This is a genomic window from Microcoleus sp. A2-C3 (genome assembly GCF_036706065.1).
Taxonomy (GTDB): domain Bacteria; phylum Cyanobacteriota; class Cyanobacteriia; order Cyanobacteriales; family Microcoleaceae; genus Microcoleus.
In genome coordinates this window covers 68,670-125,532 of sequence record NZ_JAUBVX010000003.1, presented here as the reverse complement: position 1 = coordinate 125,532, position 56,863 = coordinate 68,670, and the positions used below count along the sequence as shown (strand labels likewise).

Here is a 56,863-nt window from a genome sequence, read left to right as displayed (position 1 = left end):
AAATTCGGCGGTTGAAACCGCTACTACACAAACGAAGTCCGCCTCCGCGGACTGAAGAATTAAATAGATTTTCAGTCCGCGTAGGCGGACTTTGTTTGTGTAGCCCCGAATTCCATTCGGCGGGGCTATTTTTGCTATTTTTGCAATTGGCTATTTTTGCAATTGACCAATCAAATCTAATGCTTTCTGAGCATCTGCGGCCATCCCTTGAGCGCGAAATAAACGGGCGGCTTGCTGCAAATCTGCGATCGCCCCTGGCCGATCTCCCATTCTCACCAAGGTAATCCCTCGATTAGCATAAGCCTTTGCATAACTGGGATTGAGTTGAATCGCTTGGGTGTAATCAGCTAAGGCAGAGCGATCGTTATTGATGCGAAATAGCGCTAATCCTCGGTTAAAATAAGTGTTGGCGCGACCTGGATTGATTTGCAGCGCTTGATTGAAATCGTCGATCGCCCCTTTTTGATCGCCCAAGTCCGAAAGCGCTACGCCTCGGTTGTTGTAAGCTGCGGCAAAGTTTCGATCCTGACGGATGACTTGAGTATAATCGGCGATCGCCCCCGGTTTATCGCCCATCGCCGACAAAACCAGTCCCCGATTGTAGTACGCATCGAGATAACTGCCATTTAGGGCGATCGCCTTGCTATAATCAGCGAGACTTTTGGGAATTTCTCTCAAGTCAAAATACGCCAGTCCCCGATAGAAATAAGCTTCTACATAATCCGATTGAGTTTGAATCGCTTTCGTAAAATCGGCCACAGCCCCCGGCGCATCTCCCTTATCAAACCGAGTTAAACCCCGAACATAATAAGTTTTAGCATCTTGGGGATTGTTCAGTTTCAGAGGTACATTAGCTGTGGGAGAGGTATTTATCAAAAGTGCCGATCGATTCAACCCAGCTTCCGATAATTTAGCGATAAAAGTGTTAATAGGAATCGCTGAATTAAATCCTGTTTTAGTAATTGCTTTATTACCTATGAGGAATTTTTTGTCCGTATCTGTGACATCATCTAAATCCTGATCGCCCTGTCCGTGAATCCCAACTACGCGCCCTTCTACATCAAATACCGGCCCCCCACTCATTCCCCCTTTGGTGACAGCGTTGTAGCGCAAAGTATAACCTTGTGGATGATTCGGGAGACGGCTGGTAACAAAGCCCGGTGAAAATTCAAAATTGCGATTGGTTCCGTACTTTTCTTGCAACTCATTAGCTGGATAGCCAAACACAAAAATTCCTGTACCAACTGCCGCTTGTTCGGAATCGCCTAAAGTTACAACTGGATAAGATTCTGCACTGTTAAATGTTACGACTGCTAAATCTGGAGCATTCTGGCCTTTCTGCAATAGTACACTACGGGTTACTTGATAATCTTTTCCTGTAGAAGTGTGAATTGTATAAGTAAATTTAGGATTGACAACAACGTGATTAGCTGTCAGTACAGTGTAAGTCGTGCCTTTTTTAGCAATAATAAATCCAGTGCCGCTACTCACCATATTGGGAGATTTACCATTGATTTGAACGGTGACTGATTCAGCTAATTTTGCAATTTCTGGCGAAGACATAGCGAAAATCGGTGCAGGCGCAAACATGACTATTCCTGCTACCGTTACTGTTCCTGCTAGGATGCTGGCGAGGGAATCAAACCGCGAATAACTCCTATTCATAGGTAATTGCTGAAGAGTGAGATTTTTTATACTGCCAATAGTATAGGGGAAAATGAAATGTCCGCAGGCTAGAAACGGTGGAGGTTTTTAGGTGATTTCGATTGTTATGACAATTCGTACAATTCGTACATTTTTGGCATTTCCGGCATTTCTGGCATAAGTGCGCCCTTCACTCACATCCTGCAAAATATTAGCAACCTCGAACAGCATTCCGAAAAAGTTTCAAAGCTTCTTTTTCCTCCGACATTTGCAAACACTGACTCAGCAATTATATATCTAAATCCGGCAACAACATACTCCGAGAAACTAACTCATAACCCTCCGATTTCAGTTGGTAAAGCGAAAATACTCCATTTTCCCAAAACCAAACTTCCGCAATGTTAAATCGCCGATAATATTCCAGCTTATTGATAGTTCCGCTGGTAAAAACAACTTCGATCGCCAAATCTGGCGTTTCCCGCTGCCGCCTATCTTCGCCAAAGTAATAAGATAAATCTGGTTCCTTACTGCTGCCTTTTGTTTCCCCTTGGAGTGTGGCGCTACCCGTCGGTCTAAAACTAATATCTCTTTCTAAAAAAAACTGACCTAGCAGTAATGCCAGCAGGCATTTAATGGTTTCATGAGCTGGCGAAAGTGTCATAATCTCTACATATCCGTCCAGGTAAGACAAGCGAACACTGCGAGTATACTCTAGCAAGGAATCTAGAGCTTTAAACTGCTCCCAAGTCATCGACAGTGGCAAAAATAACCGCTGTTCTGGGAGTGCAGTTAATGGAGGGTGAATTTTAGCGGTCATTTATATTTCCCCCTAATTTTAGTTGCTACTTCTAGATTAGCATGAAAAACGGCTAAAGGAATATTTCAATACATTAGCTCATCCTCAATATCTATAGGGACACGGCAATACCGTGTCATTACCCGGAACTGCCGTGTCCCTCAAATCCGCCTACACAAAACTAAGCCAAAAACTGGAACTGAGAACCGTTAACTGCCAATGCAAACGGACTCGCTTGTTCAAATGCACCAGTAAGTTCAAAGCTATTCGTGTTTAAAACTATCCCCACAATCTGTCCGTTTCTTGAGTTTTCAATCACCATATCGTTGATAAATCCGTCGTTGTCGTAAGCGATCAGATTGTCGTCAGTGAAGAAGAGGTCTAATTCTGTTAAACCATCCGTCAAACCAATGCGATCGCCCTCGTCAAAATTAAAATCGGTAATGACATCGGCTCCATTGACTCCAAATTCTTCGTTGCTTCTAAGCACAAATATGTCAGCACCAGGGCCTCCAGTGAGCACATCAATTCCCCGATCGCCCACCAAGAAATCGTTGTCCTCATTGCCATCTAAATCGTCGTCTCCTTGCCCTCCACGCAGAATATCGTTTCCAAACCCTCCAAAAATAATGTCGTTTCCCGCGTCGCCCCTAACTACATCGTTCCCATCATTTCCATCCAGGCGATCGTTCTCTTTCCCGCCGTAAATGATGTCATTTCCGCCCCCACCGCCGATAACATCATCCCCATTATTTCCTAACAGCCGTTCGTTGGAATCCGAGGAACCTGCTATGGTATCGTTGCCATCTAGTCCCCAAACTCCCCAGGGAAAAGATGACAAATTTCCATCCTCTACGTCAATCTCATCTGATGTACCGAATCCCAAAAGACGCGCTCCCCCACCAGCAAATATAGGAAATCCAGTCAGATCGCCGATGAGATTGTTAAGCGTTAAAGCCATAACTATGTCCTTTTACAAATGCTACTAGATATATTATATATTTTATTTTTGTCATTGCCAAGTTATAATTAATTTGAATTATTTATTTGTTTTATTTTGTAAAAAACACACTCGGAATTAATTCCCAATTTCTTATTACCAATTTCCTATTCCCAATTTCCTATTCCCAATTTCCTATTCCCAATTACCGGGGCTGTTCCTCATTCAACCTAAAACTGCTATATATCTCGCCTCTGAGTCAAATACCATGAGTCGCTGACACTATCCTCTACAGAACACCGCTTATAATGGGTGTTACCACCTAGGTCGTAAACACGTTAATATCACCTATAACGTCGAGACGGAGAGGTTGTTTGTGAAAAAAAGTAAAAGTTGCTGGGCGGATCGCCAGAGAGAACACCCAGTTTCCGATACCTATACACAAACTTTACAAACCATATCTAAGTTCTTTACAAAGCCATAAATCCCGATCGCTGACATTTTTTGGCAAAATCCACTGCTTTCAGGTGTTTTACATATGTCTACTCCTAAATCGTCTTCCCATCAAAACAACACCAACTCCGTAAAATCACTGCCAACCGAAAGTATCATTCCAACAGAGGAAGAGAGTGACAATCTGCCAAGCGAACCAAGCGTCGATCAGCTATTGGAAGCTTTGACGGCTCAAGTACCCAGTCAATCTGCTGAAATTGAACGCTTGAAAACGTGGAAACAAGATTTAGAGCGACTGTTTCAATTTCTCGGCGATCGTCGCGTTTTAATCGCAGTCATGGAACCGGGAACTTTTGCCATGCGTTACGCTAACGCGGCATTTTGCCGCTTAGCCGGTTGGGAGGGAACCCCTTTGGTCACTCAATCTAATAACGGTTGGTTTACAGAAACTGGGCTCAGTCTGCTGGAATTGTTCGAGGATTGCGATGCCAAAATAGCAGAACAATTGTACCGCCGTCACCTTTTGTACTGGGTATTTAAGCGGTTTTATCAAATTGATCTCGACGGTTTGCGTGTACTAGATGAACCTGTTACGGCGAGTATGAAAAATACTCAACACCGCGAACGCAAATTTATTGAATTTTGGCTAGGTTCGGAACAGTTGAAAATTACTAGAATTGACTCAAAAATTGATGAATTTACGGATCTTCCCTTAAATTTAATGCCTGTGGCGGAACGGGAAGCTTGGCTGATGCAGCCGAATCAACTGGCAAATTTAGCCGATCGACTAAATTTGGATAATTACCGCGTCGAAGGTTTGCTGCTGCTAGAAGGTTTTGATGTCACCGTACAGGAGCAAATTCGGCGGCTGACTCAGTTATTGATCGATTGCAATTCGATGCTGCGGCCAGATAAATTTGAGAGAATCGATCGCTGTTTGCGATCGCTCTTTAATGCTGACGGCACTTTGCTGCTGCGCCCCGACGGCGAACACGTACAGCTATTAGTTTCCAAAGACGGCCAACATTTGCAGCCGATTATTTATTCAATGGAATCCCTAGAAGCTTCTCACTTTTTTAAGGCTACCGCAGCCAATCAAGTTTGGAACGTCCCAGACTTGCGCCGGGAATGCCGCACCGAGTGCGATCGAACTTTGCGCAAAATGGGGACTCAATCGATGCTGTTAGTACCCCTTGTGGTCAAATCTGTCACTCGCGAGGGCTCCGGGCTGCGGATTTTGGGCGTAGTTGGGCTGTTGTGCGATCGGGCAAACCACTTCAACGGCATTGACGCTCAACACGCCCAAGAACTCATTCCCGCCTTCATTGCAGCACTGCGACAAGCCATTCAGCAGCGGTTTACCCACATTCACAACATTCATCCCGCAGTCGAGTGGCGGTTCGCCCAAGAAGCAGAAAGGCGCAGTTGGGGACTGCCCCAAGAGACGATCGTATTTGCAGACGTTCATCCGTTGTACGGAATTTCCGACATTCGCGGTTCTAGCGACGAAAGAAACCGAGCCATTCAAACAGATTTGCTCGAACAATTCCGCTTAGGTTTAGCCATAGCCGATGCCGTTTGCCAAACACAAACTACCCATCTAGGCGAGCAACTACGGCTCGACTTGCTCGACTACATTGAGCATTTAAAAGAAAAAGTAACAGTCGATATGGAGGTGCGAGCAGCCGAATATTTAAACGAGCGTTTAGAAGTGTATTTTGACTATTTTGTGCAGTGCGGATCCACGGTTCAGGCAGCAGTTGAAGCTTACCAAGCCGCCTGCGAAAACGAACATAACTGCGTTTATGGCGATCGTACCCGCTACGATCAAATGCTGAACCTAATCAGCACCAAACTCCAAGAAACCTGGGCCCGCTGGCAAGAGCGAATGCAGCAAATTCTCCCCCATTACTGCGACATCGAATGCACCGACGGCATGGATCACATGATTTATGTCGGGAAATCTATTGACGGCAAATTCAGCCAATTTCACTTGCACAGTTTGCGGTACGAACAACTGCGAGCAATTTGCGACTGTGCCCGCACAGTGTTTCGCCTGCAAGCCGAGTCTCAAATCAACATGGAACTTGCACATTTAGTATTAGTGCAGAATACCACGATCGACATTTTTCACAACGAAAATACTGAAAAAATGTTCGATGTCAAAGGCACTCGCGATATTCGATATGAGCTCGTCAAAAAGCGGATCGAAAAAGCCGTTGACAAAGATGCACAAGAGCGAATTACCCAATCAGGAATGCTAACTATAGTTTATTCAACCGAAGACGAATGGGAAGAGTATCAACAATACTTGCGCTACTTGTCTCGCGAAGGTTGGGTAGAAGCAAAAGTGCAAACTGGTATGGTAGAATCACTGCAAGGAGTTAGTGGTTTGAAATTCGCCCGCGTTGGTATTTTGCCCGACACAAAAGCTCTTGGGGAATATCGCGAAGTTACGGTTGTTACCGATTGACAATCCGTCGTAAATTCCCGTTAATTGTAGGGTGCGCAATGCGCACCTTGTCACTGACAATAACAAATAATACCCTGTTTAAATTTAGTATATGTGACCTGTGATTTTTGACTGCAAAATACAGGTTATCAATCACAAGACTCAAGATATAGCGGTTCTCAAAAAAGTGAGGATAGCCCAATGCTCAATGCCCCATGCCCAATGCCCCATGCCGTTCGCGTACCTGATCTTTCTGAGAAAGGCTATAAATCAGTGTTACTTTACTGAAAATTATCTCCTCAATTTTTCCAGAAAACTTATCTTAAGCTGATCGCAATACCAAAACGCTAGTTAAAGTTTGCTGTGCGACATGAGAGTAAAGTGCTTTAAAATGCAAATTTGATTTGAATATTTTGTAAAAGTCGTATTTACCGCGAGTCTTCCCAGTCTTGAAATACAACTGACGACCATAGTACAGCGCACAATTAGCTAACTTATTTGACTCACCACATACAAATTCTCAAATCGCTTTCAGGCTAGAATCGGGACTAATTAAGTTTTGCTGAAATCCGTAATCAGACATTTTTTTGATTCTCGATATACTGGTTGACAACAGATAACGGCGCACCGCCGACGGTGGAAACAAAATAACTATTTGTCCAAAGAGTTGGTAGTCGGCTTTTCAACCAAGGAAATTCTTGTCTCAGTAGTCGAGATGAACGCCCTTTTAAATATCTAATCAATTTTGCGATTCCGAATTGCGGGTCTACTCCTACCAGCACATGGACGTGATCTGGCATGACTTCCGTTTCCTGTAACTCGGCATTAAATTCGGTGCAAACTTCTTGCAGTATGGCTTTTAGTCGAATGTCCACACCGTTAATCAATACTGGTCTGCGATACTTGGGACACCAGACAACATGGTAGTTACAAGAGTATGTTACATTGGCATTGGATTTGAGTTTTGCTTTCATGTTTACAGTATACACAATCTGACCTGTATATTGTATCTTGATGTGCAAATAAATATTCAAGGCTGTTTCAACCGGTGCAGACTTTTCCCCGTGTCTGAAGCCAGGGGCCCGGCGGGCTCGCTCTTCGGTCATAAATTTCGGAGGCCATACCTGTTGTCCTTGGGGAATTGGATGTGTTAGTTTTTTGATGGCGCAGGGTGGCTTTTTGAGGGTGCGATCGCCTATTAAAAATTTGGTAAGTAAAAGCTCGGAACTTTTAACATCATAAATCCGGGTGTCAGAGTGTCGGAGAGACTTGGGCCGAGAAACTGGGTTTCTGGCCGTTTAGGGCTTAAATTATGCGTTGAGGGGTGAGGAGTGTCGGCCCCAAAATCAAATTTAGTTGTCGGGGAAGGGGCTATTCGGCTGTTGATCCGGGTGAGTCAGATGCGGGAATTACTGGGAGCAATCGGTGCAGAGGTCAAGCTGTAGTATGATTTCTAATTGCACAAAGTGTTCTTGGGGCGATCGCAATTTTTTCACATTTCTAGCTTAGCGACTACTATAGATTCAACAGTGTCCGTAATCTTTGAGAGCAACTCACTAGAACTTGCGACCTGATGCAGCCAAAATACTTAAGAACACTGAACGTGCAGTTTAAATTAGAGGTTATAGACTAATGGCGCAGCGCAACGTATACTCGTCAAAAGACGACCCAGGGGATGCACAATCAGCGGAAGAAGTCCTACACTCAGTGATGCAGGAACTGGACGCTTTGCATGAAAATGTCAAAGGCCAGTTAAATCAGGACATTACTCGCCTGCAAAGTGAAAAAAATCACCTGATTGACGATATTGAAGGCCTCCGGGATCAATATCGCAAATTGCAGTCCCAGCAAATGGAATCTCTGTCTGGGCGATACATTCAGCAGCAGCAATTGTGGCTGAAGCAGTTGGCTCAAGTTTTGGCCCACAATTTGCAAGATTTGTTGGTGCAGCGGTTTAACGAACTCAGCGCTAACTCTGGCCATTCTCTCAGCAGCCCAATTCCCAGCGGAGAGTTCCCGATCCCGATGCCGCCGAGCAACTATGACGAACGGGCTTCGGAGTTATTGGCGGCGCTGGATGAGCGGATAGATCGCAGTTTCCAGATGCTGGAACAAGATTTGAGCAGCTATGAAAGCGAACTATCCATGCGGCTTAACAATATGAAAACCCTAGAAATGCAAGGGGAAGAGCTGTTACAAAATCTTGTCAACCGGATTAGGGAAGAACTCGAAGAAGAAGAATATCTTGAGAATCCTTTCGATGCTCAAGATTCCTATCCCGATCAATCAACTAATTCTATCCGCCCGCAAGTTCTGGAGCCAACACCTGCGGATGCGCCGCGGCAAGCCCTACCGCAGCCCTCAGCAATGCCGGCAGCACCCGCTCAAGCAATTCCTCAAGTGCAAGCAGGTTTGATGCTGGCTTTCTCTTCGGCGGTGATCTTGTCGCTGTTTAATGTTTGTTTGAGAATTTTGATTAAAAGCAGAAATCCTCGGATGATTTTTGGCTTGTTTGAACTTCCGGGGGTGGTAACTCCTGGTTTTGGCAATTCTTTGTTGATTTTGTTGATGCGGCTGATCGTGGTGATGGCTTTGATGCCAATATTGGCAACTTTTCTGTATCCGAATGTCTGGAAAGATATTAGGCGGTTGTTTCAGTCGGGCGATCGAGCTTTGTGGAGCAAGGTTTTAGGAAGCGCATTTTTTCTGTTTTTGTCTCAGGTTTTGATTTATTTGGCGATCGGCAATATTCCGGCGGGGATTGCGATTACGATTTTCTTTATTTACCCGATCGTCACCGTACTCGGTTCTTGGATCTTGTTTGGCGCTCGCCCCAGTACGATCGGCTTTTTGGCGATCGGCGGGATTACCCTAGGTCTGATTTTAGCCGGCTGGCCGAGTTTTGCAGCGCCACCTCCCGGCGGCGGCAATGTCGGGGTGGGAGTCGCAGCAGCACTGGCTTCTGGGATTACCTTTGCAGGTTACGTATTGCTGACGCAAATGGCCGCGGGCAAGCTGCACCCGATTCCTTTTAGTTTAGTTAATTTCGCCGCAATTTTTGTATTTTCCTCCCTGAGTTTGTGGGTGCCCCTGTCAGAAAATTTGGCTCCTCAAATCGACCAAAATGTTTGGCCTGGTTTGATTGCAGGAGGAGTTGTTTTAGGCGTGCTGACGCTGTTTAGCTATCTTTTGAACAATTTTGCCATCCGGTATGCCGGAGCAGCATTAGCGTCAGTAATTGGCACTTTGGGCCCGGCAATGACCGCACTCTTCGGGTTCCTAATTATCAATGAAAAGTTGCAGCCTGTGGCAATTCTTGGCATGGCTGTAGTGACATTGAGCGTGGCTGCTATGAGTGTAGAACGTATGGTGGCTCCTCAGAAGAAGGCTAGTTAACGGCTAAATGGGCGATGATCGACCATAGAGAAACCCGGTTACTTGATGAAGAAACCGGGTTTCTCTATGCGAACACAAGATCAATAGACTTATTGCATAAATCTTTAATTGATAGGGAAACCGCAGATAAACGTAGATAAACGCAGATAACTTCAAGATTGTTTGTCAATGAATTCAATTAAAGTCTAGACAAGCGAAACAACCACACGAAAACCCACAATACTAGCCTTACAATCCGGCTGATATCTGAGACGGCACGCGCTGCGGCAATTCGGAGGGCGATCGTTCCAAGAACCCCCCCGCAACAACCTCAGCGAATAATCGCCGCCAGACTCCCAAACGCTGCCATCAACAGGCGCACCGTTATAATTATTGTGCCAAGCATCCGCGCACCATTCCCACACATTGCCGTGCAAATCGTACAATCCGAAAGCATTCGGTTTAAAACTACCAACATCTGTCGTTTGAAAGCGATAAACTCCCTTCGGCGCATCAGCCTCATTAGCATTTCCGTTGTAATTTGCTAACTCGCTGGTAATCGTTTCTCCAAAGTGAAACGCCGTCATAGTTTGCCCCCGGCAAGCATATTCCCATTGCGCCTCGCTAGGCAAGCTATACTTCTTACCTGTTTGGCGAGAAAGTCTAGCGCAAAACTCCACCGCTTCGTACCAAGATACATTTTCAATCGGTCGATTGACACCTTTAAAACGGGAAGCATCAGGATTGAGAAACATTTTAATTTCCGGCAGCGCTGCAACTGCCGTCCATTGCGACTGAGTGACTGGAAATTTGCCAATATAGAAAGATGCTAAAGTTACTGGGTGCTGCGGTTTTTCGTCGCTGTCACCCCGATCTTTTGGGGAACCCATGAGGAAAGTACCGCCAGGAACAGATACCATTTCCATGACTGTACCGCGGCCGAGATGTTCTTCAAAAAAACGCGCTTTGCGGCTGTTATGATTAGTTTGCTGCCCGCGATTGTCTACTGTAACTACCTGAAATTCAAAAGTGCTTTTGACAGTAGCAATACTTTGTGTTACCTTGTTTGGAGGCGGATTTGTGTTGATTTTTCCCCTCTGGTTAACAGAGATATTGCTGTTGACTTGCCTGCCTTGATTGACCGGAGTATTGATAGCAAGTTGTTCTGTTTCAGTCAGATAAGCATTTAGCGGAGGTAGGGCGGCTTTGGTCTGAGAAGAATTCAAATTCAGTTGTCCAGCCTTACCAAAATGGGGTTGGGGAGGGAGAGAATAGAGATTTAAAGCCTTGATTACTTCATCAGCCGATTGATATCTATTTTTGAGATAATCTTGAATTAATTTATCTAAAATTGTTGCTAATTCGCTGCTAACTTTTGTGTCGGCGGGCAAGCGTTCTCTCCAAATCCAGCCGCCGTTAATTGGGTCGTAAAGGTCATCGGAACCGTCAACTTTTGGCAAACATTGAGTTAGCAGTCTGAGACAAGTTATCCCCAAACTATACAAATCGCTTCCGGGGAAAACTTGACCCCGCATTTGTTCGACAGGCGAATATCCGGGGGTTCCTACCGTCGTACCTACTTGGCTCATCAGCGAGCCAGTCACTTGTTTGGAAACGCCGAAATCAATTAAAACTAACTCTCGGCGTGCTCCCCTCCTGAAAGCGGAATTTTTAAAATTTGCCACAGTTAGAGATGGATTGGGGGAGGTGCGGCGGCGGATGATATTCTCAAGTTTGATGTCTCGGTGAATGACATTGCGATCGTGCACAAATTTCAGTATCGGTAAAATATCTGCCAGCAACTGCCAAATTTTTTCTTCGTTAAAAGCGCCCTGCTGAGTTAATTCAGCCAGTAAATTTTGCCCCTCAATCAATTCTTGTACTAAATAAAGCCGCTTGTCTTGTTCAAAATAAGCAATTAATCGAGGAATTTGGGGATGTTCGCCGAGTTCGTAAAGTCGTTTGGCTTCTTGCTTAAACAGTTCTGTAGCTTTTTGAAGTGCTGATGTTCCCTGAACTTGGGGGAAAAACTGTTTGATGACGCAGGAATCGTCCATGCGATCGATATCTACGGCTTCATAAGTTCTGCCAAATCCTCCTTCGCCCAACAGTCGAATCACGCGGTAGCGGTTTCTGAAGTGAGGCGTGAGGTCGGGTTCGCCGCAACTTTGACAAAATTTAGAGTTGTCGGGATTGAAAGGATTAGAGCACCTTGGATTCGAGCAGTAGAACATATCTGGGAAGAGATGATCCGGTTAGAGTTATGATATATCTTTTCTGGCTCTTAGTGATTTTTTGACAGATTACATTATACTACAAATTGACGATCGCCCAACCAAGAAGCATCGCACCCTGTCTCCTCGCGGGCGATCGGGCTATAGACAAGAAGATCTCGTACTGAATTGAAGAGCGATCGACTAAATGGTAATTTTGAAGTATTCGGTATTGCGATCGCGAATGGCGCCATGAAGTTGTGCGACGACAAATAACCGTAAACTGCTACATAACGCTGACCGAGTAGGCACGAATTGCCCCATCTACTGTCGCAATAGTCAGACCATTCTCTAAAGGTTGACAGATCAGCATTCTGTCAAATGGATCGCGATGTAATGGTGGCAGTTTAGCCAGTTGAGCTACGCTACTTTCATCAAGAGAAAGACTGACAATTTGATGAAGATCGCGCTGTTTGGGTAAATATGTTTCGGGATGCTCCGGCAGAGGTAACTTACCCAACTGGTACTTGACAATTGCTTCCCAGACTGAAACTGCACTCAAATAGACCTCATTATCTGGATCGCGAATTGCAATCTCGAACATCTGTTGATAACTGGGCGTCACCACTGATGAACCATAAAAAGATGTGCGTATCTAGCATAATCTTCATTTACCTTCAAATGCACTGAGGATATCTTCCGGCAAAGGAGCGTCGAAATCATCTGGAACGGTAAACTCGCCTGCACACAAACCGAATGGTCGTAATTGCTTGCTACTAGAAATAGGTCTTAGTTCGGCGATCGGCTTATCTGCTTGCAGGATAACAAAAATTGCACCAGCCTCCACTTGACGTAGATACTTTGAAGGATCGCGCTGAATTTCGTCAACTGTCACTTTCAACATAAAAATGCCTCAGTATAAAGCTCATTCGATAGTTTTTAGCATGAGTTGCAGTTTGGTTAGTATTCCCTTTAATTTTACCAATCGATATGAATATGATAAAGGAATAATATCAATTAAGTTGTTCTCAGTACACTCAATAAATAAGCTCTCAGCGGTCGGTGTACACTTGGTTATTATGCGACGCGATCTAACGCAGACAATACCATTTCAAACAACTCGTTTGGATTATTAGTACATCCAATAGCACCGTGACGGCGTGACTCCGCAACGTGTTCTGGATCTCTTGAACCAGCATAAATGATAAATGGAGTTTGATCCCCACTAGAGCGCAGCTTATCGAGGAGCGTATAGCCTGCGCGGGAATCAGGTGGTCGCCCCATGTCGGAAATAATTGCATCGAAACGTTGTTGAGAAATTTTATTTAGCCCCTCATCTGTCGATTTTGCCAACACAAAACTAACTCCTAGCGCTTCAAGTGCTTGACGTTCATAGCTATTGTTATAAGGGTTATCCTCCACCCAAAGGACTGTCGATCTCCTCGCACGTCTTATGGCGCGGGGCGTAACAACTTCAGCGACAACATCTGCGGCAATCATCGCTTCTTTCGCAACGCTCTCACGAGTCTTATCTTCATCTTAACGACCCCGTTCACCCGCCGCTAGTAACCTTTCGGACTACACCAACCATCTTGATACGGTCGGCGTGCAACGGGATTGTGAGGTGGCTGACTGCTGACCATAACAAAGATTATTGAGAAAATCACTCTACTTTAACAGTTTGATATCTGGAATCAGAAATTATACGATCATATCTATCTACAAAAATCTGAAACTTAGTCCGATCGACATTATAAGAGTTAGCCCACCTATCAACACCATAAGCAACGGCTCTAATTAGCCCCATCAACTCGAAATAATTAGCTTCATCAGTTTTGTCAGGTAATCCTTTGGTTAAAGTGCCTACGTAAAACATCAACCGCTGCACATCACCTTTTCTCACTTTTCTCGAATCAACATTTGTCATATGAAGAAGAGAATTACGCATTTCCCAAAGCTCATCAGATACTATCTGTAGATTACTTAAATCGACATATTGATCAAGCCACTTTTGGAAGTTTCTCTGAGTATCATCGAATTCAAGAAAAGCTATAGTATCAATAAAAGACATTAGTAACTTTAAGGCTGAAACGTAATGTCCGTTATTATAGAGAAGTTTTATGGCTAAGAGATAGTCATCGTTTACTAATCGAGACAAATCAAAACCTTCCTCAGTCATGTAATGAGTTAGATAGTCTGAAAACCAAAACTCTATTGACTTTACTTCTTCTGTCTCATGCTCATTGGGAATTATCATTTCTTGTTCCGCATCAACTCTTAATTCACCTTCAACAACTGGAGTCATGCAAAAAAGAGGAGTTGCAGATGCATTAAATGACTGAAAAATTTCCTCAAAAACCTGCATGTACAAATTCATTTGCATTAAAACTCTAAACTTCTCGTACTTTAGAGCATTAATTCTTTCACCAGTAACCTCATTTTCAATCAAGTATCTATTAGGAATTAAAATTCGTATTGCTTTCTTGAAGTCAGCAACAACTTGGCTTTTGAGAAAAGCAAGTTTTTCTTGATCTGTACCCTCCTGCTCATGAACAACTACACCTAATTCGTGGATAATATCATTTCCCACAAAAATAAATAGATTGAAAGTTTTTTCAGTCATTTTGAATAAAGGCTAAACATTATTAAAATAAGCTTACTAAAGCGAAGAAAGCTTGACTAATGGTTGTGGCTGTAGGTGCAAAATACCTCTGAGGAGACAGCTACTAACAGATCTCCTTCAAGAACTGCTTCAACCGGAGATTAAAGACACCTAACTATTAATTATATCGCAGTTGCGGTCTAACACTCCGATCGCCCTCATTTACCGCATGCCCATTTTATTTCTCAAACCCAACTCCAGATTCCTTGAGAGCCAAAGTTTCCCTGATTTGTCTATCCATAAAAATAGAAAACCCCCAAACCCTATCTTTAAAATGGTTTGGGGGTTTTCTTCCTAAATCCAGTGCAAGTTACAACTTACTCGGTGCGATCGCCGGAGCGCGCAGAGCCACTGTTTTATCAGCAGCTTTTGCCACCAGAGACGGTACAGAAGCCCGCAATCTTGCAGTCAACTGTGAAGTAGTCGCATCGTAAACCTGAGTCAGCATCTTCGGATACAAGCCAATGCCAATAATCGGCACTAACAGAGCCGCAATAATAAACACTTCTCGCGGTTCCGCATCCACCAACTCTTCATGTTCCACCAATTCCTTATTTTCTGGGCCGTAGAAGATTTCCCGCAGCATTGACAGCAGGTAAATCGGAGTCAAAATTACGCCGACAGCCGCCAGAAATATTACACAAACCTTAAACACCGGATTGTAAGCATCGCTGGTTGCAAAGCCCACAAATATCATTAATTCTGCTACAAAACCGCTCATTCCCGGCAAAGCCAAAGAAGCCATCGAGCAAGCAGTCCACATGGCAAAAACTTTACGCATTTTCTTGCCGACACCGCCCATTTCGTCGAGCATGAGGGTGTGAGTGCGATCGTAAGTGCATCCTACCATGAAGAACAAACTCGCCCCGATTAAACCGTGGGAAATCATTTGCAGCATTGCGCCGCTAGTTCCCAAATCGGTAAACGAAGCTATCCCAATCAGCACAAATCCCATGTGGGAAATCGAAGAATAGGCAATTTTCCGCTTCAAGTTGCGCTGAGCAAAAGAAGTCAACGCGGCGTAAACAATGTTCACCACACCCAAAATTACTAACAGCGGTGCGAAAGTAGCGTGAGCATCGGGGAGCATTCCCGCATTCATCCGCAGCAAGGCGTAGCCGCCCATTTTTAGCAGAATTCCTGCTAGCAACATATGGGCTGGTGCGGTGGCTTCGCCGTGAGCGTCAGGGAGCCAAGTGTGGAGGGGAAAAATTGGCAGTTTGACGCCGTAGGCTATTAAGAAACCTGCGTACAAGAGCAATTCTATATTGGGGGCGAAGTCTTTAAGCGCGATCGCCCGCATATCGAAAGTCACCGTATCGCCATAAAACGCCATCGTCAGCGCGCCCAGCAAAATAAACAGCGAACCGCCTGCGGTGTACAGGATAAACTTGGTGGCTGCATAGAGGCGCTTCTTGCCGCCCCAGATGGACAAAATTAGGTAAATCGGGACTAATTCCAGTTCCCAAACTAGGAAAAACAGCAACATATCCTGTACGGCAAAAACTGCGATTTGTCCGCCGTACATGATCAGCATCAAAAAGTAAAAAAGCTTCGGTTTAAATGTGACAGGCCAAGCTGCTAAAGTAGCCAGCGTAGTAATAAAACCAGTCAGCAAAATCAGCGGCATCGACAAACCGTCAGCACCCACCGACCAATTTAAATCGAGTTGCTGTACCCAAGTATAGCTTTCTACCAGTTGCAAATCTGGATTGCTGAAGTCGTAATGAGTGCAAAAAGCGTAAACAAGCAGAGCAAAATCGATCAAACCTACAATTAGTGCATACCAGCGCACCGTCTTGCCATCCTTGTCGGGAATCAAAGGAATCAGCAAGGACGCAGCAACGGGAAACAGAATTGCTGTTGTTAGCCAGGGAAAATTTGCTGTATCCATTGCGTTTTAAAATAAGCCGTCAGTTATTAGGTTTAAACACATTTTGACAGTTTTGGTGTAAATTTTATACTTTCTTTATACGAAACCTTTGTTTTTGCTATATTTGTGACAATTTGTACGATCGCACAAATTGAGTTTAATCAAAGATGTACATCTATTGGCTAATTGTCAATTGTGAGTTATTGAGCTAATAGCATTTCTTAAAATATCTCTTGGTGGGGATACGGCAATCCCTCCGCTTCGCTTCGCCCAAGGCGTCTCAACAATCGCCTGAAAACCTTTGTATCTCTCGTCGATCTCCGAGGCCAGATCCCCCCTAGCCCCCCTTAAAAAGGGGGGGACAAGAATCTGCTCAAAGTCCCCCTTCTTAAGGGGGATTTAGGGGGATCAGACCTCGGCAGTAAAGGAGAAAGACAAAAGGTTTCAGGCGATTGTTGAGACCAATAGGCATTGGCATTTCCCTACAGATTTAACTGACTCCAGAAACGATCGCAAAACCCAGAACTGCGACAAACACAATCAGGGCATAAAATTGAGCACGGCCGCTTTCAAAGTATTTCAAACCTTCGCCCGTAACCAGAGTCAGAAACCCTGTCAAGTTGACGATACCATCGACAACTCGCAAATCCACTTCCATGACTTGCCGCGCTAAACGACGGCTGCCTTTGACGAAGAGAACTTCGTTGATATCGTCGAGATACCACTTGTTGAGGGAGAACTCGTAAAGCGGTTTGATTTTTTGGGCGATCGCGCCAGCATCAATTTTACGGCTCAAATACATCAGCGAAGCCAAAGTAATGCCAAGCAAAGCAATACCTACAGAGCTCCCGCCCATGATTAAAAATTCCGTCAAATCGAACTCCGCAGCGTGTGCCAAAACTTCTTCCAGAGATTCCCCTGGTGCGCGCACAAACTGCTCGAAATAATTGGCAAACGGCGTACCGAGAAAACCGATAAACACAGAAGGTACTGCCAACAACACTAACGGCAGAGCCATTGTCAGAGGAGATTCGTGAGGAAAATGGTCGTGTTCGTCGTGACTTTCGCCAGTGGATGCCAATTCCTTAACATTCATTGCTCCAGGGCCGAAGACCAAACCTGGTTGCAGAAGTTGCTGTTTGATCGCGTTGTCATTGCCTCGGAATTCGCCCTCAAAGGTGCTGAAATACATCCGAAACATATAAAACGCGGTCATGCCGGCAGTCAGCCAACTCACCGCCCAGAGAGCGGGATTAGCGTGAAAAGCTTGGGCGAGGATTTCGTCTTTTGACCAGAAACCAGCAAACGGCGGAATGCCGCAGATTGCTAAATTGCCGATTAAAAAGCAAGTAGCGGTAATCGGCATATATTTCCGCAAGCCGCCCATGACTCTCATGTCTTGAGCGAGAGCGGGGTTGTGGCCGACGACATCTTCCATGCCGTGAATGACTGAACCTGAACACAGGAACAGCATTGCTTTGAAGTAAGCGTGGGTCATTAAGTGGAAGAGTCCGGCACTGTATGCGCCGACTCCCATTGCCATTACCATGTAGCCCAATTGGGAGATGGTGGAGTAGGCTAAGCCTTTTTTGATGTCATTTTGCGTAATTGCGATCGAAGCACCCATGAATGCTGTAAAACAGCCGGTGCAGGCGATCAAATTCATGACTTCCGGCAGGCCTTCCAATACTGGATACATCCGAGCAATCAGGAAGACTCCGGCGGCTACCATCGTGGCCGCGTGAATCAAGGCTGAAATCGGTGTAGGGCCTTCCATTGCGTCTGGGAGCCAGACGTGGAGGGGGAATTGAGCTGATTTGGCGACTGGGCCCAAAAAGATCAAAACGCCGAAGATTGTCGCTAGAGTCGCCGAAAGGGCGCCGGATTCGACTAGGGAGTGCAGGCGATCGCCCATTACGTCAAATTCAAAGCTACCGGTTGCCCAGTAAATGCCGAGAATGCCCAACAGCAGGCCGAAGTCGCCGACGCGGTTGGTGACGAAGGCTTTTTGGCAGGCGTCTGCTGCGGGTTTGCGATCGTACCAAAATCCAACTAGCAGGTACGAACACATACCTACCAATTCCCAGAAAATATAAATCTGAATGATGTTCGGGCTGAGGACTAGACCTAACATTGAGGCGCTGAAGATGCTCAGGTAGGCGTAAAAGCGCACGTACCCGTCATCGTGTGCCATGTACCCGTCGGTGTAAATCATCACCAAAAAGGCGACCGTGGTGACGATCGCCAGCATTACCGACGTGAGGGGGTCGATGATATAGCCCATGTTCAGCGAGAAGTCGCCAGCAGAAGCCCACTCAATAGTGCGGGTGTAGGGTTCGTGGCCCTGTATTTGACTCCACAGCAGTGCGAAAGATAGTACCATTGACCCTCCGAGCGTGGAGACGATGAAGATCGCATTCGCTTGTCGGAGTTTGTTGGTGGCCTGGTTAAAGGTGATTAAGCCTAGACCTACTAGCATTGCGCCTGCCAGCGGCAGGACTGGAATCAGCCAAGCGTATTGATAAAGCAGTTCCATGACTGATAGGTAGTTTAAAGTTTCTACTAGATATTGCCAAAACTGTAAACAATTGTGACACACGCCTGCGCGACTGGGCAAAAATACTCGCTGCAATTCTTAAGATAAGACGGCGGTTGAAACGGCGTCTACAAAAACCAAGTCCGCCTCCGCGGACTGAATAAAATTACGTTTTACGTAATTTTCACCGTCAATTCTTCAACCCCTCTGAGCTCGGGTTTTGTTTGTATAGACGCGGTTTCAACCGCTCAGTCTTCTTTAAATCTACGTCAAAAGATAGATAGAAAAATATCGCAGTCCTGTGTATACAAGACTACGATATTTATTTTGGATCGGATGGTCGATCGACAAATGGGGAATTTCTAATGCTTTCTACGCAAGAGCCCAATGCTTTCTACGCAAGAGCCCAATGCTTTGGAAACGTTATCTGTTAAATGCTTCCTGCGGTTGCATTCGTTGAGATGGGGAAGAGCTTTGAGTGGCCAGCATCCAGGAATCCAGAGTGCGCCGCAGTTCCTCGCGTCCTTGATAATGTTCAAATCTAAATCGAGCTCGATCGCCCTCAAACAAAATCAGTGTCGGCAGACTTGTCAGCCGGTAAGTGTTGGCCAACTTGAAAGATTGATCGGCATTCACCCCTAGGATCTTAACTTTTCCTGCCCAATCTGCCTCAAATGTCGTAACCGTAGGGTCGATCGCGCGGCACAAACCGCACCAAGGTGCCCAAAAGTGAACTAAAACGGGGGTAGAGGCTTGAAATACCTCTTGTGCAAAAGTGCGTTCGCTAACCGACAACACCATGATCCCTCAAAATTTAATAATTTTTTTCTATCCTAGGGATCATGCTACCAGTATATGTTCCCCGTGACACGCATCAAAAAAGGATGAATTTTCCACAACAGGCCCGTAAAAATAACTACACCTACGTATGAAGGACGCATAAACTCAAGCAAATCAAGGGTTTGACGCTTTTGCAGGATTGCCAAAAATGGAATAATTGAGGTGCGAGATTTGATGGTTTCAAAGGATTCGCCAAAACGAGCTCGCAGCCGACTGTCGCCGTGCCACACTCCGAACAGGTGGTGAAGTATCAAACCGATGGAAGTGACGAGGGTAAAGCTAGTGCCAATCCACAGGGTGTGGGCCACACACCAAATCACCTGTCCCACCATTTGCGGGTGACGGGTGATGCGAATGATGCCGGCTTCGTAGAGGTGAACTTCCGGCTTTTGGATGGCGGCAATTTCTAGAAGGTTGAAAGTTGCTGGGTACAGAAACAGAAAGGAAATTGCCGAAAGTATCCAAACTATGGGTTTAACTGCCGGCACGCCCTGTACTTGCCAAAGCTGCACGCCGTCGTAGCGGTGGTTGAAAAAGTAGACAACCAAAATCACCGCCAGCGGCAAACTGACAAGGGCAAACAAAACGCGGTAAAGTCTCGGCCCGATTAGCTTTTCACCTTTCGGGCGGAGGGCTGCTAAACCGCTGTGGGCGATCGCAAACATCAGTAAAAGTCCAAGAATAACTAAGTGGGAGTCGAGTGGCCAGTCGATCGTCATTGCAAATATTAAGAAAAGTTATTGATTCTCTGCCAATTTGTGTCACAAAGTATCTATGGGAGCATTCAGCGGTTATCAGTCAGTTAACTGTTCACTGTTCGCTGTTGACTGTTGACTGTTCGCTGTTCGCTGTTCGCTGTTGACTGTTCGCTGTTGACTGTTCGCTGTTTGCTGTTCGCTGCCTACAGTCAACCGTCAACCGTCAACTGACAACTGACAACTGACAACTGACAATTTAGATATATGTCTGACCTTCCTTTCACTTTAGACCAGTTACGCATTCTCAAGGCGATCGCCTCTGAAGGAAGCTTCAAACGCGCCGCCGACAGCCTCTACGTATCCCAACCAGCAGTTAGCTTGCAGGTACAAAACTTAGAGAGACAATTGAACGTACCGCTGTTTGACCGGGGGGGGCGCAGGGCGCAACTGACCGAAGCTGGACACCTGCTGCTGAGTTACGGCGAGAAAATTTTATCGCTTTGTCAAGAAACTTGTCGAGCTCTGGAAGACTTGCAAAATCTCCAAGGCGGTACTTTGATTGTCGGCGCATCTCAAACAACGGGGACGTATTTGCTACCCCGGATGATTGGGATGTTTCGGCAAAAGTACCCGGATGTAGCGGTACAACTTCACGTACACTCGACCCGCCGCACGGCGTGGAGTGTGGCCAATGGGCAAATCGATTTGGCAATTGTTGGCGGAGAAATCCCTACCGAACTTGTAGAAGCTTTAGAAATTGTTCCTTATGCTGAGGACGAATTGGCTCTGATTCTCCCGCCATCTCACCCGATGGTACAACAAGAAAGTATCCAAAAAGAAGACCTTTATAAATTGCAGTTTATTTGCCTGGATTCGCAGTCTACTATCCGCAAAGTCATCGATCAGGTGTTGACTCGCTGTGGCATTGACACGCGCCGCCTGAAAATTGAGATGGAACTAAATTCGATCGAAGCAATTAAAAATGCTGTTCAGTCGGGGCTGGGTGCTGCTTTTGTGTCGGTTTCGGCGATCGAAAAAGAGTTGATGATGGGCGTTTTACACAAATCTAAAATGGATGAAGTTTTGGTAACTCGGATTTTGTCGCTGATTTACAACCCCAACCGTTACCGTTCTAAAGCTGCTGAGGCTTTCAGCAATGAAATTCTGCCCCAGTTTGCTACTTATTCGACTACCCAGGAGAAGAAAGAAGCCCAGGCGATCGATTTGGGTCTCATAGAAATAGCAACTCCCAACTCAGGGGGAAGTTAATTTGTTAAGTCGCCGGCAGTTAGGAGTTAGCGGTTAGTTGAGAGATCAAAATCTGGTTGGACAACCCCTGATAAAATTGGCTTTTTTCCCAATTACAATTACCAATTCCCAATTACCAATTAGCAAACCAAAATGGAAGTTTACTGCACCCGTCCGGGCTGCCCGCGCCCTCAAAACTATTTTTCCGATCTCGATGACAGTTCGATGCTGAAAACGGTGCAGCAAAAGTTTTGCACGACTTGCGGGATGCCCATGATTTTGAGCGGCCGCTATTTGCCCGTGAGGTTGTTAGGTCAAGGCGGTTTTGGAGCGGCGTTTTTGGCCAGAGACCGCTATACTCCGGGGATGCGGCAGTGCGTTGCTAAACTTTTGCAGCCGTCGATAAGTCTGACTCCGGCACAGCTAAAAATTGCTCAAACTTTGTTTGAACGGGAAGCGGCCGTGCTAGAAGAACTGGGAAATGAACATTCGCAAATTCCGGGTTTGCTGGCGTTTTTTGAGCTGACTGTTACGAGTTTGCAAGGGGGGAAAAACGATCAGTTTTTCTATCTGGTTCAAGAATTTATTGATGGTGAAAATTTGGAGGAAGAACTTGCTGTTAAAGGTAAGTTTTCGGAGGATGAAACGATGGAGGTGCTGCGGGAAATTTTGAAGGTTCTTGATTTTGTGCACTCTCGCGGTTCGATTCACCGGGATATTAAACCTGCTAATATTATGCGGGCTAAAAATGGTCGGCTTTATTTATTAGATTTTGGGGCTGTCAAACAGGTGACGCAAACTGCGGGCACTTCTAAGGCTTCGACTGGTATTTATTCTTTGGGTTATGCTCCGCCAGAACAGATGAGCGGACAAGAAGTTTATCCAGCAACGGATTTTTATGCTTTGGCTGTGACTTGCATTAGTTTGCTGAGTGGTTTGCAGCCGACGGAGTTGTTTGATAGTTATCAAAATGAGTGGAATTGGCATTCTCGCGTGCAGGTAAGTTCGCGTTTGGCTGAAGTTCTCGATCGAATGTTATTGCCGGCTCCCAGCCAGCGCTATCAATCGGCTGCGGAGGTGGAAGCGGCTCTGAAATACAATTCTCAACAGCCTACGATGGTCGTACAGCCGCCTGTAGTAGCGACTCCGCCTCCCCTACCTCCTGTGCAGCTACCACCTCCTCTGCCGCCTCCCGTGCCTGTTCCTGTGACTCCTCCGGGAAATCTGCAACCTCCGCCGAGAGGGGCTTTTTCGATTTGGGATGTTTTGGGAGGGGCTGCGTTTACGGGTTTTGAGGGGGGGTTGCTGGCGATCGCCCTGACGAGTTTGCTGCCGAATCCAGGCGTGAGCATCGGATTGTTGGGGATGATTGTGGGGGGTCTGATTTTTGGCCAGTACCGCAGGGCGATCGAGCAAACTGAGATGCTGATTATTAGCGCAGGTACTCTGGCTGTGCTGTGGTTTTTCCCAGCTTTGTGCGCGAAGGCACTTCCACTTTATCCGGGTTCTCCTATAACTAGCGTGTTGTTTGTGGGATGGTTGGCGGCGTTGGGGGCGATCGCAGCAACAGCTATTTTTCGCTTGATTTATAAGTTACTTTCTAATATTTTTTAAGCCATTTCTGAGTTTCTAGAGGCCGAGCTTCTGGGTATTTATTCCCAGGCTCAGCCTGGGAACGAGAGTTAATGACAAATGACTGATGACAAATGACTAATGACTTCTTTATTCAGTCTTGCTGAGTAGAAAACTGGCGGGCACCGATCGCAGAAAAGGCGATCGCAGCCGCCAACAAAACAGGTATGCTATACCAAGGAAACTTTGCCATATCATAAGCAGCCGCTCTCAATCCAATACTGGCATAAGTCAGTGGTAACAGATAAACTATGCCTTTCATGGCTACAGGTAGAGATGCGGGGTCAAAAAAAGTCGCTCCCAAAAATGACATCGGAGTTATCAGAAAATTGTTGTACAATCCGACAGATTCGAGAGATTTTACGTTTAAACCCACTATCACTCCCATGCCCGCAAACACAGCGGAATTTAGAATAATCACTAACAAAAATAGCGGATGCAGAAATACCAGCTTTTGAGTAAACAAAACTGCTACTAAAATCACCGAAACCGAGGTTAGCAGTCCCCGCAGTATTCCGGCTAGCATTTTGCCTGCGTGCAAAGCTAAAGGGTGTACCGGCAGCAATAGCAATTCCTCAAATGTTTTACTAAAAAGGCGTTCACCACAAATAGAAAATACTGCGCCTGTAAAACTTACTGTCATCGATGAAAGTGCCACCATTCCCGGCAGCATGAATTCTAGATAATTGCCACCAATTGCAGGTTTAGGCATGGAACTACCCAAGCCGAAACCAAAAGCTAGAATGTAAATTAATGGAGAGGTTAAACCAGCGGCGGCAATTGGCAGGATTCGGACTCGCAAATCTAGCCATTCTCCCCAAAACACGGTCATTGTGTCTGTTAGTATAGTTTGGATTGAGTTTTTTTTCATGGTTGGGCGAGGTGATTTACATAATTGATATCAAGTCCTGTTAATTAACGGGACTAAATATTATATCTAGATAATTATCAAGTTAAATTGCCAAATAATCAAGACTGCTGCACTGTTCTAATTTGGTTTCAGTTAAAGGCAATTTGCTTTCTGCAACTTTTTCCTGTTGTCGGTTCAACCAAATTGCTTGTAAGCCTGCGGCTTTTGCACCGCAATAATCTGCTTTGAAACTGTCGCCGATATGCCAGACATTTTCGGCTGTGCAGTTGTGCTTTTGCAACGCTGCTGTAAAAATTTCCGGCTGGGGTTTTGCTGCGCCAACTTCGGTGGAAATTGTGACTGATGTGAAATATTTGGCTAAGTCGAGGGCTTTCAATACTGGATAGAGTCGCGAATCGAAATTCGAGACTACTGCTAATTCGATTCCCTGTTGTTGCCATTTATCTAATGCTGGTAATACGTCTGGATAGACGAACCAAGGTTCGGCGGTGGCAAAATGAGCGTAGAGTTCGGCAAAGAATTTTGGATAGTCTGAAAATTGGTGGAAAACGCCTGCTATTTGGAATGCTTTAGCGGAAACTGCTAGCCACCAATCAAATTCTAGTTGGGGAATTTTTGCTGCTTCTATTCCTGGAAATGTCATCGGACTTGCTGAGACGAAGCTTTGGTAAAATGCTGCATTTAAGTCTTCGCTTTTAACTGTTACTCCGATTTTTTTGGCTAGTTGTGCGTAGACTTCGCCGACGCTGCCGCGAACGTCAAATAAGGTGCCGGCGGCATCTAAAAAGATAAGTTTTGTCATTAGTCAGTTGGGAGTTGGCAGTTGGCAGTTGGCAGTTGGCATTAGTCATTAGTCATTAGTTAGTTGGTTGTCAGTTGTTAGTGGTTGGGGGATTTAACACACCGGAATGATTGGCAATATTATCGGCTGGTTCAAATCGACCGCCTAAATATTTGGCGAGGAATTCTTCGGCGATCGCATAAAAGTGCAGGCGATTTTCTGGGCGCGCAAATCCGTGTCCTTCGTCTGTATAAAGCACGTATTCTACAGGTTTGCCGGCTTGCTTCATGGCATTGACAATTTGCTCACTTTCTGCTACTTTCACTCGCGGGTCGTTAGCGCCTTGGCCGATTAGTAAAGGTTTCTGGATGCGATCGACAAAAAATAAAGGCGATCGCAATTTCAAAAACTCTGGTTCTATTTCCAAATTGCCGACGCGGTGATACAGACTTGCTTTTCTCGGTTCCCAGTAAGGGGGAATAGTTTGCAGCAGCGTAATCAAATTGCTTGGCCCGACAATATCGACGGCGCAAGCAAAAACATCGGGACTAAAAGTCAATCCCACTAAGGCAGCATAACCGCCGTATGAACCGCCCATAATCGCAATTTTATCCTGTTGGGCAATTCCTGTTTCTACCAGCCAATTTACGCCATCTAGCAAGTCGTCGTGCATTTTAGCTGCCCATTCGCGATTGCCGGCATTGAGAAAGGCTTTGCCGTAGCCGGCGGAACCGCGAAAATTGATTTGCAGGACGGCGTAACCTCTGTTTGCCAGCCATTGGGCTTCTCGATCGTAACCCCAGGTATCGCGTCCCCAGGGGCCGCCATGTACTAGCAAAACTGTTGGTACGGGTGTTGAGACGCCGACAGGTTTTGTCAGGTAGCCGTGAATGGTTAAACCATCTCTTGCTGTGTAAGCTATCGGTTCCATTGACGACAGCGGCAGGTTTTCGAGTTTTGGTTGGTTGCTGAACAAGAAGGTGAAAGTTTTGGAAGTGCGATCGAACACATAGTAGTAATATGGGCCGTCGTCTGTGATGTAAGCGACTAGCCAAGTAGTGTCGGCGAGGTTGCGGCTGGTGAGGTCGAATTCGCCGGGACGGAATTTGCCGATCGCCTCAAAATCCTCTGCTATACTTTGGTCTAAAATCTGCCACTCTTGCTTGTCCTTGTAGAAGGAAACCGCCTGAATCTCTCGCTTGGTGGGGTGTACGACAATACCGCCAAGATCGTATTCTGGGTCAGAGATAATCTCCGTTTCTTGTTTGGTTTCCAAGTCGAATGCGATCAAACGTTCGGCGTTAGCATCGTGATTGCCAATGATGTAAAGAATTTTGCCGTTTTCGGAGAACATGAAGGCACCGCCTTCGTCGTCGGCGCCCCAGCTTCGCAGGCTTTCCCAAGACTTGTCCGCAGTTTCCCTCCATAACAATTCTGAGCCGCCATCGGGAGTTGTAGCTGTGGCCGCCCGCACTTGAAATTGGGCGTCAGCAGTCCAAGTCCGACTGAGGATGTTACCTGGGTTTTTGGTGTCGAGTTCAACGGCGCCATTTTTCAGGTTGATGCGGTAAACATCGTGTTTGCGCCGATCGCGGATGTTCATTCCCACTAAGATTTCATTGGGGAAGTTGCGGTCAAGGGCGATCGGCTGAGCTTGAATGCCTTGAAATGGTGTCAAGTCGCGAACGAGATTTGACTGGATATTGACTGAGAAGAAATGCCAGCTTTCATCACCATCAATATCTTGCTGATAAATGAGATCTTCGCCGCTGTAAGTCCAGAAAAAGATGCGGATGCCGCGTTTTTTCTCGGCTGTTAGTTGGCGGTCATCTACTTGACCTACGGTACGGAGTCGCACTTGCAAGACGTTGTTTTCGTCGGGTGCAATGTAGGCGAGATACTTGCCATCTGGTGAAAGGCTGGGGCGAGTTTTTTCGGGGTTGCCGAAAAGAATTTCCCGCTCGATTAGGACTGGAAGTTCGGTTTTTGGATCTTGAACTGTTATATTTTGCATTTTTTATTGTGATTAAGATTCTCTATTGGAATGGGCATCTTGCCCATTCCACAAGAAAACTAAATCTTTGTGGAACAGGCATCTTGCCTGTTGTCACCCATCCCACAAGAAAACTAAATCTTTGTGGAACAGGCATCTTGCCTGTTGTTACCCATCCCACAAGAAAACTAAATCTTTGTGGAACAGGCATCTTGCCTGTTACCGATCTATTTAAAGAAGCATTGATTACTTTTTAAGCAACTCCTGAATTGGTTTGCTAATCCAGTTGAAACCAACTTTTAATTGATGATCAAATGTTGGCATCCGATAGAGATAGGCTAGGCGGCGAGCAATGTGTCCTAGTTGTCCATCGAGTTGAATTCCTAAACCTGTGAGGGTGGCTTCGTCTATTCCTAATGTGATCATTTCTCCTAGCGACTGGTACCGGAAAGGTAGTAATGGGCGGCCTGTGAGTGATGCCCAAATGTTCCAGGCGGTGTAGTCGGCTTGCTGGATGGCTGTTTGCGCTGTTCCGGGGACTTGTTGACCTGTTGCGTCGTGACATTCGGCTAAGTCTCCCAAGGCAAATATGTCTGGATGGTCGATAATTTGCATCTGGGAGTTAACTATTAGTTGACCGCGGTGGTTTTGTTTGAGGGGGAGCGATCGCACTGGTTGACTAACTTGGGTTCCTACTGTCCACAATACTATGTCTACGGGGAGAACATCTAGTTGTCCTTTGTAGAGTAGGGATATGGTGTCGGATTCGATCGCCTCTACTGTGGTTTCTAAGTCGATCCAGACTTTGCGTTTTTCTAATGCTTTGTTGGCGGCTTCGCGGTTAAACTCCGGCGATGTCCGCAAAATCGTGTCGCCTTGCTCTACTAACCGCACGCGACCTTTGTCTCCGAGTCGATCGGCTAATTTACAAGCTAATTCTACTCCCGAATAACCTGCACCGACGATCGCCACCCGAATTTTATCGGTGTCACTAGCTTCTAAAAATCGCAGTCTTTCTTCCAAGCGGTAGGCGTCATCGAGGCTGCGGAAGGAATAAGCGTATTCAACGGCTCCTTTGACCATATCTAGGGGAGTTTCGCCGCCTAAAGCTAAAACGAGGCGATCGCACGGAATTTCTGGCCCGTCGTGTAGCTGCACTCGCTTGGACTCCAAGTCGATGCCGGAAACAGTACCTTGACAAAAGCGCACACCTGTGTTTTGCAAAAGTTCGGCAAAGGGCGGGGCGATTTCCCAGGTTTGGAGCTCGCCAGTCAGGAGCTCGTACAGCAGGGGAACGAACAGGAAGCGATCGCGACGGTCAACTAGGACAATTTCAGGTTTTTCGGTTTTGGAGAAGGGTAACTGACTCAAGCGCAGGGCTGTGTGGAGTCCGCCGAAGCCTCCGCCGAGAATGCAAATCCGGGGTTGTTGTTGAGTCATGGTGTTTTGTTTGAGGGCGATCGATAGCCAGGCAACTTATCTTATTGTAACGAGAGTGGGAGAGTGCGAGAGTGCGAGAGTGAGAAATGGGGAGACAGGGAGATGGGGAGATGGGGAGATGGGGAGATGGGGAGATGGGGATAATCGCAAAAATCTTTCCTGAACATCCATCCGTTTGCATCCGTTATAAAATCCGTTATAAAATCCGTTGCCGAACTGCCTTCTGGCTTCTACATAATATCCTTGATTAGCTCTGCTTATTAGCCACAATAAAATTTTATGAATGTTCGCAGAAGTAATTTTGTACTATATTAGTTGATAACGAATAATTACGCAAATTAAATTCAATTTTTATACGGTCATCTACTCCAACACTTGCCCCTGCACTCACAAGTGACAAAATCATGCAAATTTCCTCTAATTCTTCAAAAAAATTTAAAAACGGCGATCGCCCTAACGAAGACAGCTCATCTTTGTTAAGCAGCGAAGAACGATATAAAAATTTAGTAGCTAATATTCCCGGTGCTGTCTACCGCTGTACCTGCGACTGTAGGGGCGACGCCGGATCGATGCGGACTATGGTGTTTTTGAGCGAGGCTATTCAAGAAATATCTGGCTATCCCTCCTCGGATTTTATCAACGATCGCGTGCGTTCTTTTGCCAGCATTATCCATCCTCAAGACCGCAAAAATGTGGATGATGCCGTCCAAACAAGTGTGACAACCAGAACTCCGTACATCCTTGAATACCGGATTGTCAGGGCTGACGGCAAAATTAGCTGGGTTTACGAAAAAGGCCAAGCTGTCTGCTGCGAAACAGACGAGGCTAGAGGAAAACAAGAGGGACAAGGAGAAATTGAGGAATTATTGTCTGCTGTGGTTTCGCCGATTTCGCCGATCGCAAATTCTCTGTCTCCCATTGTCTATCTCGACGGAGTAATTTTGGATATTACTGAGCGGAAGCGAGTTGAAGAAAACCTGCGAAACACTCAAGATTTTCTGAATGCGGTATTGCAAAATCTGCCGGTTAGCGTCTTTATTAAAGATGCCGTGGAACAAAGATTTATTTATTGGAATGCTGCTAGCGAAGAATTGTTTGGCTATACGAGCGAGGAAGTGCTGGGAAATAATGCTGCTGACTTGTTGCAAGCAGATCAGGCGAATTACTTGCAAGCACAAGATTTAGAAGTATTTACCACGGGTAAAGAGGTTGATTTGCCAGAAGAAATCATCGAACTTCCGCACCGGGGAAAGCGGATTTTGCACACTAAAAAAGTTCCTTTGTTTGACGCTTCTGGCGCGCCTAAATACATTCTGGCTATTGCTCAAGATATTACCGAAAGCAAAAAAGCTGAAACAGAATTGTCGCGCCTAGCCATCGTGGCTCAAAAAACGCAAAATGGTGTGATTATTACTGATGCTCAAGGCTGCATTGAATGGGTGAATGAAGCATTTACTCGAATTAGCGGTTACGTGCTGGCCGAAATGCAGGGGAAAAAACCGGGTGATGTGCTGCAAGGCCCTCAAACAGACCCGCTAACTATTGCCCAATTGCGATCGGCTTTGGATGCCGGCGAGCCGTTTAATCAGGAAATTTACAATTACAGGAAGGATGGAAAGGGTTATTGGGTGGCGCTTTCGATCGCCCCAATTTATCGAGAGACTGGGGAACTCGAAGGTTTTATTGCGGTAGAAACTGATATTACCGATCGCAAACAAGCTACTGAATCTGTCAGGGAAAGCGAGAGTTATTACCGCTGCATTGTCGAAACTGCTTCGGAGGGCGTTTGGATGTTTGACGCCGACAGCAACACGACTTTTGCTAACTCTCGGATGGCCGAAATGCTGGGGTATACTGTGGAGGAAATGCAGGGGCGATCGCTATTTGAGTTTATCGGCGACGAGGATAGGGAAATAGCTGAAAGCTATGTGCAGCGCAGGCGACAAGGCATCCGCGAACGCCATGATTTTCAGTTTACTCGCTCTGATGGCTCTCACTTGTGGGCGATCGTCTCAGCGACACCGATGTTCGACGCTGAGGGCGAATTTTCGGGGGTTTTGCGGATGATTACCGATATTAGCGATCGCAAACAAGCCGAAGCAGAATTGCGCGAAACCCTCCAAGAATTAGAATTTGAAAAATTTGCCTTAGATCAATCGGCAATTGTCTCAAATACCGACGAATTCGGCGTTATTACCTATGTCAACGACCAATTTTCTGAACTCTTTAAATATTCGCGGGAGGAATTGATCGGTAAAACCCACAAACTTGTCAATTCCGGCTATCACCCAGCCAATTTTTTCAAGCAACTTTGGTCAACCATCCGCCAGGGAAATGTTTGGCGGGGAGAAATGAAAAATCAAGCTAAAGACGGCACATTATTCTGGTTGGATACTACGATTGTACCTTTCTTAAATAGCAGTGGAGAACCCCATCAATATGTAGCAATTCGCAAAGATATTACCGATCGCAAACAAGCAGAAGAAGCGGTGCGGCTTTCCGAAAGTCAATTGAGAACTAAAAATCAAGAATTGGCGAAAGCCCTGCGGGACGTGCATAAAACTCAAAGCATGATGGTCCAAAATGAAAAAATGGTAAGTTTGGGGCAGTTAGTAGCTGGCGTAGCTCACGAAATAAACAACCCAGTTAGCTTTATTTACGGCAACGTCATGCACGCGGACGATTACTTTCAAGACTTGCTAAGAATGCTGCAACTTTATCAGCAGGAATATCCAGAACCAACACAGGCAATTCGAGAAGAAATAGATGAAATAGATTTAAATTTCATGCTCAAAGATTTGCCTAACTTGTTAAAATCGATGAAAATGGGAGCAGAAAGAATTCGCCAGATTGTGCTGTCGCTGAAGAATTTCTCGCGCTTGGACGAAGCTGAACAAAAACAGGTGGATATTCACGAAGGGATTGACAGCACTTTGTTGATTTTGCAGCACAGGCTGAAAGAAACGGCAGGACATCCGAAAATTACGCTGCTCAAAGAGTTCGGCAATTTACCGCGCCTACAGTGTTATGCAGGACAGTTGAATCAGGTATTTATGAATATTATTGGCAATGCAATTGATGCTTTGGAAGAGGCAATGGAAACCGGACAGTGGGGCGACGGGGAACTGGCGCCTATTCCTTCTTGTCCTTCGGCGACGCTGCGGATTTGTACTGAGGTAAAATATGAACAGGATGTTTTGATGCAGGCAGATTCTGCTGTTTCTGATGATTCTATTCGCCGTCCTTCTCATATTGTGATTCGGATTGCTGACAACGGCCCTGGAATTCCTGTAGATGTTCACCAACGGCTATTCGATCCGTTTTTTACTACGAAAGAACCGGGGAAAGGTACTGGTTTGGGGCTATCGATTAGCTATCAAATTGTGGTGGAAAAGCACGGCGGGCGGCTGAAGTGCAATTCCGCACCGGGTCAAGGTACGGAATTTGCGATCGAGATTCCTGTAGTCAGTAGTTAGTAGTCAGTAGTCAGTAGTCAGTAGTTAGTAGTTAGTAGTTAGTAGTTAGTAGTCAGTAGTTAGTAGTCAGTAGTCAGTAGTTATTTACTACCAATTACCCATTCCCCATTCCCAATGCCCAATGCCCAATGCCCCATGCCCCATTCATTCTTCCCACAACCATGAATTACAACGTAATTTACGACGGCAATTGCAATCTCTGCGTCACCTTGGTGCAGTTACTAGAAAACTTAGACCAAGGCAAGAATTTTGAGTATATTTCCATGCAAGATTTAGAGCAATTAAAGCGCTTTGGGATAACTTCTGACGACTGCGAAATGGGGATAATTTTGATAGATGCGGACAATCCAGAAAAACGCTGGCAAGGTAGCGATGCCGCCGAAGAAATCGGGCGGATATTGCCTGCTGGCGAGGTGTTTGTGGCTGCTTACCGCGCGATGCCGGGGATGAAGTGGATGGGCGATCGCGTGTACGAACAAGTCCGCGACAACCGCTATACTTTGTTTGGTAAGCGATCGACAACTTACCAATCGGTTTATGCAGTGGGCTGTAGGTCGATCGACAATTGCGACAATCAAGACTAAAATCAAATCCGGCCTAAATATCCCCTTTATTTCTTCGTCCGCGGAGGCGGACATCGTTTGTGTAGAGGCGGTTTCAACCGCCGACTTATTTACCGACACCGTAATTAATATCAGCCATTAAACAAACCAAATATCTCGCGGCAAAAGTGTTTGAGCTTTTCTGCCGACTCCGCAGCGGGCTCAGTTTCACCCACAAAACCCCAATTTTCCACCGTAGAAAAGCGCCACTGCTGACCAGTATGATCGTAACCAGCGGCCTCAACCCCGATCGCCCGCCGAGATCCTTCGACCGGATCTTGGTAAAATCGGATTTGGATCAAGATGCTGCGGCTTTGTAACAAGCGACTTCTACCGGGAAAATGGAAGCCAATGTCGATCGAATCTGGATCAACAAGTTCCCTAGTATCCTGATCATTCATCCAAGGTTTCAAATCAACTTTCGCATCCGGGAATTGGGATTTGAATAAATTAACAACCGCAGCAATTTTGCTAGCAACTTCTATATTTCTGGCTTGTTCGGCAGCGTTCACTCGAAATACTCCTATCAAATACATTTATTACATTTAGCTAATAATGTAACTGTATATTGCCGAATATAAACTGTGAACAGCGGACTTTTTAAGAGATAATTAGACATTGACAAATTTTAAAATATGTGTTAATCACTCTTAGTCTGCGGAGGCAGACTTCGTTCGTGTAGACGCGGTTTCAACCGCCGAGTCCGTGTTTGATTGCTTAATTCAAAGGAAGTGCGATCGCAAATGCCGCACCTGCACCCAACACAGACTCGCAACTCAGCTTACCGCCGTGAGTTTCCTCCACAATTTGCCGACTGATAGAAAGCCCCAAACCCGTACCCTTTCCGACTCCCTTCGTCGTAAACAAATGGTCAAATATTTTCGCCTGCACCTGGGGCGACATCCCTGGGCCGTTATCTTTGATGGTAATCACCACGCTGTTGTTATCCTGCGAGACATGGGTGATAATGGCGATCGTATTCGGTAAAGCTTGAATTTCAGCGTAAGTGCGGCCCTGATTGGATTCGTCAAAACAGTCGATCGCATTGCTGAGCAAATTCATAAACACCTGATTCAGTTGCCCAAAATAACACTTAACAGGCGGGATATTTCCGTATTCTTTGATAATTTTAATTGCGGGGCGAGTATCCTTAGCCTTCAGGCGATACTGCAAAATCAGCAAAGTGCTGTCGATACCCTCATGAATATTTGCTGACACCTTATTCGCAGTATCAGAACGGGAAAAAGTACGGAGAGACGTGCTAATATTGCGAATACGCTCAGTCCCAGACTTCATCGACAACAGCATTTTCGGCAAATCTTCCATCAAATATTCTAAATCAATCTCCGATGCTTTATCCTCCAACTCATCACCCGGATTAGGAAACTTTTCTTGATAAAGATGCAAATAATCAATCAAATCTAAGCTAGCCTCAGCCGCAGCCTCAATATTCCCCGCAATAAAACCCAGCGGATTGTTAATTTCGTGAGCCACCCCTGCAATCAAGTTACCCAAAGCCGACATTTTTTCGCTTTGAATCAGTTGCAGTTGCGCCTGTTGCAATTCATGGAAAGATTTTTCTAACTGTTGAGATTTTTCTTGCTCCCGCGCATATAAACCAGCATTTTCTACGGCAATAGCAACTTGAGAAATTAACACTTTGAATACTTCTACTCTCTCTGCTGTAAAAGCTCCTACCGTCAAAGCATTTTCTAGATAAATAATGCCGCGTCGCTGAGATTGATAAATAATCGGCAAACAGAGAATTGATTTGGGTTGATATTTCTGAATGTAGGTATCTACCTTAAAAGGTTCGGCGACAGTCGCATTGTCTAAAACCAGATGCTTTTGACTGCGGTGTACGTAATTAATCACAGACACGGGAACATCTTGACGATTTTCTACGGGAATAGACGGTAAAAGTGTCACTTGATCCTCCGCAAAATTGCCAGTAGCTTCTATGCAGAGGATATCGTTTTTCAGCAGCAGCAGCACTACTTTTTGAGCCGCCGCATTTTCTAAAATAATTTTGATTAATTTGGTCAACAATTTTTCGAGAACAATTTCACCGTTAATGGCTTGCGCCGACTTAATAAAAGTAGCTAAGTCTAATAAATCGCCTAAACTACTACTGGTAGTATTTCCCGTGGCAGTGCGCGTGACATTGAAAGTTGGGGTTTGAATTGTGCGCGTCTGTGCTGCTAAGAAAAGATGTGTTGATTCTAAATGTTTAACTTTAGCTATGGCTCCCCAATGGATATATCCATAATAGGCTTTAGTCAGATATGCTTGAGAAACTATCTCTTTACCCAAAGTTTGATAAAATTCTCCGGCTAATTCATAGGCTAATGCTTCCTCTTGAATGTAACCGTTTTTGGCTGCTCCATCAATTGCGCGATCGTACAATCCCATTGCTTCGGTATTTTTCCCCAACACTCGCGCTGTTTCCGCTGCTACCAAGTCGTATTTGTGTTGATAATTCATCGAAGCATCAACTGCCCATTTTTTCATTTGCTTTTGGTTTCGCAGCACTTTTTTCAGATATTGCTTTTGCTCCCCTTTCTCTGCTTGGGGATACAAAGCGAGAAGACTTATAGAAGAGTAAAAATTATTCAGGGAAACTACATAAAATCCGGCTACAGCTTCTTCATATTTCTCAAACAACCTTGAATTTTCTAAGGATTCCGCGTAGTTTCTGAAGATAAAATTAAGCTGAGTTTTGGCATGATAAACCAAACTCACTAAAAAAAAGTTTTTAGATTCTATTAAAACGGGGAGCGTTTTAACTTCATTAAATTTATCACCGACTAAATGGCAGGGTTCGACAGCTTGACCGAGCAAATTGAGGGTTGTCTGCCTGCCTATACTTAGATACTGTACAGCCATTTCTAGTTGAGATTGCTGCATTAGTTTCATATATTTACCAGTCTCCTGATCCACCAAATCTAGAGGCTCTCCTATCGACATTTTTTTGAAGCAATATTGACCTATACAATAACTCGCATATTCCAATTCTCCAGTTTCCATCCCAGTTTGAAAACCTTCCTTGAGAACGCTTAATCCTGAGTAAAGCTCGGTTTTCCAGTGTAGAATAAAACAACCCAAGAGTGTATAAACTCTACTTTTCATTGAACGGGATGGAGATTTGTCTAACATCCTAATGGCCAGTTGACCGCATTGGTATGCCAAACTAATGTCCCCTAGCCGGCACATAACTACGCCATAATAAAGGTAGGCAATACTTGCATAAGGCGAATTGCCATATTTAATGCACAGCTTGACCATCCTAAATGCCAGCAGTGGTACCAGGCGGGGTTTTCCCTGAACAGCAGTGCTGATAATCCCTGATAAAATCCGCATGGCTGCTTGTTGATTGGGATCTGTCATTTCTGGCAAGTTAGCTAAATCCTCAATTCGTTTCAATCCCAAGCTCAGTTTTGTCTGTACCAGTCCCGCCACAATATTTAGCGCGGTGGGGTTTTGAGGAAAAGAAATGCCTAACAGTTCCAGCACTTCCAGTCCTGTATTTAGTGCTTCTACAAGTCTAATTTGAGCATTGTAAGACTGGATTTGAAGTTCATAAACATTCATTTTTTCCAGTAAATTGTTAGCTTTTTGCAGTACGATATCGACCAGTTCTTTTGAATCTTCATAGTTGATGTTTAAGTATTCAGCTTCTGCTGTTGACTCGTAAATTGCTAATGTTAAGTCATACTGACTTTGCCAACAATCCGCTGGCAATAATTCCATAGCCACCCGCAAATACCTAACAGCAGATTCATAAGCAGCAGCAGCTTTTGCCTTGCGTCCAGCCGTTAAATTTAATCTGGCTAAATCATTTTTTTCGACTGGCTGACTAATCGTGTCAATTCCGACATTCAATTGATTGACGATATCAAAGATGTTTTCTTCTAGCTGTTCATCTGGAGTGTTCTGTAACAGTAGTTGACCGATTTTTAAATGAGTGGATTGCTTCTGAGCTTCGGGAATTAGCGAATAGGCGGCTTGCTGAACGCGATCGTGCAAAAATCGAAATCCCACCCGCGACGTGTCAAAACTCAGATTAACCGCCTCTCCTGGCGTAAATAACAAAGGAATGCGATAAGCATCGCTCAAGGGCAAAATTAACCCGGATTGCAAAGCTGAATAAAGTTCGGTAGCTGTAACACTCGCCGACTGTTCGCTGACAATTGACAGCACATCGAGAGCAAATTTATCACCCACGCAAGCTGCTAATTTTAATATTTCTTGCGTCGATTCTGGCAATTTTTCAATCCGAGAAGCTACGAGTTCTACTACACTTTTATCGGTAATGCCAATCGCTTGAATTTCATCAATACTCCAATCCCACGCGCCTTTACTTCCATCAGTAGTAATGGCAGCAAAGTCAAATTTTAAAAGATTGTCTTGATAAAGTGCTTGGAGTAATTGCGTCAAGAAAAAAGGATTACCGCCCGTTTTATTCCAGATTAACTCCGCTAGATTCGTGACTTTTTCTGTGCAATCATTAAGTGTATCAGCGACTAACTCAGTCACATCTGCTAAATCCAGCGGTTGCAATACAATATTTTTGACAATTGTACCAGTTTTTTCAATGTCTTCTACAGTCTGAATTAATGGGTGAGTCGGACTAACTTCATTATCTCGATAAGCACCAATTACCAAGAGATACTGCTGTTCTGGGTCAGTAATCAGCAGTTGCATTAATTTCAAAGTTGCTGAATCAGCCCACTGCAAATCGTCTAAAAATATAACTAACGGGTGTTCTTTTTGCGCAAAAATCCGCAGAAATTCTTTGAACAGCCGATTGAAGCGATTTTGTGCTTCTGTCGGGCCGACTTCCGGCACTTCTGGCTGTTTGCCAATAATTAATTCAACTTCAGGAATTACGTCGGCAATTACTTGCCCATCTCTTCCCAATGCTGTTAATATTTTCGTGCGCCATGTTTCTAAAGAAGCTGCGCCTTCTGTTAGCAACTGGCGCAGCAGCGAGTTAAATGCTTGGATTAATGAGGCATAGGGAATGTTACGTTTGAATTGGTCGAATTTGCCGCTGATGAAGTAACCTTTTGACCTGGTAATGGGTTTGCTAACTTCGTTGACTACGGCTGATTTGCCGATGCCTGAGTAACCAGAAACTAGCATTAGTTCGCTAGTTCCTGATAAGGGCGGGTTTTGTTCTGAAGTTGTTAGTTTTTCTAACAAATTGTTGGTCAAACCCGCCCCAACACGTTCAAATGCTGCTAATAGTTCGTTGACTGGTTGTTCTCTACCGTACAATTTTTGGGGAATTAACAGTTGGCTGAGAATGTCTAAGCGGCCCGGAAAGAAGTCTGCTATTTTGCCTGTGCTTTCTAGCTGATGCAAAGAAGTTTCTAAGTCGGCTAATAATCCGGCCGCACTTTGATATCTGTCTTCGGCATTTTTTGCCATCAATTTCATCACAATCTCTGAGATGGCTACGGGAATTTTTGAATTGATTTGATGCGGCAAAATTGCTTGAATTGCGATGTGGCTGTAAACTATTTCTAAGGGGTCGTTGCTGGGGAAAGGCAATTTTCCGGTCAGCATTTCATACAAGGTGATGCCGAGGGAATAAAAGTCGGTGCGGTAGTCGAGGGTGCGGTTCATTCTCCCGGTTTGTTCGGGTGACATATAGGCTAATGTGCCTTCGACTGAGTTGGGATTGTTGAATTGCGGGTTTTCTTTGTTGAGTTTTGTGGCAATGCCGAAGTCGGTGAGTTTTACTTCTTTTGTTTGGGAATTAATTATGATGTTGCTGGGCTTGATGTCTTTGTGGATGATGTGCTGAAAATGCAGGTATTGTAAGGCTTTGACTATTGAGATGGCGATGTTTAAATTTGCTTGCAGACTCAATGTCTGTCTTTCCAGCAGTTTGGCGAGGGATTCGCCGCCAAAGTCTTCTAAAACCATTCCTAATCGGTGGTCAAAGGTTTCGAGGCTGAGGGCTTTGACGATTTGTTGGCTGTCTAAATTTTGGCGGATTTGATATTCGTGCTTGAGCCTGGTAATAGCTTCGAGTGTGGGATATTCTGCTTTGAGGACTTTGAGGATTGTTGGGTGTCCGTCTGTCGGTGTTTGTGCGCGATAGATGATTGTTTCGACGCCTTCGTGCAGAGTAAAATTGACTTGATATTGTGGTAAGGTTAACATAATTTAACTCAACTTGATTTTACTTAAAAATTAAAGCATCTAATTCTCATTAAACTAATACTACCTTATTTTGAGTTGTGCGATCGCCATAGTGTATTTTGCGGTCACAAATCACAGGATACATACACTAAGTGAAAACACGGTGTTGGTTATTGTCAACAAACATTCGATATGTCCGTTGAATTGCTGGTTATAAAATTTTGTCGCCTGGTGGGGCGGGTTGATAGATATTGTGGATATGAAGTACAGATTGTTAGTGAAACCCGCCTCTGGTATTTTGAAAAAGACAAGATATCAAGCCCCAAACCGCAGACAGGGTTGTAATTGAATTGTCACGCGAGTAAAAATAAAGAAACTATTAAAGTTTTCCCCTTAAGGTACAGGTGACAGTACAAAGTGTTGCTATCGGACATCAGAAATTGGTGCAGTTAGCCCACCCATTAGACGCTTGACCTGTTGTGTAGATCGGCTCCCATTACTGATCACAGGCGCACATAAAAAAACACAGGCAGTATCTTAGGCGCTCGTTTAGAGAGTTCGCACTATAAAAGCAAAACTGGGATGCTCTCGGTTGCCTCTGCGTTCTTGGAATTGATTGATCAGGCATTTCGACAACATCGAAAATGGCGTGAACAGGCTGAAGAATTCGATTATCATAGTTGGGTGAGGAACTTTAAAGTCAGACTGGCAGAATTGTTAAATACTTGGCTGAGCTATGTTGGTTGTGCTGCGGGACTTTTATTGCGGTCGTTGCGTGAGACAGGATATCAATGGTAGTAATTTTGTGACATGAAGATTCCCCCCGATCGCAATTTAGCGCAATGTTCACGGAGATAACGCCGTGAGGAAACATCAGGTATCTAGTGGTTCCCGGTTAATGTCTCGGTTTAAACAAACTGCTGAGAAGCTATCTATCTATGATTCAGACTTGTAGCTTTCAAGGTATTTGTGTATTTCTGATTTATTTACGCTGAACATTTCTCTGCATAGCTGTGCAATGCTGGAGATGTAACGATAGCAATCCCGTCATTAGTGACAGAACAAGTCCAATCCGACAAAGCACGTAACAATATATGTAAGGATTCAGGTCAAAAAAAACTTAAGTGGCAAAAGCTGGTAAAATAAACGAATGAAAAAGCCCGCAGCCACCAAAGAGCAGAAAAAAACCTTCATCGAGCAGTTGAGCCAAGCTGAACTGGTGGAAATGGTACTGGGGCTGCAAAAAATTATTGAAGAATTGCAAGAAAAACTAGCCATTGCTACGGGCAAAAGTCGAACCACCAGTCAGACTTCATCAAAGCCCCCATCAACGGATCTGATCGGGAAATCAGAGAAACCAACAGTCAAACCAGAAGCAGACAAAAAAAAGAAACCAGGTGGACAACCAGGTGATCAGGGAAAAACTCGCAAAGGGTTTGGACGAGTAGACAGAACAGAGATTAGATCACCCGACATCTGTCTCAATTGTGGTAGTAAAGAATTAGGTGGAGTAATTAACATCCACAGACAGCAAGTGGCAAGTCTAGTAGCGAAACCAATTGAAGTCGTTGAATATCAGACGCAATCGTGTAAATGCCTCGAATGTGGTGCAGTAATTCGAGGAGAACCACCCTTGGGAATAGTTCCAGGGCAAGACTTGAGCGTTAATCTCCAAGCACCCGGCGTCTGGTTAGGGAATTATGGACATCTTTCCTACGCCAAGCTGACTGAATTGTTGTGGGAACTCGGCACAATAGAAGTGGGAGTGGGAACACTCCAAAAAACCAATCAACGAGTAGCAGCAGTAGAGCCAGCTATCAATGCACTGTGGAAATGGGCACCTCTTCAATCAAATGTTCATGTAGATGAAACCCTAAGAGTGTGTAATGGGAGTTAAAGAATGGCTATGGACAGCTAGTGGAGAGGGATTCTGTTTATTCCATGCCGCAGATACCAGGGGGCGTGTAGAACTAGAAACCATGCTGGATACAGAATTTGCTGGAGTCTTAAGCTCAGACGATTTCAGTGTCTATAATGGTTACAAAACCACAGCCCAACAGAAGTGTCTGGCTCATTTACGACGGCATTTCAAGAAAGTGCTGGAACTCCCTGGGAACAATAATAATGCAGCAGTCGCCCAAGTATTTTTTTCATTAATAGATGAAGCTTTTAAGGCCCATGAGTCCTGGCGAAAGACGAAAGATCAACTCACCTACGACTCCTGGACAAATGATTTCAAAATACGATTGAATCTTGCTTTGGCGACTTGGTTGAACCAAGTTGGTCATGCCGCAGGTTTGTTACTCAAATCCTTACGGGATAAGGCAGAACAATAGTGGTATTTTCTGAATGACCCCTCGGTTCCTCCAGATAATAATTTAGCAGAACGTTCCCTACGGCTAGCTGTAACTAACGGGACTTAAACAAATTTTAAGCCCAAACAAAGCCTAAACTGGCTTTATAAGCGGAGAATACGTCCCAATTTTGGTTCAACCATTTCACAAACCTAAAAGATATGGCTGTCCGAAATGCTTCGAGTGCATCATTAAAAGTGTTTAAAGATTTGTTTGCCCATCTACGCCTTAATCCTCCTGTTAAGGTATGCCAGAGAATGAAAGTGTAGGCACAAAACACCATAATAAAATGTCTTTTAAGGCTAGTTTCATCTCTGATTTGATATTCATTTAACCCCAACCAGCCCTTGGCTTCCCGATAGAAAACTTCAACCCAATTTCTTTGTGAATAAGTTTTTACTATCCACTCCTCTGTCGCTGTTGATAAGTCAACATTACTCATCAAATAATCTATTTCAGTGGCGGTATCGAAAGTATCTGCATTCATGACGATGGCTATTACTTTCTTACCCGTGCATTTTGATAATTCGACTTCTTTAATTGCTACCCATACTGTTCTCGGTCGTTCGAGATTGAGTTGAATTTTTGTGAAAGCCTCTACAGGTAAGGCTTTTGTTAAGTTGTCTGCTCGAATTTCCTCTGTTTCATTTTCGGTTTTTTGAATTATTACTTTGCGATTTTTGGCGATTCCTCCGATGTATTTTAATTTTCGGTTTTCTAATTCTTGTAAAAAACTGGTGTTATTACCATACCCTGCATCCATCAAGACTATTCCTGGTTTATAGCCTCTCGCTAAGGTTTTGTCGATTAAATTTATGGCTATTTCTGGCTTTTTTTTGAATTCTGGGTCATCTTTTCCTTCTGGTAATGAGTCGGCTTTTTTATATAATTCAATATCTAATGGCAGGCTCTTCTTACCATCATATAGATGACTTGTAACTACTACTACCCCATTATCAGTTTTTCCGATTTGTCCGATGTATTGTCTTCCTACACATAGAGGTAAAGTTACCACTTTTTCGGTGACCTGAATCATCTATTATCAGGCTAAATCCTCGACTAATCTTGGTTTGGTTACACTGATTCATTACGTCTAGGCGACGTTGATTGACCTCATTGAATGACCAAGGCGCTGCTGTTAAAAAATGATGTAATTTGTGGTAAGTTACTCCGACGGCGTTTGCTGCCATCTGCGACAAGTTTTTTCGCTCACTTTCTCCCAATAATCCCCCTAAATAGTTCCTAAACTCTCGTTTTTGGGCAAGATGACCAAAAATATCGTCAAATCTTTGACACCATCTATCGAAGCAGGGGGGCATCGCGGCTGGGGTTGTCTCTTTCATTGGTCATTTTTTAACGTTATATGCTTGCTATGCAAGCATTATAACGTATTTTCGCCGTATTTTTTGTTTAAGTCCCGCTAGGCGGGCATTCCCTGCTAGCAACTCAGTTAATTTCTCGCATCCGAGACGCTTTGCAAGTCGAGTTACCTGTCAGCAATTTGTTTGAGGCTCCGACTGTGGCGAGTCTAGCAAAATACATTGAAACAGTGCGCTGGGCTGCGAAAGGTTTGGATACTCCCAGAACCGACGAAAATGAGCGAGAAGATGTGGAATTTTAAGGCCTTACATAATTGCGGGATGATTTTGATTGTTTTGTGGGATGGGCGTCCAAAAGTGGGGAGCATCTCACTTTTGCAGCCAAGCTAGAAATCTAAGTTTTGAGGCAGGAGGGAGGATGCAGGAGGAAAGAGGAAGAAGGAAGGAGCCATAATAAGTGTTTTTACAAATATGAGATGCTCCCAAAAAGTGTGTGTCTAAGTGCAATCAAATTGGCGACAGGAAACCAGAGGAATAGAACTCCAACAGATCTAATCTTTGGCATCCAAATGTTGAGCTAATTTGGGGACTGAATCCTCTACTAAAAGCTATGGCATCACCGCTGAGGGGATGACAACCCTCCTCAAACCCTGATGGAGTAAAGACTTAGCCCACTTATGCTAAATAAAGATAGGCAGCCTTAACTGAACGGTATTGCAATATACTGGTCTTTAGTTACTTTCCCTCTTGAATAAATCTTCATCAGGATTACTGACGGCTAAAAACTTCAGAAGCAGGAACTCTGTTTGACAGCCTGTCTTTTGACATTGTTCATACTTGTGTAGCATAATGGCTTTTCTCGATATTTTAGCAAATGACAATGAGTAAATTGAACAGCGTTTTGAACCCTTCACTGGTTGCTGAACCTCCCATTAATCGTTTTTATCGCACCGTTTGGCGATGGCACTTCTATGCAGGCTTGTTTGTTATTCCTTTCATGCTGATTTTGTCAATCACAGGCATCATTTACCTATTTAAACCGCAATTAGATGTTGCAATGTATCACCAGAATATGTTTGTGCAGCCTGCTGATGTGGTGATGCCTTATACTCAACAGGTGGCAGTTGTTCAACGAACTTATCCTGATGCCAAAGTAACAAAATTTACGCCGAGCGTTGCGTCTAATCGTAGTGCTGAAGTGACGATCGCGACTAAAGATGAAAGAACACTAGCCGTTTTCGTGAATCCTTATACGGCTAAGATTTTAGGCGATCGCGATGAAAATAATAATCTCCAAGCGATCGCACGCAAGATTCACGGCGAACTGATGATCGGAAAATTGGGAGATTATTTAGTAGAGCTTGCTTCTTGTTGGGGACTGATTTTGCTAATTACCGGATTATATTTATGGTGGCCTCGCCGCAAAGTAACTTTTTTAGGAACATTAATTCCGCGTGTGTGGAGCCAGAATAAGCGGGTATTTTGGCGGGACTTACACGCCGTTTCGGGATTTTATGGCGTATTGCTAATTGGCTTCCTCATCCTCAGTGGACTACCCTGGACAGGTTTTTGGGGAGATACCTTCGCTCGTTTGTCGAACTACTACCCTGCACAAATGCGGGATAACGTGCCTCAATCGACAACACTCACAGGCTCCCTCAATCAGCAGGGCAATCAAGTTGTGCCTTGGGCAGTAGAGCAATTACCAATTCCTAAATCGAGTACGCCTAGAGATGAGCATCATTCAGGACACAACGAAGTTATCGGGCGAACTCTTGCTGATACGTCCGTAAATCTAGATTCTGTTGTAAATTTAGCTCAAGCAAAAGGCGCACCCCCTGGATTTAGTGTTAGTTTTCCAGAATCCAAAACGGGTGTGTATACGGTTTCGGCATTTCCAAATAATCCGGCGCAAGAAGTCACTTTGCACATCGATCAATACAGTGGCAAAGTATTAGCAGATGTGCGATGGAAGGATTACGGGTTAGTACCCAAAGTCGTATCAATGGGAATTTCCATTCACATGGGCAAATATTTTGGATTGAGCAATCAACTACTGATGTTGTTTGCAGCCTTAATTTTGATTGTGCTTTCAGTCAGTGGTACAGTGATGTGGTGGCAGCGTCGTCCGAAAGGGACGGGTTGGCTCGGTGCGCCTCCAATGCCCACCCATGTTCAGGGATGGAAAGTGCCACTCGCAATCGTTGCTGTTTTAGGGATTGCCTTCCCGCTTGTAGGACTTTCACTCGTCACCGTTCTGCTGTTGGATTATTTCGTGTTGGCTCGTATTCCTGCCATCAAGCGCATTTTCAGTTAAAGGTGGGAGGGTGACAAAGAGGTCTAGGAACTAGACCGAATCAGTGCGTAGGTTTGGCCTCAAGGGAACGAACCCTCCGTTTCACTCCCCCCAACATTTTCGCTACAATTTTCCTTTTTAGTTAGGAAATTTCAGTGCAGAATGCCCTGACAGCTTCTGCAAACTGCTGGTTATGCTCCATTAATGCCATGTGTCTTCCTTTCTGTATAGTAACTAGCTCTGCTTGAGGTAACTCTGCTTTCATTCGCAGGCTAGTTGGGGGGGTAGTGGCAATATCTGAATCGCCACATATTACCAACACAGGAATGTCAATTGAGCGCAAAGTTTTTGTTTCATCATATTGGAACATTGCCAGCGTACCGCGAGCGAGAACGCCGGGAGAACCCAGGGGGAACGCATCTTATTGAACACTGTTCATCAGTGATGAGTATATTTTAAGATAAATTCACCATTGTTAGAAGCTACAAACACACTTTGTAATGACTTTTAAGAGAAAAGAGGAACTAATTAATGGTGATTTTTACTTGCTGCCATTTTTGAGACAATAAAAAGCTTACAACCACTGTTTACAAGTTGTATAATAGTTAGCAATGAGTTGTTTGTGAGAATTTAGTTGACTGAAACAGCGAGGATTTTAGTCAAATACTCATCATCCCACCCGGCTCGAAGTCGCTTGTTCTTTGCTCCAGTTTTTGAGGTTTTTTCTTGATTTAAAAGATTGAGAGAGATATGTCTAAGAATCGCAAAATTTTGCGGAGCATTATCTTTTCTAATCCGACAATCATCTTCGCAAAAACCCACATCTAATACCCAATGTAAGGAATTTTCAACCCCCCAATGGCTGCGTACTGATTCACCAAACTTTTGAGCATTATTTGGTAAACTACTAATGTAATAACGAATTTCGATAGTCGTTTTCCCCTTCACCATTCGCACCGATTCTATCATACCTATGCTGTCAAGTTTCTCCCATTGATTGTCGGGGTCAATCAGCTCTTTGATATCACTTAACATGGTTGTGATGTCGGATTTCTGAGCGACCGTGATTGTTTTCTTGTTTGGGCGAATAAACCGTATGTGTAAAGCCAGAAAATCCTTGGCTAATTGCTTGTTTAAACAACTCCTCTACTCTGGCATATAGGGATGGCTGGTTCTTTTTCAAGGTGATTACGTAGTCTCCCCCCTGTTCGACAATTAATTTTACAATTGACCTCTGACAGCCCATCGCATCAATGGTGACAATGCTTCCATTTAATTCTAATACTTTTAATAAAGCCGGAATTGCCGTAATTTCATTGGATTTTTTATCGACTTTAACTTGCCCTAAAACTAATCTTTGACTGTTTGCCCAAGCACTTACCATATGAATGGCTTTTTTGTCTCCTCCCCGATCGTAAGAATGGCGAAGAGTTTTGCCATCAACTGCGATCACTTCTCCTGGATTGAGGCAACTAATAGATTGAATCCAGTTCAAAAAACATTTCTGAAACTGTTCCGGCTTGAGGCGAGAAAATACTCGCGCAATTGTGTCATGTGACGGTATGCCATTCGGCAATTCTAAAAATTTCTTTAACCATTCGTATTTAGAGTGACCGTAACTTTCGATATCCACCCATGTGTCAGCACCACAAATCACGGCACAAATTGAGATGGTAATAATATCAATTAATTGATGGCGTTTTGTTCGCTCAATTCTTGGGTCTTCTAAGTCGGCAAAATGGTCGGCAATGGTGATTTTAGGTTTGAGCTTCATAAGAACGAACTTTGATTAAATATTTGGTAGGCACTCAATAATCATTCTCCAATATACCAGGTTCTGCTAACATAAAATTTAGATGCGTTCGCCCTGCAATATTGAGTTTTTAGGCCGCACCGACGCACAGGTAAAAATTCGCGGCTATCGCATAGAATTAGGAGAGATTGAAGCGCTGCTGTTGCAGCATCCAGCAGTCAAAGAAGCAGTGGCGGTTGCTGAAGATGATTTGTCGGGAAACAAGCGCCTAGTTGCCTATATCGTCCCCGATCGCGATCGGGCGCTCAATCCCTTGGAATTGCGGAATTTTCTCAGAGAAAAGCTGCCCGAATACATGATTCCCCATGCCTTTGTGGCGATCGCATTTATGCCCCTAACTCCCAACGGCAAAATCGATCGCCTGCGCCTCAGAGCACCGGATAATCTCACTAGCAATTCAACAGATAAAAGCTGCATTGCGCCTCGCACGCCAACCGAATCAACCCTCGCCAAAATTTGGTCGGAAATCCTCAACACCGAGCCTGTGGGCATTCGCGACAACTTCTTCGATTTGGGTGGAGATTCCCTGCTGACAATTCGCCTGATTAAGAAGATTAACCAGCAATTTGAGCGCGAGTTGCCACTATCGTCTTTGTTCTTAAATCCGACAATAGAAGGTTTAGCAGATTCGCTAGATTCAGGAACAAATTCTGGGGAATGGTCGCCTTTAGTTGCAATCAAACCGCGCGGTAAAAATCCGCCTTTCTTCTGCATCCATCCCATCTTTGGCGTCGTATTTCCTTATTGCGAGCTAGCATTTCAGCTAGGAGAAAATCAACCGTTTTACGGACTGCAACCCAAAGGAATTGACGGCGAAAGTTCTCCACTAACTCGCATTGAAGACATGGCGGCTGACTACATCGCAGCTTTGCGTACCGTTCAACCAAAAGGGCCTTATTTTTTAGGAGGATGGTCTTTTGGGGGTTTGGTGGCTTTTGAGATGGCTCAACAGTTGCTCGCAGCGGGGGATGAAGTGGCTTTGCTGGCTGTGCTGGATACTTTAGCGCCGGTTGCTGCTAACAAACCTTCTTTTTGGGACGGTTGCAAGTTTATTCTGACTACTGTTTCGCGCTCGATCTGGCCTTTTGTAGTCGATTATTTTCGCTTGGTGGCTGCTGCGGAAAATGTGCAAATTGGCGGTATTGCTGGGCGGTTTCCTCAATTAAATAAGCTGCTTAATCTAGCAGCTAATTTTTGGCATGGCTGGAATTGGAAACAGGCTGTTATGGTTAGTATCTTATCTCAAGAGTCAAAACAAAAAAGCTGGCGCGAGCTGGCAATTCCGTCGATGTTCACTGTATTTCAGGCTAACAGTCAAGCAACTCTCAGCTATGTACCGAAAATTTATCCGCACCGAATTACTCTGTTGCGATCGGGAGAAAAGCTGAGCGCGAGCCATCAAGATCCGACTCTGGGCTGGAGCGATTTAACGGCGGAACAAGTAGAGGTGATTCGAGTTCCTGGGAATCACCTTACTATGTTGAGAAAGCCCTGTGTTGAGGTGCTGGCTCGACAGCTAAATACATTGCTTGGAGCAGGAATTAAATGATTTTGGTTCGATCGTTCGGAATGCAAGTCCGCATCCAAGAAAGAACTGAAGTCCGAACTATCGAACCTATTGCGTTCATTTAACTAAAATCCATTGGGCGATGCTAAAAATGCTAGCACCCAAAGCTGCGGCGATCGGGATTGTCACCAACCAAGCCGAACCAATTGACTGCAAAGTTTGCCAGCGTACTGTTTTCCAGCCTTTAATCAGCCCGACTCCCACAACTGCACCGACTAAAGCGTGGGATGTGGAAACCGGTAAACCCAAACGAGATGCTAATAATACTGTGGTAGCTGTGGCTAATTCCGCACAAAATCCGCCGCTGGGTTGCAGTTGGATGATTTTTTCGCCGACTGTGGCCATTACTTGTTTGCCCCAGATGGCTAAACCGATGACTATTCCTGTACCTCCGAGGACTAAAATCCACAGGGGAACGTTGAAATCCTCTAGGGGAAAGGAACCTGTGCGCTGGATGTAGGCGATCGCAGCTAAAGGCGCAACGGCATTCCCTACGTCGTTGGAACCGTGCGCGAATGCCACAAAACAAGCACTCAAAACTTGAAATCTCGCCATCTGTTGCTCGATCGAAGAGTGGCGGGGAGATGGGGAGAGGGCGGGAGGGGGAGATGGGGAAAATATTCCCTCTTGCTTATTCTTTCTATCCGTTACATCCGCTATATCTGCTGCCGAACCTTCCTGCTCTAATTTTTTCCAACTATGGAGCGAAAGCCCGATCGCCCCAATACCCCCGATGCCAATTACAATATCGTGAATTGGCAGATTCCAGCCAAATGTATCGCGCGCGAAGTCGATCGCCCCTGTCTGCACCAAAGCCACATCTACAACAGACGGCAATACAATTATCCCAAATACGCTCAACAGTGCTGCACTCAGCCAAGGTATCCACTCGCGCAGTTGCAATAGAGGATCGGGTCGATCGAGAATCCAATGCTTCACCCCACTGTAAAATAGTGCTGCTAAAACACCGCTGGCAAAAGGTGTCGCCACCCAAGTTAAGGAAATACTGCCGATAGTTTCCCAATCAACCGCATGAATTCCGGCTGCAACCCAGCTAAAACCTGCGATCGCACCTACCACCGCATGAGATGAAGAAACCGGCAAACCTCGACTGGTAGCGATTTGCAGCCACAAGCCGCAAGTTATTAGCACTGACACCATCCCGACTAAAAATACCTGCGGCTGGGCAGAAAACACATCTACATTCACAACTCCTGTTGCTAGAGTTTCGGAAACTCCTTGCCCGAACAGCACTGCGCCGGCAAACTCCAGTATGCCTGCAACAATTATTGCTTGCCGCAGCGTTAGCGCTTTTGAGCCTACGGATGTCCCCATTGAGTTGGCGACATCGTTGGCGCCCAAGTTGGCGGCGACGTACAAGGCTAGTGCAGCCATCGCCCCCAGTTGCAGAAATTCGAGCCCCGAAGTATTTAACATAGAAGTTTTTTGAGATAAAACTGGCAGTTCGATATATGATAAGGGATTGTGAGTTTTGGAAAATTTTATGAAAGGCGCAGCAGAAATAATCCGTTCGCTCGAAACGGCAGAAATAAATAGAGTCAAGGTAGAACTCAGCAAAGTGCTCCCCGATATTTACGTCGGCGACACAGTTAGAGTCGGCGTGAGAATTAAAGAGGGCGCGAAAGAACGGGTTCAACCCTACGAAGGCACTGTGATTGCCATGCGTAACGGCGGGATTAATGAAACAATCACCGTGCGCCGCGTGTTTCAAGGTGTGGGCGTGGAACGGGTGTTTTTGATTCACTCGCCACGCATTGCTACTGTCCAAGTCATGCGCCGCGGTAAAGTCCGTAGAGCAAAACTTTACTACCTGCGCGATCGCGTGGGCAAAGCTACTCGCGTCAAACAGCGGTTCGATCGCTCCCTGTAGGAATGCACCCAGCTTCCTCTTGGTGAGAGAGAAAATGGGAAATTGAAAAAATTCAAAAAAAGTTTCCCATTTCCGAGCGCACTGTGTTAAAATAGAAATCTAGAGGTTAAGCGAGTTTCAGCAACCTCACCTGTGCGCTCTTAGTTCAGTTGGTAGAACGCAGGTCTCCAAAACCTGATGTCGGGGGTTCAAGTCCTCCAGGGCGCGCTGAATCACCAAAATTTTAATTCTGCCCGAAAGCGCCCGGATAATTGGCTGGAAACAGCTAAAACCGCAGACTTTCGGGTAGAATTAATTTTTGTGGGCGGTTCGCAACAAAGACCATCAACAAATGCTCGGTGTTGCTGATCGATCGGCCACAAGGGCGATCGGCATCTACACCGTGGATGAATTGGGCTTGTAAAAAAGTGCTGGCTTTGGATTTGAGATTTAGACTTGGGCGTAAGTGGTTAGTGTCAAAACAATCAGATAGCCGCGAGCCACTCACACAATCTAAAATCTAAAGTCTAAAATCTAAAATCGCAAGGGGGATTCAATCGTGGCGAAAAAAGACGAAGCTCAACAAACTCCAGAAATGACTGCGCCTGGGTTTGACCCTGCGGGCTTTCTTAAGGAAACTAGAGAAGAACTCGACAAAGTGGTCTGGCCGAGCCGCCAGCAGCTAATTAGCGAGTCTTTGGCCGTGCTTTTGATGGTAATCCTCTCAGCAAGCCTGATCTATTTGGTGGATAACTTCTTTAACTGGGGCGCAGGAAAGGTGTTTGGGCCATGACTTTTGCATCAGAAGAATCTGAGTATTCCACAGACGCGACGGGACAGGCAGCATCGCCAGAAGTGCCGGAAATTCATGCTCGCTGGTATGCTGTTCAGGTTGCCTCAGGCTGCGAGAAGCGGGTGAAGGCAAACTTGGATCAGCGGATTCAAACTTTGGATGTTGCCGATCGCATCGTTCAAGTCGAAATTCCGCAAACTCCAGCGATCAAAGTCGGCAAAGACGGTTCCCGGCGGCAGTCAGATGAGAAAATCTTCCCCGGCTACGTACTCATCCGTATGTTTATGGACGAGGATACGTGGCAGGTGATTAAAAATACCCCGAATGTAATTAATTTTGTCGGGGCAGAGCAGAAACGCCGCTACGGGCGCGGCAGGGGTCACGTCAAACCGCTACCTCTGAGTCATTCGGAAGTAGAACGGATCTTCAGAAACGCTCAGGAATCAGAACCGGTTGTCAAAGTATCGATGGCGACAGGAGACCACGTTGTGGTACTTTCCGGGCCGTTTAAGGATTTTGAAGGTGATGTGATTGAAGTGAGCCCGGAACGGAACAAGCTCAAAGTTTTACTCTCGATTTTTGGGCGCGATACGCCTGTAGAATTGGAGTTCAATCAGGTTCAGAAACAGAACTAACTAATGGCAAAGAAAGTTGTTGCAGTAATTAAGTTGGCGATTACGGCGGGAAAAGCCAACCCAGCTCCTCCGATCGGCCCAGCTTTGGGTCAGCACGGCGTCAATATCATGATGTTTTGCAAGGAGTACAATGCTAGAACCGCAGACCAAGCAGGTCTCGTGGTTCCGGTAGAAATTTCGGTTTTTGAAGACCGCAGTTTTACGTTTATTCTCAAAACCCCCCCGGCTTCGGTTTTGATTCAAAAAGCTGCTGGCATTGCTAAGGGTTCGGGTGAACCTAACCGCAAGCAAGTAGGGACAATTACACAGGCTCAGTTGCGAGAAATCGCTGAAACCAAGATGCCTGACCTTAATGCTAATGATGTTGACGCTGCTATGAAAATTGTGGCCGGAACAGCTAAAAACATGGGCGTGGCGATCGCGGATTGAAGGAAGAAGGAAGAGGGAAGAAGGAAGAAGGAAGAGGGAAGAAGGAAGAGGGAAGAAGGAATTTTGTTTCTGATTCGCAATTCTTACTTGTCAGTCTTAAATCCTAAATTGCTAATCCAAAATTCCTGATTTTTCAGCTACAATCGCAAATCCTAAGTCGATTCAGGGGGAGAAGTAATACTTCGCTAAGAATCGCAAACGTTTTAGATTTGAAATGAGCGAAACCGTTCAATCTAAAATCTAAAATCTAAAATCAACTGACCCCAGGAAATAACAATGGCAAAGAAAGTATCCCGAAGACTGCAAGAACTTCTCAAGAAAGTTGAAGAGAGACCTTACCTACCTCTGGAAGCTCTGCAACTTTTGAAAGAAACAGCAACCGCTAAGTTTGGCGAGTCTGCTGAAGCTCACATCCGTTTGGGAATTGACCCGAAATATACTGACCAACAGTTGCGGACAACTGTATCGCTACCAAAAGGAACTGGTCAAGTAGTCAGAATTGCGGTGATTGCTAAGGGCGAAAAAGTTAAAGAAGCTCTGAATGCCGGCGCTGATATGGCTGGTTCTGAAGAGTTGATTGAGCAAATTCAAAAGGGCATGATGGACTTTGATTGCCTGATTGCTACCCCAGATGTGATGCCATTGGTGGCAAAATTGGGTCGGTTATTGGGCCCGCGTGGCTTGATGCCTTCTCCGAAAGGTGGCACGGTGACGACTGACATTGCTCGCGCGATCGATGAGTTCAAAGGTGGTAAACTAGAATTCCGTGCCGATCGCACAGGCATCGTTCATGTTATGTTTGGCAAGGCAGCTTTCTCAGCGGAAGATTTGCTGGTTAACCTTCATGCTTTGCAAGAAACTGTTGACCGCAACCGTCCTTCTGGTGCGAAAGGTCGCTACTGGCGTAGTTTGTACGTATCCGCAACAATGGGCCCATCGATCGAAGTCGATATCAGTGCCCTGCGCGATACCAAACTTGATGCTGCCTAGAAAGTATTGAGCAGAAGGCAGAAGTAAAAGACAGCTTCGGTTATCTGTATAAATCTCTCACGAGATTTGCATGAGACCCTTGCTAATATCTGCCTTCTGATGATAGCCTAATCAAAAATCCATAAGCTGAAGACCGCAGGTGCCGAGCGCTTAATTTCCTGCCGAGGCTGAAGAAATAAAAACTCAAGAAAATAAATTAAAAAGTTCTATCTTTTAATTCCTAATTCTTAATTTTTAATTCTCTGCCCCGGCTATAAGGTTGGGGTTTTTGACTGGCAGTTTGAGATCCTAAAAGGAGGTGAAATAAGTATGGGCAAAAGTTTAGCAGCAAAAAATGAGATTATTGCAGGCCTCAAGCAAACCTTGAGCGAATCTCAATTGGTAATCGCGATCGATTACAAAGGCTTAACTGTTGGTGAAATCACAGATTTGCGGCGGCGTTTGCGTCCGAAAGGCAGCAGTTGCCAAGTAGCAAAAAACACGCTAATGCGAATTGCTGTTGATGGCAATGAAACATGGCAGCCGATACAGGAATTGCTGACAGGTACGTCGGCGTTCATGTTCGTGCAAGAAGATATTGGCGGCGCGATCAAAGCTTACCAAGAATTCCAAAAAGCTTCCAAGAAGACTGAAGTTCGCGGCGGCGTGATGGAAGGACGGGTACTGAAAGAAGCTGATATTAAAGCATTAGCGGATCTGCCGTCGAAAGAACAACTCATGGCTCAAATTGCTGGCGCAATCAACGGTGTCGCAACCAAGTTGGCTGTGGGTATCAATCAAGTTCCTACTTCGATCGCACGCGGTCTCAAAGCTTATGCTGAAAAAGACGGCGGTTCAGCAGAAGTAGAAGCACAACCTGAAGCAGAACCTCAAGCAGAAGCAGAAGTAGAAGCACAAGCACAACCTGAAGCAGAAGCAGAAAGCGCATCTGAGTAAGTCATTAGGAATTAGTCGTGAGTCATAGGTCGTTAGTTTTGAGAAACAAACTGATAACTGGAGATGAACAACTAATAATTAATGAGCAATCACAAATCACAAATCTACAATCGAACTAGGAGTTTAACGAATGTCTACTGCAACCGACGAAATCTTGGAAAAGCTGAAAACTCTGAGCTTGCTCGAAGCTTCAGAATTGGTCAAGCAAATTGAAGAAGCTTTTGGCGTCAGCGCTGCTGCTGTAGGTGGCGGCATGATGATGATGGGCGCTCCTGCGGCCGCTGCTGAAGCAGTAGAAGAGCAAACTGAATTCACCGTGATGCTGGAAGAAGTTCCTGCTGACAAGAAAATCGCAATTCTGAAGGAAGTCCGCGCAATTACCGGTCTGGGCTTGAAGGAAGCGAAAGATTTGGTAGAAGCCGCACCGAAGGCAGTTAAGGAAGCTATTGCTGCTGGCGCTGCTGAAGAAATGAAGAAGCAGCTTGAAGCTGTGGGCGCAAAGGTTTCTATCAAGTAGTCATAGACTGTAGCCGACAGGTTGAAACCTGTCGCTATTTGACCTCAGTTTGCAGCAGCAAACTGAGGTTTTTTTCATTATGAAAGAAGGAAGTTGTAGGGTGTGTCGCCATCGACAATCTCTAACTCAAGCTCGACAATCTGAGAGCGACGCACCTGTGCTTATACACCTGTGTCAACCAACCAAAAAATTCTTTCCACGGGCCCGATGTGTCAGGTGCGTCGCCATCAGATTGTTGACTGAATTTAGGGATTTTTCAGGGCGACACACGCTACAAATGCTGTTGCATGATTTTTGATCGTTGGTATTACTGACTCATCAATTATCAAAACTCTGCTTCCATTTGCCGCACGACTGTTAAAGCAGAATAAGAAACGCCGGCGGTTCCTTCTCCGGGATGGGTAGAGTCGCCGACTAACCACAAGTTTTTAATTGGTGTGCGGTTGGCAAATCCGAAGGGGCCGAAGTTTGGTACTCGCTGGCCAATGCCGCCTACAACGCCCCGATCGCGCGCTGTGTAGCGGGCAAAGGTGCGAGGTGTGGCTGATTCTTGGTGTACAATTTTTTCGGGTGTCAAATCGAAATATTCGCTCAAACGGCCGATCGCCCCTGCGGTATATTTTTGCTTCAATCCTTCATAATCAGCAGAATTCCACCACATTCGAGTATCAGTAAAAGACGAAGCGATCACAGTCGCCATTCCCTGCGGTGCTCGGCCATCACCCGGATGGCTGACAGAAACAAATAATGAATTATTCTCCCCAATCTCGCCGTCGTAATCGTAGAGAAACTGAAGGTGCGGCGGACAATTTGCCGGAATTGCGCTTTCATGAACTCCCAAATATATGACAAATGCGCCGGATGCGGGCGGCAATTTATCAACTCGATATTTGTAGCCTGCCATTTGATTTGGCAGTTGGTTTGTTGTCTCTGAATTATCTGTTAAAATTTCTAAAACAGGCTCGCTTGACATCAATTTTACTAGATTTTGCGCGGTCACGTTGGCAACAATGCGATCGGCTGTTTCTGTCCAAACTTCGCGTGTTTTTTGATTGCGAATCACTGTAGCGGTGGCTTTGCCGTTTGTGGTGACAATACTTTCGACTGTATGCCGCAACAGGACTTTGCCGCCGTAAAGCTCGATCGCGCTTACCAGGCGATCGCTCAAAACCTGCATACTTCCTTGTAAATGATACAATCCCTGCGGCTCTTGGCTTACTCCTAAAGCCGTCGCCGCGTAAAGGAGCGCCGTTTCTTCCGTATTAACTTGGGAATACAATTTTAACTGCAAATCCAGAAAAGTTTTCAAGCGCAAATTGTCGCCCAAACCGCACAGCCGCAAAGCATCTCCCACTGTCATGAAAGTGAAAGGCAAAGTAATTAAAGTATCGGGGCGCACAGCTTGAATTAATTGCCAAAAATCCCAGAAGTTTCTGGGCGGCAAAACTGGATCGCGCCCTTGAAAGTTCCAGCTAGCTTGGAATAATGTAGATAATAATTGCCAAAAAGGTTCGCTTCCAGGAAACTGCCGCTGTCTTTCCTGCTGCCACTTTTGCGGATCTCGCCAAACGCTAATGGGTGCGGTTTCTCCCGGCAGAAATACCGCGCAAGCCGGATCACAGGGTGTGGCGGGGGGAAGTTCTATTTCTAATTCTGAGAAAATGCGGTGGTGAATGCCTCCGGGTTCCAATCCTGCAACCTGCGTCGCGCCAACATCGAAGGTAAAGCCTTTGCGTTTGAAGGTGGAAGCGCATCCTCCGGGGACGATCGCCTGATCTAACACTAGCACTTGGTATCCTCTGCGGGCGAGCAGGGCCGCTGCTGTCAGCCCGCCGATGCCGGCTCCAATTACCGTGACGCGGCTTTTTGTGTCTGCTGGACTGGATTTGCTCTTAGGGGTGCGATCGCTCGTCATAATTTATTTATTGTAATATTTCTTAATATTATGCTCATATTTGGCAATAAAAAGCTCTTGTAGCGACAGGTTGAAATCTATCGCTGCAAGAGCATTCCTCCCAGTTGAGAGGACTTTTCAGGGTTAAAATGCTGCGCGCACCCGAAGCGTGACAGTGGGCCGTACCCGGAGAATCAGGAACGGCGCCACTTATTTAGATAAGCTTCGCCAATCCCAGCCACAGCTTGCATTTGAACTAGCTGTTCCCGTAAAGCTTTGATGGTTTTTAGCTGTTCTTGAGACTGTTGCTGCAAAGCCTCGTAATTGTGCTGTTTCGCCCCACTCTGGCTCAATTGATATTTTAGAGAGTGGAACTCGACCAGTTGAACTTGCAAAGATGCGATCGCACTTGACTTTTCTGCTAACTGGTGCTGCAAAGATTCGTAACTCGACTTCGACACGGTTTGGTGCAATTGGCTTTCGAGATTTTGCTTGTCGGCTAATTGCTGCTGCAAAGATGCGATCGAACTTTCTTTCTCGCCGAATTGATGCTGCAAAGATTCCAAATCGCTCGACTTGTCGGCTAATTGCTGCTGCAAAGATGCGATCGAACTTTCGCGCTCACTCAACTGCTGCTGTAAAGTTTCGTAACTCGACTTCGATACAGTTTCCTGCAATTGGCTGGCGAGATTTTGCTTGTCGGCTAATTGCTGCTGCAAAGATGCGATCGAACTTTCGCGCTCACTCAACTGCTGCTGTAAAGTTTCGTAAC

The 56,863-nt window shown here is 45.2% G+C and carries 41 protein-coding genes, 1 tRNA gene, 4 pseudogenes and 1 other annotated feature; of the genes and pseudogenes, 19 read left to right on the top strand and 27 right to left on the bottom strand.

Annotated features, from left to right (window positions below):
• Nucleotides 1-150: 150 nt before the first annotated feature.
• The 4 genes from QUB66_RS03365 to QUB66_RS03350 all read right to left on the bottom strand — a co-directional run bounded on the left by QUB66_RS03365 (nt 151) and on the right by QUB66_RS03350 (nt 3,401).
• Entirely contained in the window at nt 151-1,665 is a 1,515-nt protein-coding gene (locus QUB66_RS03365) for a tetratricopeptide repeat-containing S1 family peptidase (RefSeq protein WP_332965921.1), read from the bottom strand.
• Between the two features lie 87 nt (nt 1,666-1,752).
• Nucleotides 1,753-1,875: a hypothetical protein gene (locus tag QUB66_RS03360; protein WP_265235113.1), complete on the bottom strand. Its 123-nt coding sequence runs from the start codon at nt 1,873-1,875 to the stop codon at nt 1,753-1,755.
• A gap of 58 nt (nt 1,876-1,933) precedes the next feature.
• A complete protein-coding gene (locus tag QUB66_RS03355) occupies nt 1,934-2,461 on the bottom strand; it encodes a Uma2 family endonuclease (RefSeq protein WP_332965924.1) in 528 nt (175 codons plus the stop codon).
• Between the two features lie 160 nt (nt 2,462-2,621).
• Entirely contained in the window at nt 2,622-3,401 is a 780-nt protein-coding gene (locus QUB66_RS03350; protein WP_332965926.1) for a calcium-binding protein, read from the bottom strand.
• 517 nt (nt 3,402-3,918) lie between these two features.
• Between QUB66_RS03350 and QUB66_RS03345 the strand changes: the two genes are divergently transcribed.
• Nucleotides 3,919-6,306 carry a GAF domain-containing protein gene (locus QUB66_RS03345; RefSeq protein WP_332965927.1) on the top strand — a complete coding sequence of 796 codons (2,388 nt, stop codon included), beginning with the start codon at nt 3,919-3,921 and terminating at the stop codon, nt 6,304-6,306.
• A gap of 554 nt (nt 6,307-6,860) precedes the next feature.
• Here the strand turns inward: QUB66_RS03345 and tnpA are convergent.
• Complete coding sequence (gene tnpA / locus QUB66_RS03340; RefSeq protein ID WP_332966029.1) at nt 6,861-7,259, bottom strand: IS200/IS605 family transposase; 399 nt, start codon at nt 7,257-7,259, stop codon at nt 6,861-6,863.
• Between the two features lie 658 nt (nt 7,260-7,917).
• On the opposite strand from tnpA, the gene QUB66_RS03335 reads away from it, so the two are divergent.
• Complete coding sequence (locus tag QUB66_RS03335; RefSeq protein WP_265235117.1) at nt 7,918-9,681, top strand: DMT family transporter; 1,764 nt, start codon at nt 7,918-7,920, stop codon at nt 9,679-9,681.
• 185 nt (nt 9,682-9,866) lie between these two features.
• Here QUB66_RS03335 and QUB66_RS03330 read toward each other — a convergent pair whose 3' ends face one another.
• The 10 genes from QUB66_RS03330 to QUB66_RS03285 all read right to left on the bottom strand — a co-directional run bounded on the left by QUB66_RS03330 (nt 9,867) and on the right by QUB66_RS03285 (nt 20,503).
• On the bottom strand, nt 9,867-11,894 hold the full coding sequence (locus QUB66_RS03330; RefSeq protein ID WP_332965929.1) for a bifunctional serine/threonine-protein kinase/formylglycine-generating enzyme family protein: 2,028 nt from the start codon (nt 11,892-11,894) through the stop codon (nt 9,867-9,869).
• A gap of 74 nt (nt 11,895-11,968) precedes the next feature.
• Complete coding sequence (locus tag QUB66_RS03325; protein WP_332971199.1) at nt 11,969-12,127, bottom strand: hypothetical protein; 159 nt, start codon at nt 12,125-12,127, stop codon at nt 11,969-11,971.
• Between the two features lie 32 nt (nt 12,128-12,159).
• A complete protein-coding gene (locus QUB66_RS03320; RefSeq protein ID WP_332965930.1) occupies nt 12,160-12,477 on the bottom strand; it encodes a type II toxin-antitoxin system VapC family toxin in 318 nt (105 codons plus the stop codon).
• 63 nt (nt 12,478-12,540) lie between these two features.
• Nucleotides 12,541-12,777 carry a type II toxin-antitoxin system Phd/YefM family antitoxin gene (locus QUB66_RS03315; protein WP_332965932.1) on the bottom strand — a complete coding sequence of 79 codons (237 nt, stop codon included), beginning with the start codon at nt 12,775-12,777 and terminating at the stop codon, nt 12,541-12,543.
• A gap of 173 nt (nt 12,778-12,950) precedes the next feature.
• Nucleotides 12,951-13,373: a response regulator gene (locus QUB66_RS03310; RefSeq protein WP_332965934.1), complete on the bottom strand. Its 423-nt coding sequence runs from the start codon at nt 13,371-13,373 to the stop codon at nt 12,951-12,953.
• A 163-nt stretch (nt 13,374-13,536) separates the two neighbouring features.
• Entirely contained in the window at nt 13,537-14,496 is a 960-nt protein-coding gene (locus QUB66_RS03305) for a hypothetical protein (RefSeq protein ID WP_332965935.1), read from the bottom strand.
• A gap of 349 nt (nt 14,497-14,845) precedes the next feature.
• Nucleotides 14,846-16,429 (bottom strand): NAD(P)H-quinone oxidoreductase subunit 4, encoded by a 1,584-nt coding sequence (locus tag QUB66_RS03300; protein WP_332965937.1) that lies wholly within the window; start codon nt 16,427-16,429, stop codon nt 14,846-14,848.
• A 469-nt stretch (nt 16,430-16,898) separates the two neighbouring features.
• Nucleotides 16,899-18,944: an NAD(P)H-quinone oxidoreductase subunit 5 gene (locus tag QUB66_RS03295; protein ID WP_332966030.1), complete on the bottom strand. Its 2,046-nt coding sequence runs from the start codon at nt 18,942-18,944 to the stop codon at nt 16,899-16,901.
• A 423-nt stretch (nt 18,945-19,367) separates the two neighbouring features.
• Nucleotides 19,368-19,745: a thioredoxin family protein gene (locus QUB66_RS03290; protein ID WP_265235125.1), complete on the bottom strand. Its 378-nt coding sequence runs from the start codon at nt 19,743-19,745 to the stop codon at nt 19,368-19,370.
• Nucleotides 19,746-19,789: 44 nt separating this feature from the next.
• On the bottom strand, nt 19,790-20,503 hold the full coding sequence (locus QUB66_RS03285) for an NnrU family protein (RefSeq protein WP_265235126.1): 714 nt from the start codon (nt 20,501-20,503) through the stop codon (nt 19,790-19,792).
• Between the two features lie 243 nt (nt 20,504-20,746).
• Here QUB66_RS03285 and QUB66_RS03280 point away from each other — a divergent pair, with 243 nt between their 5' ends.
• Both QUB66_RS03280 and QUB66_RS03275 read left to right on the top strand, forming a co-directional pair.
• The gene (locus QUB66_RS03280; RefSeq protein WP_265235127.1) at nt 20,747-21,751 is read left to right on the top strand and encodes a LysR family transcriptional regulator; all 1,005 of its coding nucleotides are present in this window, start codon (nt 20,747-20,749) and stop codon (nt 21,749-21,751) included.
• Between the two features lie 132 nt (nt 21,752-21,883).
• A complete protein-coding gene (locus tag QUB66_RS03275; RefSeq protein WP_332965939.1) occupies nt 21,884-23,344 on the top strand; it encodes a serine/threonine-protein kinase in 1,461 nt (486 codons plus the stop codon).
• Between the two features lie 112 nt (nt 23,345-23,456).
• Here QUB66_RS03275 and QUB66_RS03270 read toward each other — a convergent pair whose 3' ends face one another.
• The 4 genes from QUB66_RS03270 to QUB66_RS03255 form a co-directional block, all read right to left on the bottom strand.
• Nucleotides 23,457-24,233: an ABC transporter permease gene (locus tag QUB66_RS03270; protein WP_265235129.1), complete on the bottom strand. Its 777-nt coding sequence runs from the start codon at nt 24,231-24,233 to the stop codon at nt 23,457-23,459.
• Nucleotides 24,234-24,315: 82 nt separating this feature from the next.
• Nucleotides 24,316-25,035 (bottom strand): HAD-IA family hydrolase, encoded by a 720-nt coding sequence (locus QUB66_RS03265; RefSeq protein ID WP_265235130.1) that lies wholly within the window; start codon nt 25,033-25,035, stop codon nt 24,316-24,318.
• Between the two features lie 70 nt (nt 25,036-25,105).
• A complete protein-coding gene (locus tag QUB66_RS03260) occupies nt 25,106-27,028 on the bottom strand; it encodes a S9 family peptidase (protein ID WP_265235131.1) in 1,923 nt (640 codons plus the stop codon).
• A 225-nt stretch (nt 27,029-27,253) separates the two neighbouring features.
• The gene (locus QUB66_RS03255) at nt 27,254-28,447 is read right to left on the bottom strand and encodes an NAD(P)/FAD-dependent oxidoreductase (RefSeq protein ID WP_265235132.1); all 1,194 of its coding nucleotides are present in this window, start codon (nt 28,445-28,447) and stop codon (nt 27,254-27,256) included.
• 404 nt (nt 28,448-28,851) lie between these two features.
• Here QUB66_RS03255 and QUB66_RS03250 point away from each other — a divergent pair, with 404 nt between their 5' ends.
• Together QUB66_RS03250 and QUB66_RS03245 are read left to right on the top strand one after the other, a co-directional pair.
• Nucleotides 28,852-31,923, top strand: coding sequence for a PAS domain S-box protein (locus QUB66_RS03250; protein ID WP_265235133.1), 3,072 nt, complete (start codon nt 28,852-28,854; stop codon nt 31,921-31,923).
• A 161-nt stretch (nt 31,924-32,084) separates the two neighbouring features.
• A complete protein-coding gene (locus QUB66_RS03245; protein WP_265235142.1) occupies nt 32,085-32,507 on the top strand; it encodes a thiol-disulfide oxidoreductase DCC family protein in 423 nt (140 codons plus the stop codon).
• 110 nt (nt 32,508-32,617) lie between these two features.
• On the opposite strand, the gene QUB66_RS03240 is transcribed toward QUB66_RS03245, so the two are convergent.
• Nucleotides 32,618-33,037 carry a hypothetical protein gene (locus QUB66_RS03240; RefSeq protein WP_265235134.1) on the bottom strand — a complete coding sequence of 140 codons (420 nt, stop codon included), beginning with the start codon at nt 33,035-33,037 and terminating at the stop codon, nt 32,618-32,620.
• A 205-nt stretch (nt 33,038-33,242) separates the two neighbouring features.
• Complete coding sequence (locus tag QUB66_RS03235) at nt 33,243-38,699, bottom strand: trifunctional serine/threonine-protein kinase/ATP-binding protein/sensor histidine kinase (RefSeq protein ID WP_332965944.1); 5,457 nt, start codon at nt 38,697-38,699, stop codon at nt 33,243-33,245.
• Between the two features lie 1,129 nt (nt 38,700-39,828).
• Between QUB66_RS03235 and QUB66_RS03230 the strand changes: the two genes are divergently transcribed.
• On the top strand, nt 39,829-40,575 hold the full coding sequence (locus QUB66_RS03230) for a DUF6444 domain-containing protein (RefSeq protein ID WP_332965945.1): 747 nt from the start codon (nt 39,829-39,831) through the stop codon (nt 40,573-40,575).
• Nucleotides 40,565-41,014, top strand: a complete 450-nt coding sequence (locus tag QUB66_RS03225) for an IS66 family transposase (RefSeq protein ID WP_442923302.1) — start codon at nt 40,565-40,567, stop codon at nt 41,012-41,014. The genes QUB66_RS03230 and QUB66_RS03225 overlap by 11 nt, the downstream gene beginning before the upstream one ends.
• Nucleotides 41,015-41,108: 94 nt before the next feature.
• Here QUB66_RS03225 and QUB66_RS03220 read toward each other — a convergent pair.
• Nucleotides 41,109-42,375 (bottom strand): annotated as a pseudogene (locus QUB66_RS03220) (IS701 family transposase).
• A gap of 77 nt (nt 42,376-42,452) precedes the next feature.
• Here QUB66_RS03220 and QUB66_RS03215 point away from each other — a divergent pair.
• Both QUB66_RS03215 and QUB66_RS03210 read left to right on the top strand, forming a co-directional pair.
• A pseudogene (locus QUB66_RS03215) lies at nt 42,453-42,653 on the top strand (acyl carrier protein); the annotation flags it as partial.
• 578 nt (nt 42,654-43,231) lie between these two features.
• Entirely contained in the window at nt 43,232-44,668 is a 1,437-nt protein-coding gene (locus QUB66_RS03210; RefSeq protein WP_332965946.1) for a PepSY-associated TM helix domain-containing protein, read from the top strand.
• Nucleotides 44,669-44,789: 121 nt separating this feature from the next.
• Here the strand turns inward: QUB66_RS03210 and QUB66_RS03205 are convergent, their stop codons facing one another.
• The gene (locus QUB66_RS03205) at nt 44,790-45,017 is read right to left on the bottom strand and encodes an alpha/beta fold hydrolase (RefSeq protein WP_265239492.1); all 228 of its coding nucleotides are present in this window, start codon (nt 45,015-45,017) and stop codon (nt 44,790-44,792) included.
• 260 nt (nt 45,018-45,277) lie between these two features.
• A pseudogene (locus QUB66_RS03200) lies at nt 45,278-46,421 on the bottom strand (ISAs1 family transposase).
• An 82-nt stretch (nt 46,422-46,503) separates the two neighbouring features.
• Between QUB66_RS03200 and QUB66_RS03195 the strand changes: the two are divergent.
• Complete coding sequence (locus tag QUB66_RS03195) at nt 46,504-48,009, top strand: thioesterase domain-containing protein (RefSeq protein WP_332965949.1); 1,506 nt, start codon at nt 46,504-46,506, stop codon at nt 48,007-48,009.
• 75 nt (nt 48,010-48,084) lie between these two features.
• Here QUB66_RS03195 and QUB66_RS03190 read toward each other — a convergent pair whose 3' ends face one another.
• Nucleotides 48,085-49,464, bottom strand: coding sequence for an inorganic phosphate transporter (locus tag QUB66_RS03190; protein WP_332965951.1), 1,380 nt, complete (start codon nt 49,462-49,464; stop codon nt 48,085-48,087).
• A gap of 67 nt (nt 49,465-49,531) precedes the next feature.
• Here QUB66_RS03190 and rplS point away from each other — a divergent pair, with 67 nt between their 5' ends.
• From rplS to rplL, 8 genes are all read left to right on the top strand, one after another.
• Nucleotides 49,532-49,918 (top strand): 50S ribosomal protein L19, encoded by a 387-nt coding sequence (gene rplS, locus QUB66_RS03185; RefSeq protein WP_265239323.1) that lies wholly within the window; start codon nt 49,532-49,534, stop codon nt 49,916-49,918.
• A gap of 134 nt (nt 49,919-50,052) precedes the next feature.
• Nucleotides 50,053-50,125 (top strand) — tRNA-Trp (locus tag QUB66_RS03180).
• A 331-nt stretch (nt 50,126-50,456) separates the two neighbouring features.
• The gene (gene secE / locus QUB66_RS03175; RefSeq protein ID WP_265239322.1) at nt 50,457-50,690 is read left to right on the top strand and encodes a preprotein translocase subunit SecE; all 234 of its coding nucleotides are present in this window, start codon (nt 50,457-50,459) and stop codon (nt 50,688-50,690) included.
• Nucleotides 50,687-51,325, top strand: a complete 639-nt coding sequence (gene nusG, locus QUB66_RS03170; protein WP_265239321.1) for a transcription termination/antitermination protein NusG — start codon at nt 50,687-50,689, stop codon at nt 51,323-51,325. Before secE ends, nusG begins: the two co-directional genes overlap by 4 nt.
• Before the next feature lie 3 nt (nt 51,326-51,328).
• Nucleotides 51,329-51,754, top strand: coding sequence for a 50S ribosomal protein L11 (rplK, locus tag QUB66_RS03165; RefSeq protein ID WP_265239320.1), 426 nt, complete (start codon nt 51,329-51,331; stop codon nt 51,752-51,754).
• A 276-nt stretch (nt 51,755-52,030) separates the two neighbouring features.
• Complete coding sequence (gene rplA / locus QUB66_RS03160; RefSeq protein ID WP_265239319.1) at nt 52,031-52,744, top strand: 50S ribosomal protein L1; 714 nt, start codon at nt 52,031-52,033, stop codon at nt 52,742-52,744.
• A 108-nt stretch (nt 52,745-52,852) separates the two neighbouring features.
• Nucleotides 52,853-53,024: a sequence feature (ribosomal protein L10 leader region), on the top strand.
• A 29-nt stretch (nt 53,025-53,053) separates the two neighbouring features.
• Entirely contained in the window at nt 53,054-53,680 is a 627-nt protein-coding gene (gene rplJ, locus QUB66_RS03155; RefSeq protein ID WP_332965955.1) for a 50S ribosomal protein L10, read from the top strand.
• 130 nt (nt 53,681-53,810) lie between these two features.
• A complete protein-coding gene (gene rplL, locus QUB66_RS03150) occupies nt 53,811-54,197 on the top strand; it encodes a 50S ribosomal protein L7/L12 (protein ID WP_265239317.1) in 387 nt (128 codons plus the stop codon).
• A gap of 325 nt (nt 54,198-54,522) precedes the next feature.
• Here rplL and crtD read toward each other — a convergent pair whose 3' ends face one another.
• Nucleotides 54,523-56,112 carry a C-3',4' desaturase CrtD gene (gene crtD / locus QUB66_RS03145; RefSeq protein WP_332965956.1) on the bottom strand — a complete coding sequence of 530 codons (1,590 nt, stop codon included), beginning with the start codon at nt 56,110-56,112 and terminating at the stop codon, nt 54,523-54,525.
• Between the two features lie 173 nt (nt 56,113-56,285).
• Nucleotides 56,286-56,863, bottom strand: a pseudogene (locus QUB66_RS03140) (CopG family transcriptional regulator); the annotation flags it as partial.

Bases quoted from the DNA above. Each gene is read 5' to 3' on its own strand.
- QUB66_RS03365 (WP_332965921.1), bottom strand. From the start codon at position 1,665: ATGAATAGGAGTTATTCGCGGTTTGATTCCCTCGCCAGCATCCTAGCA.
- QUB66_RS03360 (WP_265235113.1), bottom strand. From the start codon at position 1,875: ATGCTGTTCGAGGTTGCTAATATTTTGCAGGATGTGAGTGAAGGGCGC.
- QUB66_RS03355 (WP_332965924.1), bottom strand. From the start codon at position 2,461: ATGACCGCTAAAATTCACCCTCCATTAACTGCACTCCCAGAACAGCGG.
- QUB66_RS03350 (WP_332965926.1), bottom strand. From the start codon at position 3,401: ATGGCTTTAACGCTTAACAATCTCATCGGCGATCTGACTGGATTTCCT.
- QUB66_RS03345 (WP_332965927.1), top strand. From the start codon at position 3,919: ATGTCTACTCCTAAATCGTCTTCCCATCAAAACAACACCAACTCCGTA.
- tnpA (WP_332966029.1), bottom strand. From the start codon at position 7,259: ATGAAAGCAAAACTCAAATCCAATGCCAATGTAACATACTCTTGTAAC.
- QUB66_RS03335 (WP_265235117.1), top strand. From the start codon at position 7,918: ATGGCGCAGCGCAACGTATACTCGTCAAAAGACGACCCAGGGGATGCA.
- QUB66_RS03330 (WP_332965929.1), bottom strand. From the start codon at position 11,894: ATGTTCTACTGCTCGAATCCAAGGTGCTCTAATCCTTTCAATCCCGAC.
- QUB66_RS03325 (WP_332971199.1), bottom strand. From the start codon at position 12,127: ATGGCGCCATTCGCGATCGCAATACCGAATACTTCAAAATTACCATTT.
- QUB66_RS03320 (WP_332965930.1), bottom strand. From the start codon at position 12,477: ATGTTCGAGATTGCAATTCGCGATCCAGATAATGAGGTCTATTTGAGT.
- QUB66_RS03315 (WP_332965932.1), bottom strand. From the start codon at position 12,777: ATGTTGAAAGTGACAGTTGACGAAATTCAGCGCGATCCTTCAAAGTAT.
- QUB66_RS03310 (WP_332965934.1), bottom strand. From the start codon at position 13,373: ATGATTGCCGCAGATGTTGTCGCTGAAGTTGTTACGCCCCGCGCCATA.
- QUB66_RS03305 (WP_332965935.1), bottom strand. From the start codon at position 14,496: ATGACTGAAAAAACTTTCAATCTATTTATTTTTGTGGGAAATGATATT.
- QUB66_RS03300 (WP_332965937.1), bottom strand. From the start codon at position 16,429: ATGGATACAGCAAATTTTCCCTGGCTAACAACAGCAATTCTGTTTCCC.
- QUB66_RS03295 (WP_332966030.1), bottom strand. From the start codon at position 18,944: ATGGAACTGCTTTATCAATACGCTTGGCTGATTCCAGTCCTGCCGCTG.
- QUB66_RS03290 (WP_265235125.1), bottom strand. From the start codon at position 19,745: ATGGTGTTGTCGGTTAGCGAACGCACTTTTGCACAAGAGGTATTTCAA.
- QUB66_RS03285 (WP_265235126.1), bottom strand. From the start codon at position 20,503: ATGACGATCGACTGGCCACTCGACTCCCACTTAGTTATTCTTGGACTT.
- QUB66_RS03280 (WP_265235127.1), top strand. From the start codon at position 20,747: ATGTCTGACCTTCCTTTCACTTTAGACCAGTTACGCATTCTCAAGGCG.
- QUB66_RS03275 (WP_332965939.1), top strand. From the start codon at position 21,884: ATGGAAGTTTACTGCACCCGTCCGGGCTGCCCGCGCCCTCAAAACTAT.
- QUB66_RS03270 (WP_265235129.1), bottom strand. From the start codon at position 24,233: ATGAAAAAAAACTCAATCCAAACTATACTAACAGACACAATGACCGTG.
- QUB66_RS03265 (WP_265235130.1), bottom strand. From the start codon at position 25,035: ATGACAAAACTTATCTTTTTAGATGCCGCCGGCACCTTATTTGACGTT.
- QUB66_RS03260 (WP_265235131.1), bottom strand. From the start codon at position 27,028: ATGCAAAATATAACAGTTCAAGATCCAAAAACCGAACTTCCAGTCCTA.
- QUB66_RS03255 (WP_265235132.1), bottom strand. From the start codon at position 28,447: ATGACTCAACAACAACCCCGGATTTGCATTCTCGGCGGAGGCTTCGGC.
- QUB66_RS03250 (WP_265235133.1), top strand. From the start codon at position 28,852: ATGCAAATTTCCTCTAATTCTTCAAAAAAATTTAAAAACGGCGATCGC.
- QUB66_RS03245 (WP_265235142.1), top strand. From the start codon at position 32,085: ATGAATTACAACGTAATTTACGACGGCAATTGCAATCTCTGCGTCACC.
- QUB66_RS03235 (WP_332965944.1), bottom strand. From the start codon at position 38,699: ATGTTAACCTTACCACAATATCAAGTCAATTTTACTCTGCACGAAGGC.
- QUB66_RS03230 (WP_332965945.1), top strand. From the start codon at position 39,829: ATGAAAAAGCCCGCAGCCACCAAAGAGCAGAAAAAAACCTTCATCGAG.
- QUB66_RS03225 (WP_442923302.1), top strand. From the start codon at position 40,565: ATGGGAGTTAAAGAATGGCTATGGACAGCTAGTGGAGAGGGATTCTGT.
- QUB66_RS03210 (WP_332965946.1), top strand. From the start codon at position 43,232: ATGAGTAAATTGAACAGCGTTTTGAACCCTTCACTGGTTGCTGAACCT.
- QUB66_RS03205 (WP_265239492.1), bottom strand. From the start codon at position 45,017: ATGTTCCAATATGATGAAACAAAAACTTTGCGCTCAATTGACATTCCT.
- QUB66_RS03195 (WP_332965949.1), top strand. From the start codon at position 46,504: ATGCGTTCGCCCTGCAATATTGAGTTTTTAGGCCGCACCGACGCACAG.
- QUB66_RS03190 (WP_332965951.1), bottom strand. From the start codon at position 49,464: ATGTTAAATACTTCGGGGCTCGAATTTCTGCAACTGGGGGCGATGGCT.
- rplS (WP_265239323.1), top strand. From the start codon at position 49,532: ATGAAAGGCGCAGCAGAAATAATCCGTTCGCTCGAAACGGCAGAAATA.
- nusG (WP_265239321.1), top strand. From the start codon at position 50,687: ATGACTTTTGCATCAGAAGAATCTGAGTATTCCACAGACGCGACGGGA.
- rplK (WP_265239320.1), top strand. From the start codon at position 51,329: ATGGCAAAGAAAGTTGTTGCAGTAATTAAGTTGGCGATTACGGCGGGA.
- rplA (WP_265239319.1), top strand. From the start codon at position 52,031: ATGGCAAAGAAAGTATCCCGAAGACTGCAAGAACTTCTCAAGAAAGTT.
- rplJ (WP_332965955.1), top strand. From the start codon at position 53,054: ATGGGCAAAAGTTTAGCAGCAAAAAATGAGATTATTGCAGGCCTCAAG.
- rplL (WP_265239317.1), top strand. From the start codon at position 53,811: ATGTCTACTGCAACCGACGAAATCTTGGAAAAGCTGAAAACTCTGAGC.
- crtD (WP_332965956.1), bottom strand. From the start codon at position 56,112: ATGACGAGCGATCGCACCCCTAAGAGCAAATCCAGTCCAGCAGACACA.